Raw genomic sequence first — 57,671 nt, forward strand, 5'->3', positions numbered from 1 at the left:
ATCGCTGAATAGGTTTTGCCTGTTTTCTAGGATTTTGTTGCTTTAAGTGGAGGGTTTGTCAAAGGCGAAATCAATCTATCCAAAAATAATAGATTAAGTATGTACTGCCCATTGTGATAAATGAAGAATATATGATTTGGAAAAGGTAGTAGGAATCATGGAGTGAACTATTCAATCCGTTAAAAAGGATGGGACGATATGACAATTAAAGAACAGTACGAAGCGGCGAAACAAGCGTATGCGAATTGGGGAATTGATGTGGATGCGGCACTCGAAACTCTGAAAAAAGTGCCTATTTCGATACATTGCTGGCAGGGTGATGATATTGGTGGATTTGAAGTGAACAAAAGTGAATTATCGGGCGGAATTGATGTGACGGGGAATTATCCAGGAAAAGCCACTACGCCGGAAGAGCTACGCATGGATCTTGAAAAAGCGTTATCGCTTATTCCGGGGAAACATCGTGTCAATTTGCATGCCATTTATGCGGAAACAAATGGAGAAGCAGTCGAACGCGATCAGCTTGAGCCAAAGCACTTCGAAAACTGGTTGAATTGGGCTAAAGAAAACGGTCTTGGTTTGGATTTTAACCCGACACTATTTTCCCATGAAAAAGCAGCAGACGGCTTGACACTTTCTCATCCAGATGAAGAAATACGTGAATTCTGGATAGATCATTGCATCGCCAGCCGAAAAATCGGAGAGTACTTTGGTCGTGAACTCGGCATGCCCTGCTTAACAAATATATGGATTCCAGACGGCTACAAAGATATTCCAAGCGACCGTTTGACACCGAGAAAGAGATTAAAAGAATCCCTTGATCGAATTTTTACGGCAGAAGTGGATGAAACATGTAATTGGGATGCAGTGGAAAGTAAAGTATTCGGTATCGGTTCCGAGTCTTATGTCGTAGGATCGCATGAATTCTACCTTGGCTACGCACTGAAAAATAACAAAATTTGCTTAGTGGATACAGGTCATTATCATCCGACTGAAACAGTATCGAACAAAATTTCTTCGATGCTATTATACAGTGATAAACTGGCACTTCATGTTTCGCGCCCGGTTCGATGGGACAGTGACCACGTCGTAATTTTAGACGATGAGCTTCGTGAAATTGCGCTTGAAATTGTTCGCAATGATGCTTTAAACCAGGTGATCATTGGTCTTGATTTCTTTGATGCCAGCATTAACCGTGTTGCTGCCTGGACGATTGGTACGCGTAATATGATTAAAGCCCTCTTATATGCCTTACTTGTACCGAACGATCATTTGAAAGAACTGCAAGAAAAAGGGGATTTTACTGAGCGACTGGCATTAATGGAGGAATTTAAAACCTATCCATTTGGTGCAATTTGGGATTATTATTGTGAGAAAATGAATGTACCGGTAAAGGAAAGTTGGCTGACGCAAGTGAAAGAATATGAACGTGATGTTTTAGCAAAACGTTAAATTAAGGTTATCCTGAATCGGCAAACCGATGTGTGACTAATTCCGCTGAATTAATATGGGTCTATCGATTCGTCCCGAATGATTGGTCTGGAAATTCCGAAGTATAACGAAGAGATGGAGAAAAAGTAAAAAAGTTTTTGTTTTAAATTAGAAAATTAATATAGTTAAAAGGAAAACTTATTAGAAAGGTAATTCCTTTATAAAATATACCTATAACGATCTTTGACACAGGTCTTTCTATGGGTATATTTTATTTTTTGATTGCACGTTAATGAATAGACATGAAAGCTAGTCAATTTGTACTCGAAATGTTAAATCAGGAATGAGAGTATCGTACACCATATTGATTTAATCTGTTGAAAATTAGACTGATGACTGAAGAAGAATCGTTAATGTAATGACGTAGACTGCTTTGTAATTTTCCAATACAACTAAAAATGAAACACTATGAGCAAGTGAAACTATATAAAAATATTATTTGAATTTTAAAAATGTTTGTAAAATTTGAATTGACAAACCTTTCAAAAACAGTAAAAATCAATAATAAAAAGAAAAAAATGATGGGGTTCAATTGTACAATAGAGGTATTTTTAATACATATAAAAGAGAATGAGAAAGGCCTTCACTCTTGATGCTAAAATACGATTTTTCCAGTTTCCATTGCGCTATTCGTGTAATTTAGTAGATGAACAAAACAGAGAAGGTCATGGCTGGACAATAAATTGTAGGGAAACCTGAAAGTATATAAAGGTTTCCTATTTTAGTAAAGAAAGTAAGGTTTTACTCCCGGAAAGATCTATCATTTATGAAACCGTTTTCTTAGAAAGAAGCAGCGGTAAATGTAACCGGATGATAAAAGCATTTCTTAAGTCATTCCTTCTTACAATTTCCATGATACGTGCTAATGTTTAGAATTTAAGAAAGAAGGTAGCTAATCATGTTAAGGATGCCCATCTCTTTTATTTTGTTTTTATTTATACTAAGCGGCTGTGATCATTCTTCAGAATACGAGATTATTTACAATGATGAAGAAAGTATCGACGTCACTACAAAACCTGTCGAGGATAAAAAAGGTACATATACGATAGCTGTTATACCTAAAATTGACGGAATTCCTTATTTTAAAGCGGTAGAGGAGGGGGCGTTGGAGGCGGGAAAAGACTTAGGTGTGAAGGTCATATATACAGGCCCACCTACCCCCAGCTCTGAAAAGCAGGAAGAGATTATAACAAAATTAATTGAAAAAAAAGTGGACGTAATTGCGGTATCTGCAAATGATCCATATAAATTAGGTAGGGTGCTGCAAAAAGCAAAGCGTAAAGGAATCAAGGTGATCACCTGGGATTCTGATACTAATGCATCATACAGAAGCTTTTTTGTGAACATGATAGATCCTGAGATAATCGGCAGGCATGTAATGGATACTCTCGCTATTGAAATGGAAGAAAAAGGGGAGTTTGCGATAATGACGGGATCTCCTACCGCTGCCAATCTTAATACATGGATTGATTGGATTCAAATCCAACAAAAAGAATATTATCCAACTATGAAACTAGTTGAAGTGGAATATACAAACGAAGATATTCATAAAGCGTATAAGGTAACACAAAATTTATTTAAAAAATACCCGGACCTAAAAGGAATTATTGGTATTTCAACGGTTAACCCTCCTGCTGCGGCTCAGGCTGTGAAAGATGCAGGTAAAATCGGCAAGATTGCCGTAGTCGGTACATCGACTCCTAATTTAATGAATGAGTATTTACAGGAGGGTGCTGCCCAGACCATTACGTTATGGAGTCCACAAAAGTTGGGTTACTTGACTGTTAGCCTAGCAAAAAACTTATTGATTGATGAATTTCCTTATGATGGACAGAACATTAAGAACATAGGTAGGATTAAATTCAACGGTGATATCGTCATTATGGGAGAGCCCATCGATTTTACAAAGGGAAATGTGAACCAGTATGATTTTTAAAGGGAAAAAGCCGATCCAGATAAAAAACTTGCGTTTAACTACAAAACTAGTTACAACCTATACATTATTAACGGTTCTACCTATGGCCTTACTTGGGTTCATTGCATACTGGCAATACACAAAATCAATAGAAGAAGAAGTGGGCGAATATATTCCCCGTCTTGTCAAACAGGTTAATGGCAACATTGAAAATGACATTCAAAAACTAGAGACCTTACCTGATTTAATTTATAATTCCGGTGATGTCATGGCTATTTTAAGAGACAGTCAATCAAAAAAAAAATCGGTTTTGCTACACGATGAATATATCATGAAGAGTTATTTGACAAGGACCTATTTAAATAACAATTCATCTCATATTTTGGGGGCGTTTCTTATTTCCAAGAATCGTACATTTGCAAGTACAAGTCTCCATTATGACAGTTTTGGTTTTGAAGATGGTTCCTTGCCATATGCAGATGACCTAGGATTGCTAGGCGAGATGCAGTTGCTCCTTCCTAATCAGACTAATTTAACGTTTGAAGGGGATCCCTCCTATTTTATGCTAGTCAAACCAATTACTGATTTCGATAATAGAAAAAATTTAGGAACGCTCTATATAGCCATCGATGTAGCGTTTTTTGAACAATCACTTCAGGATTTGCAAAAGGAAGAGAATGTTACGATGTGGATCATGAATAAGCGGGGGAAGATAATTTATCATAAGGATCATTCAAAAATTGGTTCTGTGGAAAAAGGAATACATGATTACCCATTACTGAATGGTAGTTTTCGTACAGAAATCGATGGAAAACGGAATTTAATCAGTATAAGTGAATCAAATGAGCTGCCATGGGTGCTCGTTCACAGCATGCCAATCAAAAATATGACGGAAAAAACGGATGTTATCCGAAATGTGACAATTTTCGTTTTTATCCTGTTCACACTCATTACTACATTGATCTCTATCTTTTTTGCCTGGACCGTTACACGTCCACTAAACGAATTAGGAGATATCATGAAGCGAGTGGAAAAAGGTGATTTATTAGTAGAAATACCCATACATTCCAAGGATGAAGTCGGGATGCTCGCGAACAGTTTTCGATCTATGCTTGCAGAGATAAGAGAGCTGATTCAAAAAAACTACCACATTGAACTACGAAAAAAAACAGCTGAATTATACGCCCTTCAATCTCAAATAAATCCTCACTTTATGTATAATACGCTGGAAACCATAGGCATGGCTGTGGAAGAAGGAGATAGCGATGAAGTCGTGAAGATGGTGACATTGCTTGGTAGAATGATGCGCTTTTCAATCAGTAATAAAGAAAGCTTGGTTCCTATAAACAGTGAGGTTCAGCACATTGAAGATTATTTAAGCATCCAACAATTCCGTTTTGAAGATCGTTTGCATTTTATGATAGAAAAAGGAGCAGATGTGGTTAATTATTATATACCCAAGTTTGTTTTACAGCCAATCGTTGAAAATTCCATTAAATATGGATTGGAAAAAAGAAAGGAAATAGACATTCAAATACATATTTCTGATGAGGAAACTCAGACAGGTGAGGAAGATCTTTTGCTGATAGTCAGTGATGACGGACCAGGGATAACAGAAAGCGAATTAATTGAATTAAATGAAAAGTTACGTTTAGATCCAATGATGAAACGGGACTCTGGCTTTGGGATTATCAATGTAAATGCAAGAATTGGCATGATGTTCGGGGAACAATATAATCTTCAAATTAATAGCGAATACGGAAAGGGAACGAGTGTGGTTATACGACTTCCCAAAATAAATGCCCAACAAGTAAGCATGTATGTTCAAGGAGAGGAGAAGAACAGAGATGATACAAAGGGTCAGGACGGTCATTGTAGATGATGAACCAAGGATAAGAAGAGGCATAGAAAGACTAGTACAATCTTGTGGGGAAGAGTGGCAGGTTGTAGGTGTTTACTCCGATGGCCAAGAGGCCTACGATGCAATTATCAATCAAGTAGAAGAAGTTGATGTATTAATAACAGATGTACAAATGCCTGTCATGGACGGGTTAACGTTAATTCAACAGTTGAAAAAAACTAAACCAACGCTATTTCCATTCATTATAAGCGGGTATGATGATTTTCTTTATGTACAGACTGCCCTAAGGGAAGGCGCTGTCGATTATATATTGAAACCGATTGATCGAGAAAAGTTTAAATTGCAGTTGAAGACTGTGCAGGAAAAAGTAATTGAGGCGCGAAAGGAAAGGGAAAAGATAGGAGAAATAGAAGAAAGAGCCTTGATATTAACCCATGAAAAGCAGCTTCAATTGCTGATGGAAATAACGTTGAAAGATGCAATGGACTTATCATTACTTGAATGGACGCGGCAATTTCCAGAAGGAACCTATTCCCTGATCCATATTGGAATCGATCATACATTTGCCAAAACCCAAAGTTTTTCACCAGAAGATTGGGGGAGATGGAATGATGTAATAAAAAAACTTATAAAAGACTTACTAGATGATCATTCAACGCATTGGATGTGGAAAGATAGTCTACATGCCAGTTGGGTATTGATTAAGGATACTACCCCTTCAGCTTTGGAGCAATTGTGTATAACATTAAAAACAACTGTCCAACGGCAAACCCCTTTTACGGTTTCCATTGCCCTTGGGAATGAGTTTAATGACCTTACCCTTTTAGTAAATATTAAAGATGAATTACGATCTACCTTGCAATATCGAATGATACAAGGAGGCAATAAAATTTTCAGATCTGAAATGCTTAAACATGTATCATATAATAAAGTGATTGAAGTGCCGCCATCCATCTATAAATGGGCAGAAGAGACAGTGGAGGCGATGGAGCATGGGGAAGAAGCTGCCATTCGTTCTCTCATGCAATTTTTTAACGAATTGAAAGATGTCACGTCCCCTTTTGTAATACAAGAATCGGTTCGCTATTTGTCTATTAGAATTATTAATAAATGGATTAAAAGTGATGGTTTTAAAGAGCTTCCGCTTTTACTTGAGGAAGCATTTAGCATTGCCGAGGATTCTTCTCATTTTAATCATTTAAAAAAGGAGACGGAGCGCTGGGTCATGAATATGTTAAAAAAGCAAGCAGCATTTCAAAATGACCAAACAGATCCCATACGCCAGGCAAAAGAATGGATTCTAAATCATATAGGCGATAACATCACAATAAAAAAAATCGCCAATCATGTCCATTTAAATTCAACCTATTTTTGTGAGTATTTTAAAAATCAGACAGGTGAAACCGTGCTTGACTATGTAACCAATGAACGGTTAAAAGTCGCGAAGGAATTATTAAGTCATACAGATTTAAAGATTTACGATATTGCTTCAAAAGTAGGCTATCAAGATACCAAATATTTTAGTCGGCTGTTTAAGCAATGGACAGGACAACTGCCGTCTCAATATCGAGATACTCATGAGTTTTTTGTGAAAAAGTAGAAGCTTCCATTCCGGAGCTTTTTTTTATGTCTACATTGAAAATGTCCCGAAGAAAATCCCCCCTACCCGAATTTTATCACCTACCAGCTTATGCCAATTCCCTTTATAGTGAAAGTATCAACAAAGAAAGCGCTTCCTTTACAAAGAAAACGCTTTCTTAATAAAAGATGAAATGGAACGGGAGTGTTTATATGACCTTAATTGGACCCTCACTTATGTGTGCAGATATGGGGAATTTACAAGAATCAGTAATGAGATTAGACCGTGCAGGTGTTGATTTCTTTCATCTAGATATAATGGATGGATCGTTTGTTCCTAATTTTACGATGGGCCCGGATCTAATTAAAAGCATTAGGCAATTCTCGGATAAACCATTTGATGTTCACTTAATGGTTGAAAGACCGGAAGACCATTTAGATCTTTTCATTCAGTCGGGGGCAGATATGATTTCCATTCATGCAGAGGCAACTGCCCATTTACAGAGATCACTTCAAAAGCTGAAGAATGATGGGATTAAGGCAGGGGTAGCCTTAAATCCATCAACCCCCATCACAGAGCTTGAACATGTATTGGATGTAGTCGATTATGTAACGGTGATGACGGTGAATCCAGGTTTTGCCGGGCAGTCCTTTGTACCGCTTATGTATAAGAAAATAAAAAAGATAAAAGAATTAATTCAATCGGAAGGCTACCAAATTGATATTCAGGTAGATGGAAACATTGGGTTCGAAACCATTCCGGGTGTATTGAAAAATGGAGCCGACATGTTGGTTTGCGGTACGTCCTGTTTATTTAAAAACGATGTATTACTGGAAGATGCCGTTGGCCAACTCCGGGCATTCTTAGAGCAAATGAAAATGAAAAACGAGGGTTGTGCATGAAAGGGATTGTAGTGGTAGGGAGTATTAATATGGATATTGTCGCAGTCACTAATCAGTATCCAGCCCATGGTGAAACAATCTTCGGAGAAAATATGAAGCTATTAAGTGGTGGAAAAGGCGCAAATCAAGCAACGACGTGCGCAAAACTCGGAAAACCAGTAAAGCTAATCGGTGCGGTTGGCGAGGATGAATTCGGGCATGAAATAGAACGTTCTCTTCTTCAAAATAACGTGAATATATCCTCCTTGAAACATGTTGCAGAACATCCAACTGGATGCGCAGTCATTACAGTAGATGCTACAGCAGAAAACACCATGCTTGTCATTAAAGGGGCCAATGAACATTTGACAAGAAGTGATATTGACATTTGTTTTTCTACCATCAGTGATGACTATGCTGTTTTACTTGTACAGATGGAAATTCCTGATGAGGCTGTTCTACAAGCCATGAAAAGGGCTAAAGAAAAAAATATGTTTATTATCTTGGACCCTGCTCCGGCAGAAGGGGTAACGACTGAAGCACTGACCTATGCTAATTTGATTACGCCGAATTGGCAGGAAACAAAAGTGTTGACTGGGATCGAAGTCAACTCGAAGGAAAGTGCATGCAAAGCGGGTGTTTTCTTTAAGAATCATTTTGGCGTGGAGAATAGCATTATTAAGTTGGGCCATAAAGGAGCATTGGTTTATCAAAATGGTGAAACAAACTTTATCGAGCCCATTGCAGTAAAAGCTGTTGATACAGTGGGGGCAGGAGACTCGTTCGCAGGCGCCCTTGCCTGTGCCATTGCAGATGGGGAGACGATCGAATCAGCAGCCGAGTTTGCTTCAATTGTAGCGGCGATGAAGGTAACGAAAATGGGGGCCCAAGATGGTGTGCCGAGGCTAGCAGAAGTGGAACATTTTTGTGAAACCAATAACATTAATTACTATGGAAAAAAACAAAAGTTGAAGCAAATTTATGACTGATTAAGGTTGGAAAGGAGAGAAACATGTCTGATTTCTTATTGCAAATGACGAATGTCAGTAAAACGTTCCCAGGTGTAAAAGCACTGGATAGCGTTCAGCTTGAAGTGAAAAAAGGAGAAGTTCATGCGTTAATAGGTGAGAATGGTGCCGGGAAATCAACGCTCATTAAAATATTAGCTGGCATTTATCGACCGGACCCAGGAGCCAAGTTTTACTTTGAAGGAAAAGAAGCCGAAATTCAAAAACCGATTGATGCTACGCTAAAAGGTATTTCAATCATTTATCAGGATTTAAGTTTATTTTCAAACCTATCTGTAGCTGAAAATATCAATATTGGCCGGGATAGTGATAAAAAACCATGGAAAAAGATTAGATGGAAGGAGATGGAGGATACGGCAAAACGGGCACTTAAAGAACTGGAATTTGAGATTGATGTTCATACACCCGTTGAAAAATTAAGCATTGCTCAACAGCAGCTGATTGAAATCGCCAGAGCCCTCGCTTTTGATTCCAAGTTGATTGTAATGGACGAACCGACTTCATCCCTATCCGCAGGGGAAGTTGAAAAGCTTTATAAAGTTATACAAAAGTTAAAGGATCGCGGAATTTCCATAATCTTTGTCAGCCACAAGTTAAAAGAGTTATTTACTGTTTCCGATCGATTTACAATACTGCGCGATGGGAAATATGTAGGCACTTACGAAACTGAAGAACTTGATGAAGATAAATTAATCACACTAATAGTGGGACGTCAGATTTTATATAAAAAGAATATGGTAAAAGGAAAAACGGGAAAAACTCTTTTGGAACTGAATGGTTTATCAAAAGAAGGTAACTTTAAAGATATTTCCTTTGAATTGAAAGCTGGAGAAGTCCTTGGGATTACAGGACTTGTCGGATCAGGAAGAACAGAGCTTGCACAGGCGATATTCGGGGTCAACAGGCCTTACGATGGAAGTATGAAAATAAATGGGGTTTCTACTAAAATCAAGTCTTCGGAACATGCTGTAAAGCAAGGGATTGCATATATTCCAGAAAGCAGAAAAACGCAAGGACTCATCCTTCGCCAGTCCATAATCAACAATATTTCATTACCTGTTTTGAAACAATTGAGAAATAAATTCAAATTGATCAAACGAAAGGAAGAAGTTAAGCTGGCTGATCATTATATGAAAACGCTAGATGTTAGACCGGCTTTGCCTAAAAGGGCAGCTGGTGACCTGTCAGGCGGAAATCAACAGAAAGTCGTGATCGGCAAGTGGCTTTCTACTAAACCACAAATCCTAATTATTGACGAACCGACGAATGGGATTGATATTGGGGCTAAGTCAGAGATTCATAAGTTAATGAGGGAACTGGCTGCTGAAGGAATGGGCATTATTGTGATTTCTTCAGAGCTTCCAGAAGTACTTGCTGTCAGTGATCGAATTTTGGTCATGAGACACGGAAGAATAGCCGGAGAACTTGGTATAGAAGAAGCCACACAGGAAAATATCATGAATTATGCTCTGCTTGGTTCTCAATCTCCTTCCAAAAAAGGGCTTCCGCTAAAAGAGGAGGTACGTGCATGAACGCCATTTTGAAGTCGAAGGAAATCAGCATCGGAATGATTGTTTTGCTTTTATGTATTACATTGACATTCTTAAGCCCGTATTTTTTAACTGTAGACAATTTGCTGGATGTACTAAAAGGGAATGCTGTACTTGGAATTCTGGCGGTGGGTATGACACTTGTAATCATCACTGGCGGGATTGACGTATCGGTCGCCGCTGTTACAAGCGCTGTCTGTGTCATCGTTGGAAAAGTAATGATGCTCATGCCTGACCATCCCATCTCTATACTATTACTCTTTTTGATTGGGCCATTTCTTGGGGTTTGTTTAGGTGCACTGAATGGACTGCTTGTTGCAAAGGTTCAAATTCCAGCTATTGTCGTGACACTTGGAATGATGAGTATCATTAATGGGCTCGTGTTGTACATTACGAATGGTCAGTATTTGAACAGCAGCAGTTTTCCAACCGTATTCATCAAGTTTGCTAGTTTTGAGGTGTTCGGTATATCTATCATCATTCTAATTTTTATCGCCGTAGCTCTGTTTACTTGGTATATTTTGAAATACACATTAATCGGTCGCGAAGTATTGGCGATTGGCGGTAATAAAGATTCAGCCATTCGGGTTGGGATAAATTTTGACAAAGTTCAAATATTTGTTTTCTCCTATATGGGGTTTCTTGCAGGAATAGCAGCCATTGCTCAAACAGCATATACAAAGGCTGTTGATCCTAATGGAATGCTTGGTCTGGAGCTGATGGTCATAGCAGCCGTTGTTTTGGGCGGTGCGAACATCATGGGGGGTCGCGGTACCATTTTGGGAACGGTTTTGGGCGTTCTTCTGCTAGGCATTGTACAAAATGGTCTTATCTTGGCAAAAATTGATACCTTCTGGCAAAAAGTATTCACTGGATTGATTATATTACTGGCTGTGTCATACGACCACATTCAATATAAGCGCTCAAAAGATAAGTTAGCAAAAATTGAAGTGGAAGCGTAAGAAAGAGGTGAAAAAATGAAACGGCTTTCAATATCAAAAGAAAATACTTTAGGGGTAATTACAGCAGGCTTGTTTGTGTTAATGAGTTTTTCAATACCTGGATTCTTTTCTTCAAATAATTTAACCAATATGATGTTCCAGCTCCCGGAGTTTGGTTTAATCGCTTTAGCAATGATGGTGGTGATTGTAACTGGAGGAATTGACCTATCGATTACGTATACAGCTGCCTTGTCTGGCGTGACAATCGCACTTATGGCAAGCAGCGGATACCCAATGCTAGGCGCAATCTTAATCGGTGTTTTAGTCGGGCTGAGCTGCGGATTGATTAACGGCGTACTCATCTCAAAAATCGGTGTTTCGCCAATACTGGTGACACTCGGAACGATGGTGCTTTTTGAAGGTTTGATCTTAAGCATTACGAAAGGAAATTCAATTTCAGGATTCAGTGAGGGTTATAGCTTAATTGGAAACGGTTACTATATGGGGATCGTTCCTCTTTCCATCATTATTTTTGTACTATTTGCAATATTAACAGCTATATTGCTGTCAAAAACCAAATGGGGCAGAAGTGTTTATATGGTGGGTAGCAATCCGATCGCCACATTATTTTCAGGGGTAAATAATAGCAAGGTATTAATGAGGGTTTACTTATATGCGGCACTTCTTGCCACAATTGCTTCTATTATTATGACATCCCGTTATAATACTGCAAAAGTGGATCTGGGATCTTCTTATTTATTACAAAGTGTAGCGGCTGCCGTGCTTGGCGGAACGGAAATTCAAGGTGGTTATGGCAAGGTTATCGGCACTGTTTACGCAGTGGTCATTTTCCAAATGTTATCAAGTGGATTGAACTTAATGGGTGTACCACGATCGATCGTAACTGTAATGATGGGGGTTATTTTAATCACGGTATTGGTCATAAACTTCGTGAAAACGAAATTAGACGAAAAAAGTCAAAAGAATTTACCTTCAAACTCTGTAGCGTAATTTACATGACCATGTAATCTCTGAAAATACTTTAGTAAAAAATTAGAAAAATTTCAAGGGGGATCATTATGAAGAAAATGACGGGGATATTGGCAACAGCTATTTTAGCTGGGGGACTATTAGCAGGCTGTGTATCACAAGAAGGAGCATCGGGGAACAGTGAAAAAGAAACAAGTGGCGGAGGTGGTAATGAGAAGTTGAAAATTGCCGTAGTTCCAAAATTAATGGGGATACCATATTTCAATGCTTCTGAAAAAGGAGCGATTCAAGCAGGTAAAGATCTTGGTGTGGAAACCATTTACACAGGACCTACGGAACCGGATGCTGCACAGCAAGTAAAAGTAATTGAAGACTTAATTAGTCAAGATGTGGATGTAATCGCAGTAGCACCAAATGACGCTGCATCACTCTCACCAGTCCTTCAAAAGGCGAAGGATGAAGGAATAATTGTAATGGATTGGGATACACCAGCTGATCAATCCCTTGTAGAATTATCCGTCCACCAAATAGACGATGAAGCATACGGTCGACATATCGCTAAATCCCTCGTAAAACAAATGGGTGTTGAAAAAGGGCAAATCGCTATATTAACTGGAGGGCTTTCAGCTGCAAACTTAAACACCTGGATAGAGGCAGCAAAAAAAGAACTGGAAGAGAATTATCCAGGTATTGAATTAGTATCGGATAAAATCGCGACAGATGAAAAACAACAGGTGGCATACCAAAAAACACTGGATTTAATAAAATCAAATCCTGAATTAAAAGGAATCATGGCTTTTTCTACTCCGGCACCTCTTGGGGCAGCCCAAGCTGTTCAGGAAAAAGGACTGCAAGATGATATTACAGTTGTTGGAACTGCTCTACCGAAAGACTCTTCACCATATTTAAATGATGGATCTCTAGATGTAGCCATTCTTTGGGAGCCAGACAAACTAGGTTATTTAACCGTTGCCCTCGCCAAACGTCTAGCTGAAGGGGAGAAACCAGAAGATGGTTTGAAAGTTGAAAATGTAGGTGAAATTGACGTGTGGGAGGATGGAAAAACAATCATCATGGGACCACCGACAGATTTTACGAAAGACAATGCAGCTGATTTTAATTTTTAAGGTTAGATAGACCTAAAAGTCCCCTCTCAACTATCTAGAGGGGACTTTTTATTAAAAATCATTGAGTGACTTCATGTTAGGAGTTGTTAAAGGGATGAATGGGAGATATACAATCGGAATTGATTTTGGCACTGAATCAGGAAGAGTGCTGTTAGTAGATATAGCGAACGGAAATGAAGTGGCTACACATGTTACACCTTATCGTCATGGAGTAATGACTAATAGGCTTCCAGACGGACGTAAACTTGAAAAAGATTGGGCTCTCCAGCATCCAGGTGATTATTTGGACGTTTTATACACTTCTGTTCCTGAAGTGATCCGGTTAAGTGGAGTAGATGCGAATGATGTGATAGGCATTGGAATCGATTTTACCTCATGCACCATTTTGCCTATTGATAAGAAGGGAAATCCCCTTTGTTTTGATGAGAAATGGAAAAGGGACCCTCACAGTTGGGTCAAATTATGGAAGCATCATGCCGCACAAAAAGAAGCGGATGATATTACACGCATTGCACAGGCAACGAATCAACCATTCCTGAAAAGATATGGCGGGAAAATTTCTTCTGAATGGATGTTCCCTAAGATATTACAAGTGATGCGTGAATCACCTGATATCTATGAAGAAACGGATCTATTTATGGAAGCCGGAGATTGGATTACCTTCCGTCTGACGAATGAGCTGGTACGCAGCAGTAATATGAGCGGTTATAAAGCATTTTGGGATAAAAAAGATGGATATCCGGACCCTGCTTTTTTAGCGGCTATTGATGAACGTCTTCTGGATATACTGGATACAAAAATGCGTGGTGAAGTGTTACCCATCGCTGGGCGGTCGGGTGGTTTAACAGAAGGGATGGCTAAGAAGATGGGGTTGAAAACTGGTACGGCTGTTTCTGTATCCATAATCGATGCCCACGCAGGTGTTCCAGCTGTAGGAGCTGTCCATCCAGGCCAATTTGTGATGACGATGGGAACCTCTACTTGCCACATGTTAATTTCTGAGAAAAAACAAACAGTAGAAGGTATTTGTGGAGTAGTGGAGGATGGAATAATCCCCGGATCATTCAGTTATGAAACGGGACAGGTGGCTGTTGGCGATTCGTTTGCATGGTATATTGAGCAAACTGTTCCGGAGTATGTAAAGAAAGAAGCTGAGCAAGAAGGTGTCAATCTACATGGTTTACTGGAAAAAAAGGCTTCCTGCTTAATGCCTGGTCAATCTGGGTTAGTGGCGTTAGATTGGTGGAATGGCAACCGAACAGTCCTTGTAGATGCGAACTTGTCAGGTGTGATTGCAGGGATTACTCTTTCTACAAAGCCCGAAGAAATATACCGTGCGCTTTTAGAATCAACAGCTTTTGGAACAAGGAAAATCCTTGAAACCTTTGAGAATGAAGGTATAGAGATAAACGATTTGTTTGCCTGTGGCGGATTGCCTCAAAAAAATAAACTATTAATGCAGATATATGCCGATATTTTAAATCGTGAAATTAAAATCGCGGATGGGGAACAAGTGGTTGCATTAGGAGCAGCCATATACGCTGCCACGGCTGCCGGCCGTATAAATGGTGGGTATGATTCCATAGAGGAGGCATCCTCTAAAATGGCAAAAGTAAAAGAAGATACTTTTATACCGGTTAAAGAAAATGTAAGTATTTATCAACAACTCTATGCTTATTATTTAGAAATGCATGACTTCTTTGGCCGTGATCATATTTCCATAATGCATGGTTTAAAGAAATTGAGGAGTGTGGACCAATGATACATATTGCGGTGGATATTGGTGCTTCAAGTGGCCGGCTGGTCTTAGGGAAAATGGAGAACGGGAAATTAGTAATTGAAGAAATTCATCGATTTGCGAATGGTTTCACCACCCAAAATGAAACATGTTTTTGGGATATTGATCATTTATTGAATGAAATCTTAAAGGGGTTAGAATCAGCAAAAAAACTTGGATACGACCACTGTACACTTGGAATTGATACGTGGGGAACGGATTACGTATTGTTGGATGATGATGGACACAGAGTGCAAGAAGTTATCTCTTATCGTGATAAGCGCACCGAAAATACAATCGAAAAGGTCACAAGAACACTACCTAAAGAAATTATTTATCAAAAAACGGGGATTCAATTCTTATCATTTAACACGTTATACCAATTGTACGAAGAAGATATAAAGAACCTGAAAGTCACTAGGAATGTCATGACTGTGCCAGATTATTTAGGTTACTGCCTAACGGGGGAAAAGGTCACAGAAGTTACAAGTGCTTCTTCGATGCAATTATTGAATTTAAACACGAAGAAGTTTGATGAAGAGTTACTTAACCTGATTGCATTGTCAAAAGATCAATTCCCGCCTTTTGCTAATCCGGGAGAACGATTAGGGAAACTGATGAAAGAACGTTATTCTACTTTTGATCTTCCCGATACAGAAGTGATTATCGTTGCTTCACATGATACTGCTTCCGCCATAGTCGGTTCACCTGGTAATGGAGAGAAATGGGCCTATATTAGTAGCGGGACGTGGTCGTTGCTTGGGATTGAAAGCGATAAACCGATAGTGAATGAGTTAGCCCTTAAAAACAATTATACAAATGAATGGGGTGCATACGGAACCTTCCGCTTTCTGAAAAATATCATTGGCATGTGGGTTATTCAAGAAGTCAGAAGACATTTAAAGGAAGACTATAACTTCGAGCAGTTTGTACATGAGGCAGAGAAAATAAATGAGTGCAGGCAGTTCATCAACTTTAATGATAAACGATTTTTAAATCCAGAAAATATGATTCAAGAAATTCAGCAGTATTGTCGGGAGACGAATCAGGAGATTCCACATACAGTGGGCGAATTAGCGAACTGTATATTTACAAATATGTCTATTATTTATGCGATGTCCATTCGGCAAATAGAAGAGATAACCGGGAAAAAAATCGAGCAACTTCATATTGTCGGAGGAGGGGCGAAAAATGAATTCGTTAATCAACTTACGGCAGACCTTAGCGGGAAAACCATATACGCTGGACCAACAGAGGCTACGGCGATTGGGAATATACTAGTTCAAATGATTTCAGGCAATGAAATAAGCGATTTACAAACGGCACGTCAGTTAATACAACACTCGTTCCTTATAAAAAAATATGAGCCAAAAGAAAAAATTGAATCATCCCTGATTGAAAAATTCAAACAAGCAATTTCCATGAAAGAAGAATGTAAATAATAGGAGTGATAAAGTATGAATGAAAATCTGCATCCAGCCGAACAAATTGTTATGATCATGGAACGTGTCTATAAATATGGCATGACAACAATTTCAGGAGGAAACCTTTCTATTCTGGATGAAAATGGTGACCTTTGGATTACTCCATCGGGCATTGATAAAGGAGCATTAACCATGGATGATATCATGTGCGTCAAAAAGGACGGTACATTCATAGGGAAACATAAACCATCGGTAGAGCTTCCTTTTCATCAAGGAATTTATGAAGCAAGGCCCGATATAAAAGCTGTCGTACATGCACATCCCCCGGCATTGGTTTCCTTTAGTATGGCTCGTAAAGGACCAAACCCAAAGTTGCTTTTACATGCATATAAGAGTGTAGCAGATTCCCTTCAGGTTGCACCCTATGCGATTCCTGGAAGCGACAAATTAAAGGAAAATATTTCGGCTGAATTTGCAAAAGGAGGGGATGCGGTCATATTGGAGAATCATGGTATCGTGGTAGGGAAACCTACTATATTTGATGCCTTTATGTTGTTTGAAACCCTTGAAGATACTGCTTGTATGGAAATAAATGCAAGAAATATAGGAAAACCATTTGAACTGACCGATCAAAATTTACAAGAAATAGATTTATATAAAGCGGATAAATTAACACAGATAGAAATGAAGCACCATTCTGTCGAAGAGGTTACTTGCCGTCAAGAAATGATCAGGTTATTGGAACGCTTATATGATCGTCAGCTTTTTACAAGTATCTCAGGCAGCTTTTCAACACGCCTTAAAGATGGATCTATTTTAATCACGCCATCTCAACAGGACCGTAAATATATTAAGGAAGATGAATTGGTTCTGATTCATCAGGAGTTTAGTGAAGCTGGCAAGGAACCATGTGAGTTTTTTGAGCTTCATCAAAAAATATATGAGTTAAACCCGGAGCTTAAATCCGTAATCATTGCCAACCCAAGATTTTTAATGGCATATGCAGTGACAGATGTTAAATATAATACACATATAATTCCAGAGGCCTACATTGTTCTTCGGGATATAGATAAAGTGCCTTTTGGAATGGGAGAAGATCATAATAGAATGATTGCAGATAAACTAGCAGAGGATAATCCTGTCCTATTAATTGAAAATGGATATGCAGTTGTCTCAGGAAAAAGTTTACTGAGTGTATTTGATAGGCTAGAAGTAGCTGAATATAGTGCAAAAGCATTGGTGTACGCTAAAAGTATTGGCGAAGTTATCGATATTAGTGATGAAGATATTGAAGAAATTATTGAAGGTTTTAAGCTAATTGCCAAATAACGATATCAATGAAAAAAGACAGTTCCTAAGCTCTCTATTTATATAGAGGGCTTTATATATGTTACAATACAAAAACAAACAAAAGCAAACAAAGATTATATAGATAGGAGAGAGTTGGTATGCTTGTAGCTCAAAGACACCAAAAAATTGTCGAACTCGTAAATGAACGTTCGAGTATTCGTGTTACAGAATTAAGTGAAATCTTTTCAGTAACAGAGGAAACGATCCGACGTGATCTCGAAAAGCTTGAGAAAGAAACAAAACTAAAACGGAGCCACGGCGGTGCCGTTAGCCTGCAAGAAGATGATTCGGAAATCCATTTTTCCGAAAGAGTGATAACAAATGTCAACGAAAAAAAAGTGATAGCATATGAAGCGGCAAAGCGGATAGTGGAAGGTGACAGGATTATTTTAGATGCAAGTACAACTGCCTGGTATATGTCAAAAGCCTTACCAAACATACCGCTAACGGTTATTACGAATTCCACCAAAGTGGTTATGGAATTGAGTAAAAAAGAAAAAATAGAGGTTATTTCAACCGGGGGAAGATTGCTGTCAAAGTCTTTATCATTTGTTGGTCCGATAGCAGAGAAATCATTAACGATGTATCATGTCAACAAAACGTTTTTGTCTTGCAAGGGGATTCACTTAGAGGAAGGACTAAGTGATTCTAATGAAGGACAGGCTTTATTAAAAAAGAAAATGATCGAAAGGTCGGATACAGTGATCCTGATGGTGGATTCCTCAAAGTTTGGAAAAAAGGCGTTTTCATTAATCGTTCCGCCTAGTGAAGTGGATGAGGTCATTACGGATAGAGAAATAGATGAAGTATCAAGAAAATTGCTTGAAAAAAGAAATGTAAAAGTAACGATTGTAAATTAAGATAGATTCATTAGCGACAGTTGGGAAATGTGTCCTTTAAAGCGAGCAATATATAACTCATAGAGGTTGGGTATCTTTACGGTACCCAATCTATTTTTTTATTGCCTTGTTTTCAAAAAAAGGGCTTCCAGTTTAGTAACATGCTCGTGTTAGGGAAAGGCAGGAGACGTACGGGGTTGTGAAAATGTTGACCATGTTATTACCAATAGGAAGGGAAAGGGGGTTTTGTCTTAAGTTTCGCAGAAAAAATACTATTAGGGTAAAGGGCAAACGAAAGGGCAAACGTGAAACGTTAATTTTTTCTGGAAATTTGCATATAATCGAAGAAGAAAAAGAGTTAGTTGTTTCTTGATGATAGTTGAAATTGGAAAACCTTTCCGCTAACATATAATAAGAATCATATAATAGGAGGTTGTGCATTGGTTTTACACATTAAAGAAGTTACGAAAAAATTCGGGGATTTCACAGCTGTAAACCAGCTTGATTTAACTATCCCCGAAAAAGAAATGTTCGGCTTTTTAGGCGGGAATGGAGCGGGGAAAACGACCACGTTCCGAATGATACTTGGCCTGCTTGACCCCACTGAAGGGGAAGTGATCTGGGATGGCAAGAAAATCGATTATACGACCAGTTCAATGATTGGCTATCTTCCTGAGGAACGCGGACTATATCCAAAACTGAAGGTGCGCGATCAAATTGTGTATTTGGCTAGATTAAGAGGGATGAACAAACGGGATGCTTTGAAAGAGTTGGAGTATTGGCTGGACCGCTTTATGGTGCCCGAGTATATCGATAAGCGAGTTGAAGAGCTTTCAAAGGGAAATCAACAAAAAATCCAGCTGATCGCTTCCATGATCCATAAACCTGAATTACTTATCCTTGACGAACCATTCAGCGGACTGGATCCAGTGAATGTGGAAATCCTGAAGAAAGCTGTCATCGACTTAAGGGACAGCGGCACGACGATCGTTTTCTCGAGCCATCGCATGGAGCATGTCGAGGAGATGTGCGAGCATCTTTGCATCATGCATAAAGGTTCCCCTGTTGTGGCTGGAAAGTTAAAAGAAATCAAGCGTTCTTTTGGTAAAAAGAATGTCTCAATTAAAGCTGATTTTGATTTATCTTTTTTGGATAATTATTCAGGTGTAACAAAAGTCAAGAACACGATGGAAGGGAAAATTCTTCAAGTCACTGGTGAAGACGTGGCTGAGAGCATGCTACGTGATCTTGTTCCAAGAGGTTTCGTCCGGAAATTCGAATTGGAAGAACCATCGCTGACCGATATTTTCATTGAAAAAGTAGGTGCCGTCTATGAATAAATTTTGGATTGTCCTTTCCCATACATATCTATCAAAATTAAAGACGAAATCCTTTATCATTTCTACAATCATTATGATGGCCCTGATTTTCGTTCTTTCGAATCTTTCGAATCTTATTGATAAATTCGACAGTGATGAACAGGAAAAGGTTGCCGTCATCGATCAGACTGAAGGCGGTTTAATTGATTCTTATAAAAAAGCGGTAGCAGGTGTGAACGATGACCTATCGATAATATCCGCCCAGGATGAAAAGAAAGCGGAGGAAATGGTCAGTGAGGAAGAAATCGTTGGGTATTTGATAATCGAAAATGATGAAACTCTCGGCTTCAAGGGAACGTATAAAGCGAATCAAATTTCAGATTCTGCGGTAAGTAATGATTTGCTTTTAGCGCTAACCCAATTGAAGGGTCAAATAACCGCGAAGGAATTGAATTTGACAGAGCAGCAAATCGCTCAATTGAATACGCCGCCAGCATTTGATACGATTGCGCTTCAGAAAAATGCAAAAACGGAAGAGGATCTCAATCAAGCACGAGGTCTCGTGTATGTTCTCTTATTCGTGATTTACTTCGGTGTGTTGATGTATGCAACGATGATTGCAATGGAAGTGGCTACTGAAAAAACTTCACGAGTCATGGAAATCCTGATTTCAAGTGTCCCGCCAGTGACACAGATGTTTGCCAAAATAATGGGTGTTGCATTGCTTAGTCTTACTCAAATGATTTTATTTTTTGGGGTGGGCTATTTCTCGATTAAACAAAACTTGACGGGTATGGATGAAGGATTCTTTTCATTTTTCGGTTTCGGCAGCACCGATATCTCAACGATCATTTATGCAATCATCTTCGCTTTGCTTGGGTATTTTCTGTACGCGACTCTTGCGGCATGCCTTGGGTCCGTTGTCAGCAAAATTGAAGATGTCCAGCAAATGATTTCACCGATGACCATGTTAGTTGTCATCGCCTTCATGATTGCGATGTTTGGACTGGGAAATCCGTCAGCCAGTTATATTACGATCACATCATTCATTCCATTTTTCACGCCGATGATCATGTTCTTGCGTGTAGGGATGCTTGAAGTTCCATTCTGGGAAATCGCCATCAGCATTGCAGTCTTGATCTTAACGATAGTTTTACTTGGAATAATCGGAGCAAAAATCTATCGGGGTGGTGTCTTGATGTATGGAAGCTCAAAATCACTGAAAAGCATCAAGAATGCCTTGCAATTATCCAAGAAAAATTAACATGAAACCTGGATCCTTCATTCCTGTTGGAGGTATTCAGGTTTTTTTAATATAATAATATAGGAACGAAAAGTAGCATAGATATAAGGGAACATAAATATATTCCATTTATGAAACCACGATTAGGAGTGAATTATTATGAGCAATCTGGTAACGTGGACGATAGCTTCAGAAGCGTTTCTCTTGCTATCCTTCATCATTATTATTTTATCAACCAAGAATCCGAAAAGAAATGTTCTCTGGGTGATCCTGTTCATCATCGGAGCTGCACCGCTTTTATATTTAGCGATAGATCATGTGAAAAACGATTATATGGACGCAAATATCGGATTGGGCCTTGCCTTTATGTTTACCTGGATATATAGCGCAGTAGCGTTTATCGTTGCCATCATTCTTTTAGTGAAAAAGAAAAGGAATAATAATATTTCAAAAGAACTGTGATAATCACATTTAGTAATCTTAATTAAATGAAAATTAAAAGGCTGCAGGCAAACTCGTAGAAAAAAGAGGTTTCCTGCAGGATTTTTTTTGAAAAAGTCGCAATTGCTTTCAGCCGGAGCACATTATTCGACCGTTCAGGCAGTATATTCGACCTTCATCTCATTATTCCAATTCCGGTGCATTTATTTTGCGATCCACGGCTTAAATCCGCTCCCTTTCCGCCCACTGTCTCCAAGCCTCCGCGGTGCAAATTTCAGCGGGGATTCGGCTTGCCTGTTATTCGGAAGGATTATCGCAAATGACCCCAATCGAGCGAGGTTTCATCCATTCAAAACCCTATTTTGTTTACAGTCCTGCTAAGGAAACAAGAGTATCGTCAGTGTTTTTTTGTTTAATAAATTGCCGGTATACAGCAATAAGGATCTTGGCGGGCAAGGATCTGGATAGTTCAACTTACAAACTGTGCTTTTCTTAGCTTAAGAATAGAAAACGATAAAAAACGGATAGTAATAAATAATGCACATAAATCTTTCTCTTTGCATAGGATAGGAGGGTATGGTATATTAACTTTCGAGGAGGGATGGGCAATGGATGAAATGATGAAAGGGCAAGATGCGATGAATGAAGAAGAATGCTGTACGACCTCTTCCCACGGCCGAAAGAGTCATCACTCAGAAGCAGTAAAAAAGAATTTAACGACCCGGTTAAATCGAATTGAGGGTCAAATTCGCGGTATAAAGGGTCTTATTGAAAAAGATACGTACTGTGATGATGTGATCACCCAAATAGCAGCTACACAAAGCGCGATGAATAGTGTGGCCAAGATCTTACTGGAAGGGCATCTAAGGAATTGTGTGGTTGAACGCCTGAATGAAGGGGATACAGAGGTTATAGATGAAGTGCTTGTAACGATACAAAAATTAATGAAAAAATAAAGGAGTAGTGGTTGAAATGGAAAATGTAACATTGAATGTAAGTGGAATGTCTTGTGGTCATTGTGTGAATGCAGTTGAAGGGAATGTAGGGAAACTTGCAGGAGTTGAAAGCGTAAAAGTGCATTTGGATGCAGGAAAAGTGGATGTAGCGTTTGATAAGGAAAAAGTATCACTTGAGAAAATAAAAGAAACGATCGATGATCAAGGCTATGATGTCGAGTAAGTTATGAGAGTGCTGTTAAGCACTTCTTTTTTACAAAAATATATACCCCATAGCGGTATAGGAAGGCGGGGATGATGTGAGCGGCCAAATAAAAGAAACAAGTATGCAGATTACGGGAATGACTTGCGCTGCCTGTGCTAACCGAATTGAAAAAGGGTTAAACAAAATGGAAGGCGTTGAGGAAGCCACCGTTAATTTGGCTCTTGAGAAATCGGTCATTAAATATGATTCGGAAAAAGTAAGCAACAAGGACTTTGAAAAGAAAATTCAAGATCTTGGTTATGATGTAGTAAAAGAGAAAAAGGAATTTACGATTACTGGCATGACCTGTGCGGCTTGTGCTAACCGAATTGAAAAAGGGTTAAATAAGCTGGATGGAGTAAGCATGGCCAATGTGAATTTTGCGCTCGAAAATGCGACCGTCGAATATGATCCATCCGAAGCCTCACCAGCTGACATCATTCAACGGGTGGAGAAGCTGGGGTATGGGGCGGTCATCAAGGAAGATAATATGGATTCCATGGATTTCCGTCAAAAAGAAATTCAAAAACAAAAGAATACATTCATCTTTTCGGTCATATTATCGTTTCCATTGTTATGGGCGATGGTAAGCCATTTTAGTTTTACTTCGTTTATCTATATGCCTGATTTCCTCATGAATCCTTGGGTGCAAATGGCATTCGCGACCCCCGTGCAATTTCTGATTGGAAGGCAGTTTTATGTTGGGGCTTATAAAGCCTTGAAAAATAAAAGTGCCAATATGGATGTATTAGTTGCAATGGGAACATCCGCTGCCTATTTTTACAGTGTTTATCAGGCGATCATTTCAATGGGGTCCCATCACAATGCGGCACAGCTTTATTTCGAAACTAGTTCGATTCTTATCACCCTCATTCTTTTAGGAAAGCTGTTTGAAGCAAAAGCAAAAGGACGTTCTTCCGAGGCCATCAAAAAATTGATGGGGCTTCAGGCCAAAACGGCATTGGTTTTAAGGAATGGGGAAGAACGGGAAATACCACTTGAAGATGTCATCGTAGGAGATACGATTTTGGTGAAGCCCGGTGAAAAGATACCTGTCGATGGAGAAGTAGTCGAAGGGAACTCTGCCGTCGATGAATCCATGTTAACGGGTGAGAGCATTCCTGTGGATAAAACAAACGGGGATACTGTAATCGGTTCAACATTGAATAAGAATGGGTTTCTCAAAATGAAAGCGACAAAGATCGGAAGGGATACAGCTCTTTCCCAAATCATCAAGGTGGTTGAAGATGCTCAAGGTTCCAAAGCTCCGATTCAACGTCTTGCTGACCAAATTTCCGGTGTTTTCGTTCCAATTGTTGTCGGGATTGCCCTTTTAACTTTTCTGGTTTGGATGATATGGGTTAGCCCTGGAGAATTCACCCCGGCTTTTGAAGCGATGATTGCAGTGCTAGTCATAGCCTGCCCATGTGCTTTAGGTCTGGCCACTCCTACATCGATCATGGCAGGATCAGGTCGGGCCGCCGAATTCGGTATACTATTTAAAGGCGGGGAACACTTGGAAACCACTCACCATATAGATACGGTCATTTTGGATAAAACGGGAACAGTAACGAATGGTACCCCAGTGTTGACCGATGTCCTCATCGAAAACGGTATGGAGGAAGAACGGTTTTTATCTCTAATCGGTGCAGCTGAAAAACAATCTGAACACCCTCTTGCGCAATCCATCGTTCAAGGAATTCAAGCAAGACAGATATCACTTGCTATGGTTGAGGAATTTGAAGCGATTCCTGGTTATGGGGTAAGAGCTGTAGTGGATCAAAAAGTGTTATTCGTCGGAACGCGTAAATTGATGAAGCAAAATAACGTCGATATTACTAAGGCACTAACAGCGATGGAAGAACTTGAAAAGCAAGGGAAGACCGCGATGCTCGCTAGCATTGAAGGGGAATATGCAGGACTCATTGCCGTTGCGGATACGATAAAAAATACCTCGCTTACGGCGATTAAAAGGTTAAAAGCAATGGATATCCAGGTCATCATGATAACCGGGGATAATCAAAGAACAGCAAATGCCATCGGCAAACAAGTCGCCATAGACCATGTGATTGCAGAAGTCCTTCCTGAAGGAAAAGCGGAAGAAGTGAAAAAACTGCAGGCCGCCGGAAAAAGAGTGGCAATGGTCGGAGATGGGATAAATGATGCTCCCGCACTGGCACTAGCCGATATAGGAATGGCTATAGGAACCGGGACGGACGTAGCCATGGAAGCTGCCGATATCACTTTGATCCGGGGGGATTTGAACAGTATTGCAGATTCCATCCTCATGAGCAGGAAAACGATGAGAAATATCAAACAAAATCTATTTTGGGCTTTTGCCTATAATGTAATCGGAATACCAATTGCTGCAATCGGACTGCTTGCACCGTGGTTAGCGGGTGCTGCCATGGCCTTCAGTTCTGTATCAGTCGTATTGAATGCACTTCGCCTTCAACGGGTAAAGCTCTAAATATCATGTAACAAATAATGAAGGCTTTGCTACTGACTGAAGGTAACCATATAACGAACGTTTGGATTTTCATATAATAAAAGCCGATGATTCCTTGGTAAGAGGATCATCGGCTTTCATCTGGAATGAGCGGTGCTTTAGAATCTATACAGAGATCATGTTCGGTCGAGCTTGCCATGCCGAGTTTATTTTAAACAGTAAAATACATAATCTGTAGGTGCGCCACGCTCGCCTTGTTGATGGAGCATCGCTGACACATTACCGCGATGATAGGTCCCATGATTCACTACATGATGGATAAGGTCGGCAAGTACAAACTCACAAACCCCCATTTTGGGATGTTCAGTTACAATCGTCCGTTCAAGATCAGGCTGTGAAGCAAGAAAATTGTCATAATCCTTTGCAAGTTCATCATAGCAGGATTCAAGTTCATTTATTGAGACTCCGTCCACTTCTTTCCGCCGCTGTTCAACTTTCTTAAAAGTTTCTGGAACTGTGCTTCCTTTCATTATCTCCAACCAGGTAATATCTGTGGCGTAAAGGTGAACAAGGACTTCCTTGATGGATGGAAAGACACTTTTTATCGTGTCACGATAGACTCCGTCCGGTAAATGTTTTATATTTTGGAACACTTGCTGATTAGCCCAAACGTGGTAATCATACATTTTCTTGGCACGGTTACTTTCCATTTTTTCACTCCTTCAATTGTTACATATCCTTTTCGACATAAATTAAAGAATACCTTTATCAAAAGCTGCTTCCTTAGTTCCCAATACTTATCTTTGTTTAGGATTTTATTTCAGTTACTAATCCAGTAACCTTCTATTAATAAACACGTACACAATTGTTAAAAGTACTAATATGGCCAGTATAAGAATAGTGCCTTCATGAGGATAGTCGATCATGCTATTTATAACGATTAATAAGCCTACCGGAAGAAAAAAGCCACCGCCTGTCACCTTCCCCAATAATTTCTTATTGTTAATTTTCTTTTCATTAAATCCAGCTAACAACCACGTTTGTTTTTTGATTCCCACTAAAAAGGAAACCCATAACAGAGCTATACCGATAATCAATAAACCATAGTCCATTACAACAACTCCCAAAGTAAAATTTATTCTTTTTAATTTTATTACGATTGATAATTACAAAAGTTTCCTTTTGTTCAAAAAAAGAAACCTCCATCAGCACAATGTGATTTTGATAATGAGGTGGAAAAATTAGAAAAAAAATGAAATAAATGCACTGAAAAATGTTAACATTAGATTGTGGTTTGTTATGGATTGGAGGGGAAATAAAGGGAAGCGTACGTATACAAACCGTAACTGGAGTAAAAGATTGTAATGAAAAAGAAAAGTAGAATGATATGTTAGTAAAACAAAAAAATGAAAAGATTCGGTGATTTTGTGAATAAACGTAAAAGTCATTTTGATTCCAATTTAGCTATGTTAATCATCTTTCTGATGGTTTTCAGTAGCGTTAGTTTATACAGTGCTCAAAAATATGCACAGCTTAATATAGATTATTTTCAGCAGCAAATTGTCTGGTTCGTGATAAGTGGTGTTATTGTACTGGCCATTTTTTATTTTGATTTCGAGACGATCATGAAACTGACTCCCTATATTTATTCATTCGGCATTTTGCTGCTATTATTTGTATGGTTGGGTCCCGAGAGCATTGCCCCAGTCCGGAAGGGGGCAAAATCATGGATTGAAATTCCAGGATTAGGCTCCATACAACCATCCGAGTTCATGAAAATATTTTTAATCTTGATGTTGTCCTATATCCTGACTAAACACATTGACAAGTTTCCGGTAGGGGAGATAAAGGACGATTTTAAATTACTGTTTAAAATGGGAATGATAGCTGCTTTGCCAATTGGACTTACACTTCTGCAGAATGACTTTGGCACTTCCCTCGTGATGGCCGTCATCACTATGGGGATCATCCTCGTATCGGGAATCAATTGGAAAATGATTGCTTCTGTAGTTGCTTTAGTAGTCAGTATTGTATTTTCTTTGGTAGTCACTTATCTATATGATCCGGATTTATTATTGAACTTACTGGATGGATATCAATTGGATAGGATTAATTCCTGGCTGGATCCGTTTGGCCATGGCCAGGGAATCGGTTATCAATTGAAGCAATCCATATTAGCGATCGGTTCCGGTATGACAGAAGGAAAGGGCTTCAACCAAAGCAATGTATATATCCCTGAAGCACATACCGATTTTATATTTACGATAGTAGCTGAAGAATTCGGGTTTATAGGGGCAAGCTTGCTAATATCGCTTTATTTCTTTATCATTTATAAAATCGTTGCGACTGCACTGAGTTCTTCTTTTTTCGAATCCTTTATTTGTGTGGGTGTCATCTCATTCTTGACCTTTCACATATTTCAAAATATCGGAATGGTCATCGGACTGATTCCCATCACCGGAATTCCGCTGCCACTAATGAGTTATGGCGGAAGCTCGGTGATGGCAACGATGATGGGACTTGGTTTGGTTTTGAATGTTTCCTTGAAGAAAAAGGATTATATGTTTTCTGATGGGTGACAAAAGCATTTGGGGAAATTTCGTGAATTAATAGAAAGAATAGCATCAAGTGGAAGGTTAATAATTATGTGATTCTACGGGGGAAGAAATGTTAGCAATCAGATCAAGCTATGCTTGGTCTTTTTTTTATGAATGAAAGGCTTGAAGAAACGGGGGATATTGCTTTACACATATTATGATAGCGTTTATATGTAGGTCATTTAAAAATTAATAAATTAGCAGGCGGTTCAGAGTCCCTACAAAGGCTAGCGTCAAAAATGCGACTGATAAATAGGTATCGAAAATTTTAAAATTCATGGTTCTTCAAACCCGTAATTTATATATTTTTTGAAAAATATAAATTCAATATAGATATATTGTCTTATGAATGTTAAGGTTAAATAGTAAACAATACCCATTTTAGAAAACGCCGTATTTTAATTAGCTTATTAAATTGTATTATACTCTGATATTTTACTGTATCTGGAACTGTTTCGGCTTCACCTTCTACATAGATTCTTTACATAAACCTGCATGTTTCATAAGGGAATTACTTCTTTAAATGAGGGAACAAAGGTTAAAACTATAAAACTACCACCGTAAATGAAGCTAAAAATCTTATTTTCGCATATATTATGAAAAAGATTCCTAAAAAATTAACAGATAGCGTATTTGCAAATTGGCTTTTTGTAAAGTTAAACAGCTGGTCTAAAATTAGTCCAACTTATGTGGGTTCGTGGGTATCAAGTTCTTATAGCACTTCAGAAAAGAAAAGAAATTATCATGCGACAGTAGTTCATTATGGCAAAAGTAATTATACATCACCTAAATCAGTTCAATATTTCCAATGTAATTACTGGTTTGGTAAATAATAATCTAGGAAATGGGGAATTAGATGAAATTGAAAAGACTATTGAGAATAGGTATCTTTTTATTATTTTCGATTTTAATAATTTTCGATTATTTCCCTAATATCGTTTTCAATGCCATACCTAAGACGACACTGACAATTGGAATTATCTCATTAGCGCTTATCTATATTGTCATTAATCGAGGTAATGCAAAAGAAAGTGAAAATTCATTAATTTTAGAAGCAGTTTTTATTTTTTATACTTTAGTGCTACTAGTAGTATTAACATTAATGGGGGGGAAATCCAATGTAGGAATCTCCTTAAAAAATCCTATCTTATGGTTCGTTTTATTATTGACAATAGCTGATATGACATTAAGATATAGGAAATTTAATGCTTAGAAAACGCTAGACTTATGAAATTGGGGAATTTCCGGAAGAAAAAACAGCCACTTTCATTTCACTGGTTTCCAACAGTTTTTCTAGTTCCTGGTTTATACGTAAAGTTTTTGGTGAAGTGATCCAATGTTTCAATGCCGTATTTATTAATTCTTTCCTCATTGTCTCTATTTTTTTATGTAGCAGACCCATACTTTTCAATGAAAATCCCCTCAAAACCTTTCCTTTTTGTAGTATATCCATTTTTACATTAATTGGGATGTTTTTAAATGATTAAGTAAGTAGTCACTTATAAAAAAGCAAGATCGGGAGGGAGCATATTTAATGAAGTCTGTTTAACTAATATAACTGGATCAATACTTGGGCGTCCTATCTCTGAAAGAGAAATCAATGGTAGTATCCATTTTACGAACACAATGGTTCGCTGGCACCAGTGGGTCTAAAGTAATCATTTCCAGTTGATCTTGCTGAATAGAATCATGTTTCGAAAGCAACCTCATTATCTCAAGTTTTAATAGATCTATTTTAAACCAAAAAAGACTGTAGGCAAAAAGGGTTCTATCTAAATTTTTAAACATAGTTGATTGGAACGGAAGGTGCGAGACTCCTGCGGGAATAGCGAGTCCAAGGGAGACCCCACAGGCGCAAGTGCGCCGAGGAGGCTCCCGGACCGCCCGCGGAAAGCGAGTGCCTGAAGTGGAAATCAACGTCCAAATTTGTACAAGCAAAAAAAAACTGTGGACAAACTCGATTTTCATGGAGTTTGTCTACAGTCTGAGGCATCCATTCATTTTGGATGCTTTTTAATTAGGAAGAGTGATGATGTTAACAATTAACTAATGATTTAGCGGATATTACATAAAAATTAGTCACGAGTCCAAGAAAAGTATAAGAGGTAAGAGAAATATGCTGCAGAACTGCACAGTGACGATTAAAAATAATCCAAAATAATTCCGAGTGATAGTTCATGAAGTAGTAATGATCCCATTAAGTATTAGTTCATTCCTGTTTTTAAACATATTCTAAATCATTCGGTTCTTTTTGTGCCCCGAGTAAATTCAACAGTTTATCTAGTTCCTGGCTTTTATGTAATGTTTTTGGGGCGGTAAATCCATATATCAATCCAGTGGTTATTAGTTCTTTCCTCAATAATTCAATTTTTTCATATAATGCTTCCATACTCTCCAATCCAGAATCCCTCAAGTACTTTCATTTTTTGTTATGAAACTATTATTACATAAATTAGGATGTATTTAAACCAAAAGTGAGTATTTACTTATAAGATATTAACCAAGCATTCGAACAAGTTGGGAATTTTGAGTTCCCGGAGAATGTAACAGGAATCATAAATGATGATTGGATTTCCATAAGATTATTAAAAATTTTTTATTGTAAAAATAGCCCATGGAAGTTATTTGTAACGATTAAATAAATGATTCATTAAGAGAACTAGGCTGAAAGACTGTCGTTATATGTAAATGTTTGTAGGGCTATGTAAATGTATGAGTGAATCAAAACTTTTTTTGTATTCAATAGGTGCCATTAGTCATGCATAAAAATTCCTAATTGGAAATTTATTGATTTACACATCTTCATACACCTTTAAAAATGGCCTTCTATACTTGAACCAGATTCAAATAATAGGAGGGAAAGATCAATGAATAATGAAAGAGCAATGGATGATTTAATTAAGAATTGGAGCGAATTAGGTAAGAATATGGACCGCCGAAACTTTATCCAGGGAGCAAGTAAGCTTGCCGGACTTTCATTAGGTCTTGCCCTTGCCCAATCAATGGGCGGGATTGAAGTGAATGCTGCCCCGAAATTCAGTGATTATCCATTTACTCTCGGTGTAGCTTCAGGTGATCCGCTCTCAGACAGTGTAGTTTTATGGACAAGGTTGGCACCTGACCCGTTGAATGGCGGAGGAATGCCAAAAGAAGCCATTTCCGTTAAATGGGAAGTGGCAAAGGATGAGAATTTCCGAAAGATTGTCCAGCAAGGCAAGGAAATAGCCAGGCCGGAACTTGGCCACTCCGTTCATGTGGAAGTAAGCGGGTTAAAACCCGATAAGGTCTATTTTTACCGTTTTAAAAGCGGAGGGGAAGTAAGTCAGACTGGGAAAACGAAAACTCTTCCGCCAGTAGGTTCAAGTGTTTCGAGCTTGTCATTCGCGTTTGTTTCATGCCAGCAATTTGAGCATGGCTATTATACGGCCTATAAACATTTGGCAAAAGAAGATCTGGATATTGTCTTCCACCTTGGCGATTATATATATGAATATGGACCAAATGAATATGTTTCTTCGTCAGGTAATGTCCGTGTACATAGTGGTCCGGAGATCATCACGCTTGAGGATTATCGAAATAGATACGCACAATACCGCTCTGATACCCATTTAAAAGCGGCACATGCAGCTTTCCCATGGGTCGTGACTTGGGATGACCATGAAGTTGAAAACAATTATGCAAATGTCATCCCGGAAAAAGGACAGTCGGTAGAAGCATTCATCAAGAGAAGGGCCGCCGCCTATCAGGCTTATTATGAGCATATGCCCCTTCGTAAATCATCTTTGCCCAAGGGAGCGGATATGCGGTTATACCGAAATTTTACATATGGCGACCTGGCCTCTTTCTTTGTATTGGATTCCCGTCAATACCGGGATGATCAGGCAAACGGCGATGGAAGTTCACCGCAAACGCCTGAGTCACTTGATCCGAAACGGACATTGTTAGGTCCAGAGCAGGAACAGTGGCTAACTGACAATCTATCAAAATCAAAAACGAAATGGAACGTTCTGCCTCAGCAGATTTTCTTTTCACAACGGAATTATGGAACACCAACCGCTCCCAAATTCAGCATGGATTCCTGGGATGGTTACCCGGCTGCACGCGATCGTTTAATTGATGTAATCAAAAGAAACAACCTGGAAAATCTGGTCGTGTTGACTGGTGATGTACATGCAAGCTGGGCAGCCAATTTAAAGGCGGATTTCGATGATCCAAATTCAAAGATTTTCGGTGTGGAGTTTGTCGGCACTTCCATCACATCTGGTGGAAATGGAGCGGATAAGCGTGCGGATACGGATAAAATACTAAGTCAGAATCCACATATAAAGTTCTTTAATGATTACCGGGGATATGTCCGATGCAAAGTAACACCAGAACAATGGAAGGCTGACTATCGTGTAGTCCCATTCGTGACAGAACCAGGTGCGGATATATCGACAAGAGCATCCTTTGTTTTTGATAAGGATCAAACAGGGCTGCGAAAGGTTGCATCAGCAGCGGTTATGGAAGGTGTGCAAAAAACGAACCAAGTCGAGGAAGATCGGACACGTGCCCATAATCGCGCACATGAAAAACAAAGAATGAAAAGTCAGGGGAAAGTGACTAATTGATAGGGTACCATTATGATGCTTGACAAGGATATAGCGAAAAAAAATGAGAAGATCAGAGGAGTGAATAAGAATGCTTTCAAATATAGGAATACCCGGTTTGGTGATCGTACTCGTGATTGCACTGATTATTTTTGGACCGTCCAAACTGCCGGAAATAGGCCGTGCATTTGGCCGGACATTGTCCGAATTCAAAAGTGCAACCAAAGGATTGGTGAATGATTCAGAAAAAGAGGATGAGAACGAGAATAAAGCTGCGTTAAGAGCTGTTAAAAAAGAGGGATGAAGTAAATGAGATATAGCGGGCGGAAAGACTCGCCTGCTTCTTTTCATGAGAAGAGTTCGAGGGAAAGTGCCATTAGCAATAGTGCTAGAAAATGTCTAAAAAGGAGGAGTGAAAGTGGAGAGTAAGGATTTACACGTTATTGAGCATATGGAGGAACTCCGAAGCAGAATCATTAAAACACTGATAGGTTTTGTGGCTTTTTTCATAGTGAGTTTCATATTCGTACAGGATATTTATGAATTGCTCATTAAGGATTTGGAAGGAAAGCTCGCCGTGCTCGGTCCGAGTGAGATCCTGTGGGTATATATGATAATCGCTGGGGTTTGCGCAATAGCTGCAACGATTCCGCTAGCAGCCTATCAGTTATGGCGCTTTGTGGCTCCAGCTTTGAAACCGGAAGAGAGAAGAGTTACATTTCGGTTCATACCTGGGCTGTTCATTTTATTCATCACAGGTATCTCATTTGGATATTTTGTGTTGTTTCCAATAGTGCTGGGTTTCCTCACTTCCCTATCGGCCGGGCAGTTCGAGATGATGTTCACTGCGGAAAAGTATTTTCGGTTCATGATTAATTTGATCTTACCTTTCGGGATTTTATTCGAGATGCCGCTTGTGGTCATGTTCCTGACCAGATTAGGCATCATCAATCCAGCAGTGTTGAAAAAGTCTCGTAAGATTTCTTATTTCGTCCTGGTCATAATCTCGATCCTGATTACGCCTCCAGATATAATTTCGGACATTTTGGTTATTGTCCCTTTGCTTGTGCTTTATGAAGTGAGCGTACAGCTGTCCAATATGGTTTATCGAAAAAGGCTTATGAAAGATGAGTCAGCATTACCTGTAACATGAAAATGATAATCACAACCTATTGAATGAAACATTTCTTAGGAAATAGTTAATGGAACACTTAAAAGTTGAGGGGCATATCCCTCAACTTTTTTATTGCGGAAAAATATTTGATAGAAATAATCGGGAAATTTTCTTTTGCATTTGCCTCCTTACATTAATGCTTTTCTTATCTATTTTGTCATGTTTTTGGGGTGTCATTTCGAAATGTGTCCATTGAAGCTAGTATTATAAGATGCCTTCTCGATGTACTAATTTAGTTCATTCAGAAAAAAATTTGTACAGAAAATCTGCAATGTCTAAATGATTTTGTGGTAAACAAGAAAATCTTCAACTTTTAAGGGGGAGGTTTTATTTTATTAGAAGGAGAGAGGATTCTGGTTAGCGAATTATTCTAATCACTTGAACAAAAATATGCATCCTTCGTAAAATAATTCAAAAATATCGAAAGGGAAAAGGGTCGAATAAATTCGGTGTAAGAGGTGAATGTGTATCATATGGTTCAAATGTAAATATATATTTAGGGGGGAAAGCATTATCAAAAAATCATTAGGGATGGTGAGAAGTTTATGAAGGATTTGATGAAAATTATTGCAGGAAACATTTCCATGACCTTTGCCTATGCTTATTTAATCGTTCCCAATGAAATTATCAATGGCGGGGTAACTAGCTCGGCATTATTATTGAATGCATTATCAGGATATAACATTGCCATGCTAGCCAATTTCGTTACAGGATTACTGTTAATCATTTGTTTAGTTTTTCTAGGGAAAGAGTACTTTTTTAAGTCGATCGTAAGTTCCCTTAGCTATATGTTGTTTTTCAATTTTTTCTATTCATTGAACATTGATATTGATGTAAATATCGTTTTAGTGATTATCATTTCGTCGATTTTGATAGCGATAGGATATTATTTATGTATAACAGCAAATGCTTCTACAGTTGGCTTTGACGTGATTGCCTTAATTTTGCATCATAAAAATGAAAAAATTGGTATTGCAGCGACAATCAGGATTATTAATCTTATAGTACTCATATTGGGCCTTCTTGTTTACGGATTTACTTCGATTGTTAAGGGAATAGCGTTTACATTGTTTTTTTCATATCTTCTAAAGAAAATGCTGGATAGAAAGCAGAAGGCCGTAAAGTCAGCAGTGGAAAGTGTGTTGGATGAAACCACCAAGGTTAAAGAAGTAAAATGAAAAAATTGCCGACTAACTGGAGACAGTTTGTTGTATTTAAAAATTTTCATTTTGTTATCTAAATATTCTGATTTTTAAATTGACTTTAAAAAAATCAGAGTGTATTATACACATAGAAAGTGGTACTAACATCATGACGTAGTGATGTTATATCCGCTTCGAATTTCAAAATAGTCTTAAGGAAGGAGGAATAGTGATATAGAATCTTAATTTCATAGTCATCTCCTGTGTTGTTTTTAAAATGCCATGTTTCCAAGTTCCCACTATCTTTGTGAAAGTGTAAAGGACAGGCAGCTGAAAAGCCTTGTTTTTACATTCAAGTAGCGATTATGTTAGTTGATTCCCCAAAATATTGAAAGTTGGTGGAGGGTATGAAACATCAACAGGAAGAACTGAAACCAGGTCTGAAACAAAGACATTTAACGATGATATCTTTGAGTGGTGTCATAGGCGCTGGTTTATTTGTAGGAAGCGGTATCATAATTGGTCAAACGGGCCCCGGAGCGATATTATCATATGTTTTGGCAGGCTTGATCGTTGTTTTAGTCATGAGGATGCTTGGGGAAATGGCCACAGTTAATCCCAATACTGGATCTTTTGCCGTTTATGCGAGAGAGGGGATAGGTGAATGGGCCGGTTTTACAACAGGTTGGTTATATTGGTTCTTTTGGGTTATCGTAATTGCTTTGGAAGCAACAGCCGGTGCAGCAATCATACACAGCTGGCTTCCTTCCGTTCCCGTCTGGGTCATAAGTCTATCATTGATCATCCTATTGAAAATGACGAATATTTTTTCCGTAAAATCGTTTGGTGAGTTCGAATACTGGTTTTCAATCATTAAAATAATCAGTATCATACTATTTTTGTGCCTGGGTGTGGCAGTGATATTAGGGTTTATTCCAACGATAAAACCACCCGGCGCTTCCAATCTTTTGAATTTTGGCGGTTTTATTCCGAATGGGCTAAGTTCTGTGCTCGTTGGCGTCGCCATTGTTTTTCATGCATTTGTTGGAGTGGAGATTCCAGCGATTGCCGCGGGTGAGACCAGTGATCCGGTAAAATCAGTTAGAAGTGCATTGAATAGTGTCGTTTGGCGAATCCTGATTTTCTATATTGGGTCCATTGCCATACTAGTGACGCTATTACCCTGGAATTCGGCTTCTTTGCTGAAAAGTCCATTTGTTGCCGTCCTTGAATTGCTGGGGATCCCTTCTGCTGCCCTGATCATGAATATAGTGATTCTCATTGCATTGCTATCCTGTTTGAATTCGGGATTATATACGAGTTCACGCATGTTATTTTCACTTGCACAAAAGGGCGACGCTCCAAAGGTATTTTCAAAAGTGAGCAAGAACGGCGTTCCTATATTTGCTGTATTCGGCTCTACTATATTTGCCTTTATCAGCACCATTTTCAGTTATGTTTCACCTGATAAAATCTTTTTCTTTTTAGTGAATTCCTCAGGTGGGGTCGGAATTCTTGTTTATCTGGCCATTGCGGTTTCCCATCTCCGATTAAGGAAGAGAATGGAGAAAGAAAATCCTGGAATTTTCAAGATCAAGATGTGGCTATTCCCGTATTTGACTTATGCAACCATAATTTCCATGATTTCCGTGTTAATATTAATGGCCTTTATCGATTCGCAGCGTCCACAGTTTATCTTTACCATGCTATTTAGCTTGATCGTTATCTGTTCATTCTTTTTCATTCGAAGAAAAAAAGCGAAGTATATGGAGAATGAATTAAATATTGTTTCTGGTTCCCCTAATTCTGAAAAGTTATAGCTTTGGCTCTATACATTTTAAGGCAATTCTTCTTTTGCTTCTAAGGAACTCCTCAGACAGAATTCATCAATCACTAATCACCTATAATATGATTCCCATAGAAAAAGAAAGTTGTGCCATTAAGTGCTTGGTGCCATCTGTCTTTTAAATCATGAAGGAGGAATTATGTTGAATGGTTTCCGTGTAATAACTTATGGGGCTGTCCTTGGAGCCATATTGCTGTCAGGCTGCAACAATTCAGCTGAACCGGACGTGGCTCAACAAGAAAATAGTCCAGTCATGAATGAAAATCCGGATTCAAATACGGGTGAAACCCAGGTTATTAAAAAAGGTGTCGGCGATGTGATACGATCCATAAAAGGGTTGGATTCAGAAATAAGTATGGATGCGAATTCAGGGAAAATTCAAGAATTGGGAAAAGAGATCAGTTCTACTTGGGATTCGATAGAAAAGCAAGTGGAAGATGAATACCCAAATTGGTATGAACGGATTGAGAAAAACCTTTACCCATTAATTGGAGAGTCAGGGAATCCGGATAAGGACCTTGAAAAGATTAAACGACTCTCAGAAGCTACTAAAAAAGATCTTCAGTTATTTTTGGAAGAAGTTAATTGAATTCTCTCTATACCCGGGTTTATCATGTTTGGTGATTTTTGAGGAGGTAAGGATAAGGAGGGGAGCATAGGTTGGAAAATGCAAAAGAATGCAAAGAGGTTCAGGCAGTCATATTCGATTGGGCAGGAACGACGGTGGATTATGGTTGTTTTGCGCCGGTCCAAGCATTTGTCGAGATATTCAGGATAAGGGGGATAGATATTACCATTAGGGAAGCAAGGGGACCTATGGGTATATTGAAAATGGATCATATAATGGAACTCCTGAAAATGAAACGAATCTCCAATTTATGGATTGCTAAATTCGGGAAAGAACCGGACAAAAGAGATCTAAAATCATTATATAAGGACTTTGAGGCTTTGCTTTTTAAGGTTCTCAAGGAGAACGCCAAGCCAATACCAGGCGTAATTGACTTAGTCAGCCGATTAAGGGAGCAAGGAATAAAAATCGGATCGACAACAGGGTATACACGTGAAATGATTGATGTTGTTAAAGAAGAGGCGGAAAAATGGGGCTATCAACCAGATACCATCGTTGCGTCTACCGAAGTGCCGACAGGAAGGCCTGCCCCTTGGATGTGCTTTAAGACGGCGATGAATCTCCAAGTGTATCCACTAAGCAAAATCGTTAAAGTCGGCGATACGATCAATGACATCAAAGAAGGCATTTCTGCGGGAATGTGGACTGTTGCCGTATTGAAGGGCGGCAGTGAAATCGGCCTTTCAGAAGCAGAAATCAACGAAATGGACCCATATGATCTGCAAAAACGGATGAAGCATGCAGAAAATCGGTTTTGGAATGCAGGTGCCGATTTCGTAATTGATGAAATAGGTGATTTATTGGAGATCATCGATAGGATCAACTACAGATTGACAGAAAAAAAGGATATATTTATTGGTTAAATAAGATTCAAATATAGTAGTTAGTGACTATGATGGTCAGATACTTTAAATAAAATCAAAATATTCAATTTATTTATTGACTGTCACACACAATGGTAGTATTATACATCTTATAACTGGTACGGACGTCGCAACGTCATTATCAGAAATAATATAATTAAGGAGAATGTGCTATGGTCGAAACAAAAATGTTAAGAGGTACGAAAGTTAAAATGACACCAAGTGAAGCCATCGTTGAGACATTAGTGGCCGAGGGAGTTAAACATATCTCGGGAATTCTGGGATCTGCTTTCATGGATATGCTTGATTTATTGCCAACTGCAGGCATTCGTTTCATTGGTGTCCGCCATGAACAAAGTGCAGCACATATGGAAGATGCCTATTGTCGTGTCTCCGGGGTTGCAGGAGTTGTCATCGGGCAAAACGGGCCTGGAATGACGAATATGGTCACCTCTGTTGCAGCGGCCAATCAAGCTCATACTCCTATGGTGGTCATATCACCTTCAGCTGGTACACCAACGGTTGGATGGGATGGTTTTCAGGAATGTGATCAGGTTTCCATCTTCAAGGCAATCACGAAAGAAACGGTTAGAGTGACACACCCTGGCCGGGTCGCTGATTGCCTCAGGACAGCATTTCGGATTGCCTATGCCGAGAGGGGGCCGGTTTTATTCGATATCCCGCGTGATTACTTCTATGGTGAAGTGGAAGATCAAATACTTCAACCACATCAATATCGCGTAGATGAACGGGGCTGCGGATCATCTGCATCATTGGATAGAGCAGCTGAAATTTTAGCTGAAGCTGAGTATCCTGTCATCATTTCCGGCAGGGGAACGGTTGATTCGGATGGCATTGAGGAAATTAAGAATATTGCAGAATATTTAACAGCTCCGGTAGCTGTCTCCTATATGCATAATGATGCCTTTCCTGCTGATCATCCACTATCAGTCGGCCCAATCGGTTACATGGGTTCAAAGGCTGCCATGAATACACTTAAGAAAGCGGACGTCATATTGGCGGTCGGTACTAGATTATCGGTATTTGGAACGCTACCATGCTATGACATTGATTATTTCCCTAAAGATGCGCAAATCATCCAAATAGATATTAACCCGAGGCAAATAGCGAGGACGCACCCTGTGGAAGTTGGGATCATCGGAGATGCCCGTGAAGCTAGCCATGAAATCTTGAAACGGTTGAAGGCTAGTAAACCTAACCTGAAACAAGAAAAAAAGCGGATGGTCGAAGTAACGAATGAAAAACAAAAATGGGAAGAAGAATTGGTGAGACTTGCGATGATCGACGGAACGCCAATCAATCCGCGTCGGGCCCTTTTGGAATTGACTAAAGTGTTGCCTGAAAATGCCATCGTTACTACAGATATCGGTAATGTATCGTCAACTGCAAACGCTTACTTGAAGTTCAACCAGAGCCGCAGGCATATCGCTGCGCTTACATTCGGGAACACGGGATTTGCTTACCCATCCGCACTTGGTGCCAAGTTAGCTGAGCCGAATACGCCTGTTTTAGCCATTGTTGGAGATGGCGCGTGGGGCATGAGCTTACATGAAGTGAGTACGGCCGTTGAAGAAAATATACCGGTCATAGCATGTGTCTTCAATAATAATGCATGGTGTGCAGAGAAAAAGAATCAGGTCGATTTTTATAATAACCGTTTTGTAGGGGCAGATATCCAAAATCCTGATTTCGCAGAAGTTGCCCGATCAATGGGTGCTGTTGGTATTAGAGTCGAAAAAGCTGACGAGTTAGGGGCTGCCATTGAAGAAGCAATAAAATTAAATAAACCGACTGTCATTGATATACAAGTCGATGGAACACAATTGGCTCCGCCATTCAGAAAAGATGCATTAAAAATGCCTACTAGATTATTAGAAAAATATTCTCATTTAGATCATAAGAACTGGGATAAATAATGGTCAGAAAATAGAGTGATATGACAGGTGCGATGACTTGAATTTTGGGTCATTGCACCATCACCCATTCGCTCTATAAAGGTCTGTAACAACATGGGAACTTAACTTAATTGCATTCGATGAATAATAAGGGGGTTTCAAAAGTGAAGATGGAAACTGAAACGAAAGACCTTGTTCAAATGGATAAAGACCATTTATGGCATGCGATGCATCGCTATAATGAAAAGGATGCTCCCATGATGGCTACAGAAGGATCCGGCTCATGGTTCACAGATGCTAAAGGGGATAAATATTTAGATGGGGTTTCCGGTTTATGGTGCTTGAACCTAGGTCACGGAAGAAAAGAGATTGCCCAGGCAGCCTATGAACAAATGGTTAATTTATCTTACTTCCCTTTAACGTTAAGCCATAAGCCGGCAATCGAATTATCTGCAAAAATAAGTGAGCATTTAAAGAGCTCCTATACAACGTTTTTTACGAACAGCGGCTCTGAGGCGAATGAGACAGCTTTTAAAATAGCCAGGCAATATCATTCCCAAAATGGCAATCCGGGTAAATACAAATTCATATCTAGGTACAGAGCTTATCATGGCAATACTTTTGGCGCGCTAAGTGCGACCGCACAGGCAAACCGGCGAGTGAAATATGATCCGGCGGTTCCAGGTTTCCTGCATGTGCCGCCGCCGTACAGTTATCGAAGCCCGTTTGGGGAAAACGTTGAAAACTCCGATTTGCTTGCAGCTGAATATATCGATCAGGTCATTAACTTTGAAGGAGCTGAAACGGTAGCTGGTGTTATTCTTGAACCATTCATCTCTGGTGGCGGGGTCCTAATTCCTTCAAAAGAATACTTAACGAGGGTTTCGGAAATCTGTAAGAAGCATGATGTTCTTTTAATTGTGGATGAAGTGGTTTCAGGTTTTGGAAGAACCGGTAAAATGTTTGGATTCATGCACTCGGATGGAGTTCAACCGGATATTGTAACAATGGCAAAGGGTTTGACCAGCGGTTATCTTCCACTTGGAGCAACGGCAGTGAATTCGAGGATTTATGAGAAATTCAAAGAGAACGGAAATTTAAATCAATTCAGGCATGTGTCAACATATGGAGGCCACCCTGCATCTTGCGCAGTTGCCCTAAAGAACATTGAAATCTTGGAAAATGAAAAAATCGTTCAGCGAGTATCTGAACTTAGTGAGTCGACACTAAGTGAGCTATTTGAATTGACAGCTCTTGATAAAGTAGGGGAAGTTCGGGGAGTAGGGTTTTTATACGGCATTGAATTAGTGGAAGATAAAAAGGCAAAAACACCAGTTTCCGATGAGTTCATGGGGAAAATAATCGGGGCTTGCAAGGAAAAGGGTCTTATCATCGGCCGTAATGGTGATACAGTTCCTGGATATGGTAATGTACTGATCATTGCGCCGCCTTTATCTTCGACCGTTGAAGATTTACGCTTTGTCATAGAAACCGTTAAATCCGTTTTATATGAATTATGATAACCAAAAAGATGATTAGCTTTAGGGTGCTATATTTATAGACGAAAAATGAAGATGGGCATGATATGTCTAGCCGCTTTGACATCCATGTCCATTTTTTCATATTGGGTCTAACAGTGTGGGAAAACTGGAAAATCCGGAGTAGGAGGAAATATGCAATCACAACAAAGATTATTGGTGGTTCTGGCACATCCCGATGATGAGTCATTCCTGTGTGGCGGAACCATTGCTAAAATGTCTGAGCAAGGTGTTCATATAACCTTACTATGCGCGACAAAAGGCGAAATGGGCAGGCGCATGGGAAATCCCATTCTTACAACAAGGGAGGCATTGCCTGGACTAAGGGTAAAGGAGTTAAAAAACGCTTGTGAAGAATTGGGGATCAGCGACCTGCGATTTTTAAACGTAAGGGATAAAACGATAGAATTTGAGAGCTTCGATTTATTGGCGGAGAGAATCGTAAAGGTGATTCGTGAAGTTCAGCCGGAGGCCCTAATAACATTCCATGAGAAATATGGGGGGCATCCAGACCATTGTGCGATTGGCCGAGCTGCCGAATTTGCTTTTCTAAAATCCGGTGATCCCGATTTTTATCCAGATCCAGTATTTCCAGCTTTTAAGGTTCATAATCTGTACTTTGTCCTTTGGCATGCTTTTTATGATGCATGGTTAAAGGAAAACGGGCAGAGCAGTATCACGGAAGTGGATATAGCAGGAACTTTACAGAAAAAGATCCGTGCCTTAAGGTCCCATCGCTCCCAGACACTAGCAGTTCCTGAATTGTGGGGGAATCAAAATCCAAGCTTGCCTTTTTTAAAGGAATCCGAGTATTTTATCAAAGGGAATTCACCTACTAATATAGAAGAAACTGTTTTTTTTAACGATTGAAAGGATGGGATGATACGTAATTTGGGCGTTAGATTATCTGGAAAGGGGGAAGGAATGTATGGAATTAGAAAAATATGAGCCAATGGAAGAAACACCTCTGGCGCAGCAAAAACCGCTTCAAAATAAGGTGATTTTGTGGCTGAGCGGTATCGCTTTCACCTTTTTTATTGCCCTCTTAGGCTTGGGGCTGTCCAAGATTTCAGGATTCAATCGAATCGGACCTCTTGCATGCTCGATCATCATTGCCGTGATTTATCGTCAAATTGCGGGATATCCAGAAAAGTTCCGGATGGGAATTGAATTTTCCGCAAAAAAACTTTTGCGTTTTGCCATTATTTTATACGGGTTGAAATTAAATATTGATGTGATTTTCAATCAAGGACTGCCATTGTTGGTACGTGACATAGGGACAGTAACATTTGCCATAGTCGTGATGGTCCTGATTGCTAAGTGGTTTAAGGCAGATGCTTCCATTTCACTTCTTCTTGCTGTAGGAACCGGGATATGCGGAGCGGCAGCCATTGCGGCCATATCTCCAATCGTGAAAGCGAGGGAAGAGGATACAGCCATAGGCGTTGGGATAATCGCTTTAATGGGAACACTTTTCTCGATTATATATACACTTTTACGTCCGATCCTTCCGCTGTCTGCTTTGGATTATGGAATCTGGTCTGGGATCAGCCTTCATGAAATCGCCCATGTTGCATTGGCAGGAGCACCGGCTGGTGAAGATGCGCTAGCGATTGCACTTCTCGCAAAATTAGGCCGTGTCTTTTTACTTATCCCATTATGTTTCATTTTTATGTATTGGATGAAAAAACGCACATCCGGGAAAATGGGCCATGATGCCAAAATCGATTTTCCATGGTTCCTCGTTGGTTTTATAATCATGAGTCTAATAGGAAGTTATGTGTTTGGAACTTATATTACGGTGTCACCCCTTGTAATGGATGGCATTTCGAAAACGACTACATTTATATTGACAATGGCCATGATCGGTCTTGGACTTAATGTAAGCCTGCAGGCACTGCGGACAAAAGCCATGCGTCCTCTTTTAGCCATGACCATTACCTCTTTGCTGCTTTCCATCATCTCGTACTTTATCGTTTAATATAAAAGCTTCCATTGTTTTCCCTGTTAGATAGGCCTGAAAATGTGATGAATAATGCATATGGATAAGCCCTGAATATATTAATCCATTCAGGTTTTTTTTTATCCGAAGAAAACGTTTTTGGAAATGAAGGGTCGAAATTTGATAAAATCCTAATTTAAGGAAAAAAATAAGTGTTGACATGTTTGAATATTATAACTATTTGGTTTACAATATAAGAACTGATACGAACATTACGATGTCTTTTTCTGTTTGGAGGAAATTTTATGGAGTTAGACTTTAAAAATCCAATCCCTTTACATGCTCAATTGAAAAGCATATTGGAAAATCAGATTTTGGAAGGTTATTATAAAGACAAAATCCCTAGTGAAAGGGAACTCATGGATATGTATTCTGTCAGCAGGAGTACTGTACGGGAAGCCGTATCCATCCTGGTTCGTGAGGGAATATTGGAAAAGAGGCATGGAAAGGGAACGTTCGTTTCCCTTAAACCTGTACAAGAATGGCTAAAGATGATAAGTTTCACTGAAACCACTAAAAGCATGGGAATTAAATTACTAGATCATGGCCGAGTAATGACACCTGAAAATATTGCTGATGCAAATGGGTTCGAAGATGAATCTTACCATATTAAAAGGCTGCGGTTACAGGGAGATGTCCCCATAGCCATTGAATTGCATTATTATTCTTTGGACCTAGGAAAAAAATTGACGAAATTCGATTTAAGTACAACCGTATTGTATGATGCACTCGAAGGTGATCTAAACATTAACTTTTGTGAGGCGGAACAAATCATAACCTGCGGCTTTCCAACAAAAGAAGATGCAGAACATTTAGGTATAGACGAAACGATGTGCTTGCTGATTACAGAACGAATGATTTTTGATTCTGATGGTAATTTAGTAGAGTATTACAAAGGATTATTCCGATCTGATATGTACTCATTCGCAATGAAAATGTCCCGGAAGAATTGATTTTGCACATAAAAATGACCTATGCCTTTCTAAGAGAGTTGAGAGGCCTAGGTCATTTTTTTCAATCCTACCAGTATATACAATGATACGACTTTTAATGGAGAGTTTGTCTATATTTATAACATAGACATGTTTTAATATAATCTATTGTTATATACGTCACTTCAAGATCTGGAATATTCAGGCTTGTTCAACGTTTTCAGCCGTTTGGTTTTGGAAGGCTTGCCATCCTCCAATTTAGCCGAGATAAGCCCAAGTACCACTCCAAGCAACGCACCTGCCCCCACTTCCACAGGCTGATGTCCGAGCAGTTCATTCAGTTCCTTCTCACGCTCCACAAACTCAAAGCTCGGAAACTCTCCCGAAAATTTCGCCATATTATCTTCAAGGTCATTCACAAGCTTAGCGATTTCGCCTGTATGGCGCCGAATCCCCTGAGCATCATACATCACAATCACGCCAAACACTGTCGCAAGCGCTGTTTCAGTATGCATCCAGCCTTTATTCGCTGCCACATAGGATGCCAGTGCGGCCACCCCCGCAGAGTGCGAACTAGGCATGCCACCCGTTGTGAAAGCCTGCTTCAAGTCCCACTTTCCCGTCAGCTTATAATGCGTTAAAATTTTCAGCCCTTGCGCAATGCCGATTCCCGACAGCGCCGTTAAAATTCCCCGATTCATCTTTTCCATGAGCAACTCCTCCACTCCGCTCCAGACCAGTCCAACCCAATCCAGGATTTTATCTTCACTCTTTTGATACCCCAATAATAATTTTTATATGCAGCAGTTCCATGATTATCGGCATTTAATAACAGCCTGCTTAATGCAACATAATGATACTTTTTGCTGTGTCGTGTTCAGTGCAAGCTTAATTTCCGATCTAGGTGTTCTGGCATGCTTTTTTCGGTGAAGGTCACCATTTTATAATAATATTTATAGGATGGGTCACTTAAGGAAAATATATAACTGAAGATTAATTAACAGGTGTTAAGGTGGCAATGGGATGAACAAGATCAAGGATATGAATCCGGAAGAGTTAAAAAAGATCATGAAGGTAACCGAGCGAATGTCTTTTACCAAAAATTTCAGGTCTGCTACTGCTGAAGAATGGTTTGTTTTCATTCCCGGCTTTAATGATCCAGTTACTGGAGGAGCTGCTGGGAAGGCTATCGTTCACTACAATCTATATGGAAACAAAGATATGTTCATTAACACGACGGTCATTCTGGATGACCCTGTTTTATTTGAGATGGAAAACTTTCAGCTGGTTTACTCTATTTGTGATGAACTTATAAATCGTCTAGTGGGATACGCTGATACTTTACTGTCCGTACACGCAGGTTCAAATTCTTACAATGCTGAGTATAAACGATAATGTTCGTAAGAGAACAAGGAGGAAAAACAGTGCATCATAATCTGGTTCAGTCAATAATCGAACAATCAGTCATGCTTACAAGTGAAGCAGATTGGGATAAGCTCGTTCAACAAGTCAATAATTCCAAATTTGTTTTGCTGGGTGAGGCATCACATGGGACATCCGAGTTTTACACGGCCCGAGTTGAAATAACAAAAAAGCTGATTCAAGAAAAAGGGTTCACCTTTGTAGCCGTTGAAGGCGATTGGCCCGCATGCCAGGCAATCAATAGGTATGTAAAAGGCTATGACCTAGTGACTAAATCCGCAAAGGATGTGCTAAAAAGTTTTGACCGCTGGCCGACATGGATGTGGGCAAACGAGGAAATGATCGACCTGATTGAATGGATGAAAGAATACAATGAGTCCGGACAAAATCAAACGAAAGTTGGATTTTATGGGATAGATATCTATAGTCTTTGGGAATCCATGGATGAAGTCATCCATTACTTAAAACAAATTGATTCACCTGACCTCGAGGCTGCCAGACAGGCATTCACATGTTTTGAGCCATTCAATCGGAATAATGAGGAGTACGCAGTTTCCGCAGGCATTTTTTCAGAGAACTGTATAGAGGAGGTTGCCAAATTACTGACGACTATTCAACGAAAAAAAGAAAAATATCCTCATCATGAAGAATTGAATTTGAACCTTCAAGTGAATGCACTGGTAGCGTATAATGCAGAAAATTATTACAGGACGATGGTGGTTCATGATGATAAATCATGGAATATTCGTGATATGCATATGGTGGATGCACTAAATGAAATTATGGATTTTTACGGTTCTGAAGGCAAGGCGATTGTATGGGAACATAATACTCATGTTGGCGATGCCAGCGCTACAGATATGAGAGATTCCGGGATGATTAACGTCGGCCAGGTCATTCGTGAACAAAACCCAACTGAAGATGTATTTATCACTGGTTTCGGAACCTATAGCGGAACTGTTATTGCAGCAGATGAATGGGGCATGGATTTTGAAATAAAAACAGTACCCCCGGCTATGAATGGAAGTTGGGAGGAGGCTATGCACCTTTCAGGCGCGTATGATAAGTTGCTCATTTTCACCGATGAAAATCGTCAGCTATTCCAAGATAAAATTGGACATCGGGCTATCGGGGTTGTATACCGACCGGAATATGAACAATACGGAAACTATGTACCTTCTGTAATGTCAGATAGATATGATGCTTTTGTTTACATTGATGAAACTCAGGCCCTTCACCCGCTTGTTCATGAAAAAGCACCCGTAATGTAATAAAAAGACGAAGCCGTTTATGTTATAAACGGCTTCGTCTTTTTGTTCGTGTATATCTCTCATGAAATGGAAAATATACTGACCAAAGACTGTGATGGTCGCGTAGATTTTGAGGTTAAATGTAAATCCGAAACTTGTAAACCAAACTTTCCTTTTACTTAGAAGAGTCAGAAAAGTGTGGGATAAGGGGCACTTTTTATGTGTTTCCCTTATCCGGAATATAGTTCACAATACAAAGTTAGTAGACTAATCATTCTGTTCTTTGCCTTTTAAAAGAGAATTGTCTGCTTGGATGGTTAAAGAACAACCTGGTGTTAATAGTATGATCCCCATCAAAGGTTAGTTTTTGTTTAACTCACATTTAACACACTTATTCGTTAACTAATTCCTTTATCATTAAAAGATGTGGTCCGCCATCTTCCATAAAGACATCGGATGAAGTCTGATAGCCGAGTTTTTTATAAAAACCCTCTGCCTGTGTTTGCCCATGTAATTTCACCTGGGATATTTCCTTTTTCTTTGCGATTTCTTCCAACGTTTTAATTATTATTTTTCCAAGACCAAACTTACGGTAAGGCTCTAAGATGCAAATTCTCTCCAATTTTCCTAAACCATCAACAACTCTTAACCTACCAGTTCCGACTGGTTTTTCATTATAATAGACTAATATGTGTTCAGATAAAGCATTAAGTGTATCGTATTCATCAAATTCACTTTCTAAAGGGAAGCCTTGTTCCTCGACAAATACTTCTTTTCTGATTTGAAAGGCTACTTTTAAATCACTTTCTGTAGTTATTCTCTTTGATTCCAATGTTCTTCATCCCTTTTCTAGATTTATTCAGTAAGACAAGTCATAATATATGTATAACTTTTTTATAGTATATACGAAATTAATTTTGTTGTAAATACAACAAAAAAGTCAGGGGCTTTTTGAATGAAGGAAATACTTCGTGAAATTGGAATGATAGCAAGGGCATTGGACTCTATAAGTAATATCGAATTTAAAGAATTTGATCTAACAAAAGGGCAGTATTTGTATCTTGTTCGAATATGTGAAAATCCAGGAATCATTCAGGAAAAGTTAGCAGAGATGATAAAGGTTGACCGGACGACAGCAGCTCGGGCTATTAAAAAACTTGAAATTCAAGGTTTTATTGAAAAGAAAAATGATGAGGAAAACAAAAAAATAAAAAAGCTATATGCAACCGATAAAGGTGAAAAGGTCTATCCTTTTTTGAAAAAAGAAGGAGAGTATACTGACAAGGTTGCGTTATCTGGATTTTCTATGGAAGAAACGGAAACGATGCATCATCTTCTTCAAAGGGTCAGAAAAAATATTGAGGTAGATTGGGAATTTGTGAAAAAGGGAAATAAAAGGGGGTATTGATACATATATTTTATAAGTTATTACAGATTCATGAATGTAATGGTATTGGATAAGAATTTTATAAAAAGAGGCTCGATTCCGATTGGAAATTGAGCCTCTTTCTTATTATCCAGCTACATTTTCAGTGAACTGACTATTGTACAGCTCTGCATAGAAACCATTCTCCCTTAAAAGGTCTGAATGCGTTCCCTTCTCTATCACTTTTCCTTGATCCATAACAAGAATCAAATCTGCATCCTTAATTGTTGAGAGACGATGGGCAATGACAAAGCTGGTTCGTCCTTCCATCAGTCGGTTCATGGCCTTTTGGATAAAGACTTCTGTCCGAGTGTCCACACTAGACGTCGCTTCATCCAATATCATGATTGGTGGATCTGCTAGAACCGCTCGGGCGATTGTCAAAAGCTGCTTTTGGCCTTGTGAGATGTTTGAAGCTTCTTCGTTTAAGATGGTCTCATAACCATCTGGCAGTGTCCGAATGAAATGGTCGGCATGTGCCGTTCGAGCAGCTGCAAAAATTTCTTCATCAGTTGCTCCATTTTTGCCATAAGCGATATTTTCTTTAATCGTACCATTAAAGAGCCAGGTATCTTGAAGTACCATACCAAAATTCTTTCGAAGATCATTCCGTGACATATTCCGTGTATCAAGACCATCAATATTAATCTTTCCGCCATTGAGTTCATAAAATCTCATCAAGAGATTTATCATAGTTGTTTTTCCAGCACCAGTCGGTCCAACAATTGCGACCGTCTGTCCAGGCAAGACATCGATGTTCATATCTTCAATTAGCATTTCTTCCCCATATCCAAAGTCCACATGTTCAAAAGAGACAGCACCTTTTGCCCTTTTTATATTAGCTGTTGTTTGTTCTTTCATTTCCTCTTCTTCATCAAGTAGTTCAAAAACACGCTCAGCGGCTGCAACCGTTGACTGAATAATGTTAGCGATGTTAGCCGTTTGTGTGATTGGCTGGGTGAACTGCTTTGAATATGTGATGAATGCTTGAATATCACCAATTGAAATCGAACGTTGCGTTACCAATATTCCGCCGACAACGCTGATGAGGACATAGCTTAAATTTCCGATAAAGAACATTATGGGCATGATGATACCCGATATAAACTGGGCTTTGCTTCCCGCTTTATACAATTCTTCATTAACCGCAGTAAACTGGGCACTCGCCTTTTTTTCATGTCCGAATGCTTTAACGACCTGATGGCCGGTATACATCTCTTCAATGTGTCCATTTAATTGTCCGAGCTTACGCTGTTGATCTGCAAAATATTTTTGGGATCTTTTTAAAATAGGCCGGATTGCAAATATTGACAAAGGTAAGCTGACTATCGAGATTAATGTCAATAACGGGCTTATCGAAAGCATCATGATGATAATCCCCAAAATCGTTACGATTGATGTGATGAACTGCGTTAAGCTTTGCTGAAGGGTGCTCCCGATTGTATCAATATCATTTGTCATTCGGCTAAGTGTTTCTCCGTTTGGACGTCCTTCAAAATATTTGAGTGGAAGTTTCTCGAGCTTTTCGTTCACATCTTGTCGAAGATCATATACCGTATCTTGAGCAACACTTGACATAATGTATTGTTGTACATAGTTGAAAAGGCTGCTTAAAGCATAAAGTCCGGCAAGGAGTAGAAGGATCTGGCCAATTTTATCAAAGTTAATAGCTGCTCCTGGTATACCCTGGAGTTTCCCGTATGCTCCTTCGAATAATTCTGTAATTGCATTTCCCATGATTTTCGGTCCAACAATCATAAAAATCGTACTCATGATTGCAGCGAAGAACACGGAAATCAATTTGTTGCGCCGAGGTTTTAAATAGGTCAAGAGACGTTTTAGTGTTCCTTTAAAATCTTTTGCTTTTTGACCCATCATCATCATGTTACCGCCACCAGGGCCATGCCCAACCTGACCGCCGCCTTGAGGTTTTTTTTGATTACTCATGCAATTTCCTCCTCTGTGAGCTGTGATAAGGCGATTTCACAGTAAATGTCGTTTGTACTAAGCAACTCTTGGTGTGATCCCATACCTACAATTTTGCCTTCGTCTAATACAATGATTCGGTCTGCGTCCACGACTGTACTGACACGCTGTGCAACGAGTAGTACCGTCGAATTTTTCGTTTCATCCTTCAGGGCTGCACGAAGGTTGGCATCCGTCTTGAAGTCAAGTGCAGAAAAACTATCGTCGAATATATAAATATCGGGTTTCCGAATGAGTGCCCGTGCAATCGAAAGCCGTTGTTTTTGCCCTCCCGATAGGTTTGAACCGCCTTGTTCGATTTCTGCCTCATAGCCGTCTTTCATGTTGCTGATAAAATCTTCCGCTTGCGCGATCCGAGCCGCATGCTCAACTTCATCTTGTGTGGCTGTTTGTTTTCCAAAGCGAATGTTTTCAGCGATAGTACCTGTAAAGAGGACGGCCTTTTGTGGTACAAAGCCAATCTTTGAACGAACTTCATCTTGTGATGAATTACGAATATCAACACCATTGACGCGAATCGTTCCACTTGAAATATCATAGAAGCGAGGTATCAAATTGACGAGCGTCGTTTTCCCTGAACCTGTTCCACCGATTATTGCGGTGATTTCACCAGGACTTGCAGAAAAACTAATATCCGATAATGCATGTTCTTCTGCTCCTGGGTAACTGAACGTCACATGTTCAAATTCAAGTGTACCGTGCTCACGATCTGCCTTTTCTGTCCCCTTATCCAGGAATGAAGGTTTCATGTCAAGGACTTCGTTTATCCTTGTTGCCGACACGGCTGCTCGTGGAACCATAACGAACATCATGGATGCCATAACGAGAGCGAACATAATTTGCATAACATATTGGATAAATGCCATTAAATCCCCGATCTGCATACCGCCATTATCAATACGAACTCCACCAAACCAAATGATACCAACAACCGTCAAGTTCATGACAAGCATCATTACAGGCATCATGAAGGCCATGATTTTATTGACTCTGATTGACACATCCGTCAATTCTTTATTCGCTTTCTTAAGACGTTCTTTCTCTTGTGTTTCACGATTGAAGGCACGAATGACGCGAATACCAGTTAAATTTTCTCGCAATACAAGGTTCAACCGGTCTAATCGTTTTTGCACCGTTTGAAAGAGAGGCACACCTTTATATAGAATAAGCAAGATCGACCCAATCAATAAAGGCATTGTGACAACAATGACAAGGGATAATTTTGCATCCATGGATACAGCCATGATTACTCCGCCGATTAACATGATGGGTGCACTGATAACCATACGAAGCATCATGATAACCACTTGCTGGACTTGTGTTATATCATTGGTCGTCCTTGTAATCAATGATGCCGTACCGACTTCATCAAATTCTTGTAACGAAAATTTTTCAACATGATTAAAGACTCTCAGGCGGAGATCGCGTCCCATCCCCATTGCCGCTTTGGACGAATAGTAGCTTGCGATTATGGATGCACAAGCGCCAAGTGCGGAAACCAACAGCATCAAACCACCGATTTTCCAAATATAAGGAGTGTCTCCTTGAACGACGCCTTTGTCAATAATATCGGCCATTAGTGTAGGCAGAAAGAGATCGGACATGGACTGAATAAAAACCAGACCGATAACTGCTGAAATAATCCACTTATAAAAGGATAAATTTTTCAGTATTTTTATCATTTTGTACACTCTCCCTGTTCGGTTGCTTGTGCTTCTAAAAAGTTTGTAATTTGAAGATGTGTTTCTAGCAACTCTTCAAACTGTTCTTCTGAAAGCATTTCAATGGCTGTTTGAAAGACTTGGTGAATGCTTCCTTCGTGAAAATGAATCGTTTTTAATAAATCCTTCCCCTGATCTGTGATTGACAACTGAATCTCACGCCGATTGCCCTCCACATGCTCACGATGGAGCATGCCTGCGCGAACGAGACCATCGACCGCTTGGCTCAAGGTGCTTTTTGGAAGAAATGTTTTCTCCCCGACATTTTTTTGAGTGGTCTCTTTGTAAAGGGTAATGGTCATCAAAATGGAATATTGAGGAACTGTTAATCCATTTTCTGCGGCAGTCTTTTGAACGAACCGCATAATATTTTTCTGCACGTTCCAAAATGAACGCAATAGTTGTACGGAACGCATTAATTGTTTTTCATTCTCCACTCAACTTCACCATTCTTTCTGTTTTGAACTGTTCCATTACGAACATTTAATTTTATGAATCATTTTAATTTACAGCTATATATCCGCTTAGTCAACAAAAAAATAACTTCAACACCCCAGTGTTTAGTCTTTGGTGCATGTATGGAAATGAGTTTTCAAGTCAGGCAAGGCTTTCGCATGAAAACAACCCATACAAAGTGAAATTAACTTGAAAATGGGAGATGAAAAGTGGTAGGATAATATTGCATTGAGTTAGTACCAGGTAATAATACTAGATGATAACGCATGGGTTTTAAATGGCAAGCATGCATACATAAAAGAGCTTTTTCTTCCTTAGATACAAAAGAGGATTTAAGTTTGCTAGAAAAACAAACATCTAATAAGAAAGGTTAGTAATTTGTGATACAGATACCCATTTTTAAATTTGGGTGCCAGCATGAGCAAAATATTCTGGTTTTAACAGGGAAAAGGTTTAATTATTAGGAGGGATGATGACATATGGTTGAAAACCGCCATCTACAGGCAGGTCTTAGTGATGAGCAGGTGCTTGAGATGTATAGAATTATGTTGTTGGCAAGACGAATTGATGAACGGATGTGGCTGTTGAACAGATCTGGAAAAATTCCATTTGTCGTTTCTTGTCAAGGGCAAGAAGCAGCACAAGTGGGTGCAGCATTTGCATTGAACCGTGAAAAGGATTATGTACTTCCTTATTATCGGGATCTCGGAGTGGTGCTCGCGTTTGGGATGACCGCCAGGGATTTAATGTTATCCAGTTTTGCCAAAGCAGAAGATCCTAATTCAGGCGGGCGTCAAATGCCTGGGCATTTTGGGCAAAAAAAGAATCGCATCGTGACGGGATCTTCGCCAGTTACCACTCAAGTGCCACATGCAGTGGGGATTGCACTCGCTGCGAAAATGGAAGGAAATGATATTGTTTCATTCGTTACATTCGGAGAGGGTTCATCAAACCAAGGTGATTTCCATGAAGGAGCGAATTTTGCAGGTGTACATAAACTTCCGGTCATCTTGATGTGCGAAAATAATCAGTATGCCATTTCCGTCCCGATTGAAAAGCAATTGGCTTGCAAGAAAGTGTCCGACAGGGCCATTGGTTATGGCATGCCAGGGGTGACGGTTGATGGAAATGATCCAATCGAAGTATACCGGGTGGTAAAAGAAGCTGCTGAGAGAGGAAGGCGCGGTGAAGGCCCAAGCTTAATCGAAACGGTTTCTTACAGGCTTACACCACACTCAAGCGATGATGATGATAGTCAATACAGGTCGCCTGATGAAGTATCGGAGGCAAAAAAAATAGATTCGATCATTACTTTTGGCGCCTATTTAAAAGCGGCAGGAATAATGGATGATCTCATGGAGAAACAAATGAACGAGGAAATAATGGAAGTTGTGAACGAAGCGACGGATTATGCGGAAAATGCTCCATTTGCAAATGAAGACACGCTCACAAAATACGTTTACGCAGAAAGGTAAGGAGGAAAAAAGATGGCAGTGATATCTTATATAGATGCCGTGATAATGGCGATGCGGGAAGAAATGGAACGTGATTCCCGAGTATTTGTCTTAGGTGAGGACGTAGGCGTAAAAGGCGGCGTTTTTAAAGCGACTTCAGGGTTATACGAACAATTCGGGGAGCAGCGTGTTATTGATACACCGCTTGCTGAATCCGCAATCGCAGGAGTTGGCATCGGCGCGGCCATGTATGGAATGAGGCCGATTGCGGAAATGCAATTCGCTGATTTTATCATGCCTGCAATCAACCAAATCATTTCGGAAGCTGCAAAAATCCGTTATCGCTCCAATAATGACTGGCACTGCCCTATCGTCATCAGAGCTCCATACGGTGGGGGCGTACATGGGGCGTTATACCATTCACAATCCGTTGAAGCCATTTTTGCCAATCAACCGGGACTTAAAATTGTCATGCCCTCTACACCCTATGACGTGAAAGGGTTATTGAAAGCAGCCATTCGCGATGATGACCCGGTCCTCTTCTTTGAACATAAACGAGCCTATCGCCTAATTAAAGAAGAAGTGCCGAATGATGATTATGTTTTACCCATTGGTAAAGCGGATGTAAAACGTGAAGGCGAGGACGTTACAGTGATTACTTACGGACTTTGTGTTCATTTTGCGCTTCAGGCAGCTGAAAAGCTGGCCAGTGATGGCATATCTGTTCATATACTTGATTTACGAACCGTTTATCCATTAGATCAAGAAGCCATTATGGAAGCTGCATCTAAAACCGGAAAAGTCCTATTGATTACTGAAGATAATAAGGAAGGGAGCATCATAAGTGAAGTATCGGCGATCATTGCAGAAAACTGCCTCTTCGATCTCGATGCCCCAATCATGAGACTCGCGGGTCCGGATGTTCCAGCAATGCCATATTCACCATCATTAGAGAAATCATTCATGGTGAATCCAGAAAAAGTGGAAAAGGCACTGCGTGACCTGGCTGCCTATTAGATGATCTGCATGGAGGAACAAACCTTGCGCATCCGTTTAAATTGTTGTTTATATTGGGAATGATCTTAAAAATGATAAGTCTAGCAACTATAAAAAAGGTTGCCAGGCTTTTTTTTTTGCGCTGAATAAATCATCTATAGTGAAAAAATAATCCGTTGGATTACGTTAGGGGGGGCATTTAAAACTCAGTGATTTTTGGGGAATTTTCACTTCGTAAATATATATTGAATAAAATGCGTGGTATTATATGGTAAAGCATTCTAGGTAAAGGAGAACTAATGATGAATACTGGACAATTATTCAATAATAAACTATTAGATATGGTGTTTGAAAGTACATATTATGGAATTGTAATTGTCGATAGTCACGCAAAAATTCAATATATTAGCAATAAATATTGTGAATTTTTAAATGTTGAACGCAGTACAGTGATTGGTGAACATGTGACGAATATAATTGAAAATACAAGGCTACACCTAGTAGTGCAAATAGGTAAATCGGAAATCGCTGATATACATTTTCTTCGTGGTGATTTTGTTATCGCTAATCGCATTCCTATAATCGAGAATAAGGAAATAATTGGTGCGATTGGGACAATAATGTTTCGTGATCTTGATGACTGGAACAAAATGAATAGCCACATTAAGGAGATACTGACAAAACATAATTTTTACAAAAATGAAAGAGATGTTACAAATGGAGTAAAGTATTCCTTACACAATTTAATTGGAAATTCACAAGAAATACAACAGTTAAAAGAACGGGTGAAAAGGGTTGCTAGAGGTGATATCTCTGTACTAATTAGAGGAGAAAGTGGTACAGGCAAGGAAATAATAGCACATAGCATTCATCAGTTAAGTGGGAGAAGTGACAAACCACTTGTGAAAATAAATTGTACTTCAATTCCGGAACACTTGTTAGAATCTGAACTTTTCGGTTATGAAGAAGGTGCCTTTACAGGGGCAAACAAGGGAGGGAAAATAGGAAAGTTTCAATTTGCTGATGGTGGAACGGTTTTCCTTGACGAAATTGGTGATATGCCTCAGCATATGCAAGTCAAGTTATTAAGGGTTCTTCAGGAAAAGGAATTTGAGCCTGTAGGTTCGCTTTATCCAAAAAAACTAAATGTTCGAGTGATTGCTGCAACAAATCGCCCTTTAGAAAAATTGGTGGAAGAAAAGCTATTTCGTGAAGACCTATTTTATAGAATTAATGCTGTCCAATTATTTGTTCCTCCTTTAAGAGATAGAATTGAAGATATCCCTGTACTTGTTGATTATTTTTTAAAAAAAGTCACAGCTCGAATAGGAAAACGAGTAACTTCTGTACATCCTGAGGTGCTTTCAGTAATAGAGCAATATAACTGGCCAGGGAATATCAGAGAACTAGAGAATGTGATTGATGCAGGTGTTCACCTATCAAATGACGAAGTAATCGGAAAAGATGCTTTACCTGATTATCTAAAACGTCATAACGTTAAAATGAAAGAAGAAAGTTTAAAGGATATTGTGGAGGAAACAGAAAAGAAGGCAATCGAAAGAGCGTTAGGAAGGTTTAAGTTTGATAAAAAACGGGTTGCGGAAACTCTTGGAATAGGGAATTCTACCCTTTACGATAAAATAAAAAAATATCGGATTTCTGACCAATAAAAATTAATCCGGGATTTCAGAATTCATTCCGAAATCCCGGATTAATATTTTAATTTCCATATTAGTGTAGGTAAAGTTCACATTAAAGGAGAAAAAGACTATAGAACAGCTCTAATTTTTATTTAAATTATGAAAATTAATGAATAAAAAATCAACTGATCTAAATTCAGTTGATTTTTTTTAATTCTTTTCTGAAAAATCAGAAAATAATTAATTGAATATTCCTCGATAATTAGAAAAAGTAAGTCAGTATAGGGGGTTTACGTGTTGGAATGAATCTTGCATTCAAATTTGATGAAAGGAGGTAAAGGAATCGATAAAGTCGAGTGGTCAATTTAATGGCATTTAAGAGGCCCTTGTTTAGTAAGAATTACTTTGAACAAATTTATCGCTTCGAGATCTGTAATTTGAATCTGCTTACATTGAAAAGGAGGAATTTCATTGGATGTCGGTTTTATAACAAGAAAAATGGCAAATGATTTAAATAATATAAATCCTAGAAAAATAGCAATAAAAGAAGAAGTAGGAAAGTCAATGACTTACATGGATCTCCACCATATATCAAATGCGTATGCAAACAAGCTTTACGAATTAGGAGTTCGAAAAGGGGATCGTGTCGGTATATTACTTTACAACTGTCTCGAATATTTTAGTCTAT

Annotated in this window: 51 protein-coding genes (2 of these 51 running past the window's edge); 42 read left to right on the top strand and 9 right to left on the bottom strand. The window is 39.2% G+C overall.

The window, feature by feature from the left end:
• The 21 genes from ABC374_RS08730 to ABC374_RS08830 form a co-directional block, all read left to right on the top strand.
• Positions 1-8, top strand: partial view of a bifunctional aldolase/short-chain dehydrogenase gene (locus ABC374_RS08730; RefSeq protein ID WP_413017069.1) — the final stretch only. It extends 2,062 nt beyond the left edge of the window; only the last 8 of its 2,070 coding nucleotides appear in the window; the start codon falls outside the window, past its left edge; its stop codon occupies positions 6-8.
• A gap of 190 nt (positions 9-198) precedes the next feature.
• Positions 199-1,452 carry an L-rhamnose isomerase gene (rhaA, locus tag ABC374_RS08735; RefSeq protein WP_350302294.1) on the top strand — a complete coding sequence of 418 codons (1,254 nt, stop codon included), beginning with the start codon at positions 199-201 and terminating at the stop codon, positions 1,450-1,452.
• 937 nt (positions 1,453-2,389) lie between these two features.
• The gene (locus ABC374_RS08740; RefSeq protein ID WP_413017071.1) at positions 2,390-3,427 is read left to right on the top strand and encodes an autoinducer 2 ABC transporter substrate-binding protein; all 1,038 of its coding nucleotides are present in this window, start codon (positions 2,390-2,392) and stop codon (positions 3,425-3,427) included.
• The gene (locus ABC374_RS08745) at positions 3,417-5,288 is read left to right on the top strand and encodes a cache domain-containing sensor histidine kinase (protein ID WP_413017073.1); all 1,872 of its coding nucleotides are present in this window, start codon (positions 3,417-3,419) and stop codon (positions 5,286-5,288) included. The genes ABC374_RS08740 and ABC374_RS08745 overlap by 11 nt, the downstream gene beginning before the upstream one ends.
• On the top strand, positions 5,254-6,867 hold the full coding sequence (locus ABC374_RS08750; RefSeq protein WP_413017075.1) for a response regulator: 1,614 nt from the start codon (positions 5,254-5,256) through the stop codon (positions 6,865-6,867). Before ABC374_RS08745 ends, ABC374_RS08750 begins: the two co-directional genes overlap by 35 nt.
• A 191-nt stretch (positions 6,868-7,058) precedes the next feature.
• Complete coding sequence (rpe, locus tag ABC374_RS08755; protein ID WP_137017953.1) at positions 7,059-7,748, top strand: ribulose-phosphate 3-epimerase; 690 nt, start codon at positions 7,059-7,061, stop codon at positions 7,746-7,748.
• Entirely contained in the window at positions 7,745-8,716 is a 972-nt protein-coding gene (rbsK, locus tag ABC374_RS08760) for a ribokinase (RefSeq protein WP_413017078.1), read from the top strand. The genes rpe and rbsK overlap by 4 nt, the downstream gene beginning before the upstream one ends.
• Before the next feature lie 23 nt (positions 8,717-8,739).
• Entirely contained in the window at positions 8,740-10,287 is a 1,548-nt protein-coding gene (locus ABC374_RS08765) for a sugar ABC transporter ATP-binding protein (protein ID WP_413017080.1), read from the top strand.
• Positions 10,284-11,267, top strand: coding sequence for an ABC transporter permease (locus ABC374_RS08770; RefSeq protein ID WP_063593123.1), 984 nt, complete (start codon positions 10,284-10,286; stop codon positions 11,265-11,267). Before ABC374_RS08765 ends, ABC374_RS08770 begins: the two co-directional genes overlap by 4 nt.
• A 15-nt stretch (positions 11,268-11,282) precedes the next feature.
• Positions 11,283-12,257, top strand: a complete 975-nt coding sequence (locus tag ABC374_RS08775) for an ABC transporter permease (protein ID WP_137017949.1) — start codon at positions 11,283-11,285, stop codon at positions 12,255-12,257.
• Between the two features lie 68 nt (positions 12,258-12,325).
• Entirely contained in the window at positions 12,326-13,363 is a 1,038-nt protein-coding gene (locus ABC374_RS08780; protein WP_413017082.1) for an autoinducer 2 ABC transporter substrate-binding protein, read from the top strand.
• A 94-nt stretch (positions 13,364-13,457) separates the two neighbouring features.
• Positions 13,458-15,125, top strand: a complete 1,668-nt coding sequence (locus ABC374_RS08785; protein ID WP_413017084.1) for a ribulokinase — start codon at positions 13,458-13,460, stop codon at positions 15,123-15,125.
• Complete coding sequence (rhaB, locus tag ABC374_RS08790; protein ID WP_413017086.1) at positions 15,122-16,582, top strand: rhamnulokinase; 1,461 nt, start codon at positions 15,122-15,124, stop codon at positions 16,580-16,582. The genes ABC374_RS08785 and rhaB overlap by 4 nt, the downstream gene beginning before the upstream one ends.
• Before the next feature lie 15 nt (positions 16,583-16,597).
• Positions 16,598-17,893: a class II aldolase/adducin family protein gene (locus ABC374_RS08795; protein ID WP_413017088.1), complete on the top strand. Its 1,296-nt coding sequence runs from the start codon at positions 16,598-16,600 to the stop codon at positions 17,891-17,893.
• A 119-nt stretch (positions 17,894-18,012) separates the two neighbouring features.
• Positions 18,013-18,774 carry a DeoR/GlpR family DNA-binding transcription regulator gene (locus ABC374_RS08800; protein ID WP_413017090.1) on the top strand — a complete coding sequence of 254 codons (762 nt, stop codon included), beginning with the start codon at positions 18,013-18,015 and terminating at the stop codon, positions 18,772-18,774.
• A gap of 419 nt (positions 18,775-19,193) precedes the next feature.
• Positions 19,194-20,093, top strand: coding sequence for an ABC transporter ATP-binding protein (locus ABC374_RS08805; protein WP_413017092.1), 900 nt, complete (start codon positions 19,194-19,196; stop codon positions 20,091-20,093).
• Complete coding sequence (locus ABC374_RS08810; RefSeq protein ID WP_413017094.1) at positions 20,086-21,336, top strand: ABC transporter permease; 1,251 nt, start codon at positions 20,086-20,088, stop codon at positions 21,334-21,336. Before ABC374_RS08805 ends, ABC374_RS08810 begins: the two co-directional genes overlap by 8 nt.
• Before the next feature lie 138 nt (positions 21,337-21,474).
• Positions 21,475-21,777 carry a hypothetical protein gene (locus ABC374_RS08815; RefSeq protein WP_350302307.1) on the top strand — a complete coding sequence of 101 codons (303 nt, stop codon included), beginning with the start codon at positions 21,475-21,477 and terminating at the stop codon, positions 21,775-21,777.
• Between the two features lie 596 nt (positions 21,778-22,373).
• On the top strand, positions 22,374-22,712 hold the full coding sequence (locus ABC374_RS08820) for a metal-sensitive transcriptional regulator (RefSeq protein ID WP_413020303.1): 339 nt from the start codon (positions 22,374-22,376) through the stop codon (positions 22,710-22,712).
• Between the two features lie 16 nt (positions 22,713-22,728).
• Entirely contained in the window at positions 22,729-22,935 is a 207-nt protein-coding gene (gene copZ / locus ABC374_RS08825) for a copper chaperone CopZ (protein ID WP_053534714.1), read from the top strand.
• A gap of 103 nt (positions 22,936-23,038) precedes the next feature.
• Positions 23,039-25,426 (top strand): heavy metal translocating P-type ATPase, encoded by a 2,388-nt coding sequence (locus ABC374_RS08830; RefSeq protein ID WP_413020304.1) that lies wholly within the window; start codon positions 23,039-23,041, stop codon positions 25,424-25,426.
• A 185-nt stretch (positions 25,427-25,611) separates the two neighbouring features.
• Here the strand turns inward: ABC374_RS08830 and ABC374_RS08835 are convergent, their stop codons facing one another.
• Positions 25,612-26,115 (bottom strand): DinB family protein, encoded by a 504-nt coding sequence (locus tag ABC374_RS08835; RefSeq protein ID WP_413017097.1) that lies wholly within the window; start codon positions 26,113-26,115, stop codon positions 25,612-25,614.
• A gap of 117 nt (positions 26,116-26,232) precedes the next feature.
• Positions 26,233-26,517, bottom strand: coding sequence for a DUF3784 domain-containing protein (locus ABC374_RS08840; protein ID WP_413017099.1), 285 nt, complete (start codon positions 26,515-26,517; stop codon positions 26,233-26,235).
• A 315-nt stretch (positions 26,518-26,832) separates the two neighbouring features.
• Between ABC374_RS08840 and ABC374_RS08845 the strand changes: the two genes are divergently transcribed.
• Complete coding sequence (locus ABC374_RS08845; RefSeq protein ID WP_413017101.1) at positions 26,833-27,984, top strand: FtsW/RodA/SpoVE family cell cycle protein; 1,152 nt, start codon at positions 26,833-26,835, stop codon at positions 27,982-27,984.
• Positions 27,985-28,858: 874 nt separating this feature from the next.
• Complete coding sequence (locus tag ABC374_RS08850; protein WP_413017103.1) at positions 28,859-29,215, top strand: hypothetical protein; 357 nt, start codon at positions 28,859-28,861, stop codon at positions 29,213-29,215.
• A 12-nt stretch (positions 29,216-29,227) separates the two neighbouring features.
• On the opposite strand, the gene ABC374_RS08855 is transcribed toward ABC374_RS08850, so the two are convergent.
• Together ABC374_RS08855 and ABC374_RS08860 are read right to left on the bottom strand one after the other, a co-directional pair.
• Positions 29,228-29,455 carry an aspartyl-phosphate phosphatase Spo0E family protein gene (locus ABC374_RS08855; protein WP_413017105.1) on the bottom strand — a complete coding sequence of 76 codons (228 nt, stop codon included), beginning with the start codon at positions 29,453-29,455 and terminating at the stop codon, positions 29,228-29,230.
• Positions 29,456-30,223: 768 nt separating this feature from the next.
• Positions 30,224-30,391, bottom strand: coding sequence for a Spo0E family sporulation regulatory protein-aspartic acid phosphatase (locus ABC374_RS08860; protein WP_413017107.1), 168 nt, complete (start codon positions 30,389-30,391; stop codon positions 30,224-30,226).
• A gap of 478 nt (positions 30,392-30,869) precedes the next feature.
• Between ABC374_RS08860 and ABC374_RS08865 the strand changes: the two genes are divergently transcribed.
• The 12 genes from ABC374_RS08865 to ABC374_RS08920 all read left to right on the top strand — a co-directional run bounded on the left by ABC374_RS08865 (position 30,870) and on the right by ABC374_RS08920 (position 44,653).
• Positions 30,870-32,612, top strand: coding sequence for an alkaline phosphatase D family protein (locus ABC374_RS08865; protein ID WP_413017109.1), 1,743 nt, complete (start codon positions 30,870-30,872; stop codon positions 32,610-32,612).
• 70 nt (positions 32,613-32,682) lie between these two features.
• Entirely contained in the window at positions 32,683-32,895 is a 213-nt protein-coding gene (locus ABC374_RS08870; RefSeq protein ID WP_063233420.1) for a twin-arginine translocase TatA/TatE family subunit, read from the top strand.
• A 147-nt stretch (positions 32,896-33,042) separates the two neighbouring features.
• Positions 33,043-33,744 (top strand): twin-arginine translocase subunit TatC, encoded by a 702-nt coding sequence (gene tatC / locus ABC374_RS08875; protein WP_402903739.1) that lies wholly within the window; start codon positions 33,043-33,045, stop codon positions 33,742-33,744.
• Positions 33,745-34,310: 566 nt separating this feature from the next.
• A complete protein-coding gene (locus ABC374_RS08880) occupies positions 34,311-34,943 on the top strand; it encodes a YitT family protein (protein ID WP_413017111.1) in 633 nt (210 codons plus the stop codon).
• A 371-nt stretch (positions 34,944-35,314) separates the two neighbouring features.
• Positions 35,315-36,727, top strand: coding sequence for an amino acid permease (locus ABC374_RS08885; protein ID WP_350302337.1), 1,413 nt, complete (start codon positions 35,315-35,317; stop codon positions 36,725-36,727).
• A gap of 165 nt (positions 36,728-36,892) precedes the next feature.
• Entirely contained in the window at positions 36,893-37,342 is a 450-nt protein-coding gene (locus tag ABC374_RS08890; protein ID WP_413017113.1) for a hypothetical protein, read from the top strand.
• A gap of 71 nt (positions 37,343-37,413) precedes the next feature.
• Complete coding sequence (gene phnX, locus ABC374_RS08895) at positions 37,414-38,244, top strand: phosphonoacetaldehyde hydrolase (protein ID WP_413017115.1); 831 nt, start codon at positions 37,414-37,416, stop codon at positions 38,242-38,244.
• A 173-nt stretch (positions 38,245-38,417) separates the two neighbouring features.
• On the top strand, positions 38,418-40,181 hold the full coding sequence (xsc, locus tag ABC374_RS08900) for a sulfoacetaldehyde acetyltransferase (RefSeq protein WP_413017117.1): 1,764 nt from the start codon (positions 38,418-38,420) through the stop codon (positions 40,179-40,181).
• Positions 40,182-40,330: 149 nt separating this feature from the next.
• Complete coding sequence (locus ABC374_RS08905) at positions 40,331-41,680, top strand: aminotransferase (protein ID WP_413020306.1); 1,350 nt, start codon at positions 40,331-40,333, stop codon at positions 41,678-41,680.
• Between the two features lie 153 nt (positions 41,681-41,833).
• Positions 41,834-42,568, top strand: coding sequence for a PIG-L family deacetylase (locus ABC374_RS08910; RefSeq protein ID WP_413017119.1), 735 nt, complete (start codon positions 41,834-41,836; stop codon positions 42,566-42,568).
• 82 nt (positions 42,569-42,650) lie between these two features.
• On the top strand, positions 42,651-43,679 hold the full coding sequence (locus tag ABC374_RS08915; protein WP_413020307.1) for a YeiH family protein: 1,029 nt from the start codon (positions 42,651-42,653) through the stop codon (positions 43,677-43,679).
• A gap of 266 nt (positions 43,680-43,945) precedes the next feature.
• The gene (locus ABC374_RS08920) at positions 43,946-44,653 is read left to right on the top strand and encodes a GntR family transcriptional regulator (protein WP_413017121.1); all 708 of its coding nucleotides are present in this window, start codon (positions 43,946-43,948) and stop codon (positions 44,651-44,653) included.
• Between the two features lie 164 nt (positions 44,654-44,817).
• On the opposite strand, the gene ABC374_RS08925 is transcribed toward ABC374_RS08920, so the two are convergent.
• The gene (locus tag ABC374_RS08925) at positions 44,818-45,342 is read right to left on the bottom strand and encodes a divergent PAP2 family protein (RefSeq protein WP_350302849.1); all 525 of its coding nucleotides are present in this window, start codon (positions 45,340-45,342) and stop codon (positions 44,818-44,820) included.
• A 313-nt stretch (positions 45,343-45,655) separates the two neighbouring features.
• On the opposite strand from ABC374_RS08925, the gene ABC374_RS08930 reads away from it, so the two are divergent.
• Together ABC374_RS08930 and ABC374_RS08935 are read left to right on the top strand one after the other, a co-directional pair.
• On the top strand, positions 45,656-46,027 hold the full coding sequence (locus tag ABC374_RS08930; protein ID WP_413017123.1) for a hypothetical protein: 372 nt from the start codon (positions 45,656-45,658) through the stop codon (positions 46,025-46,027).
• Positions 46,028-46,056: 29 nt separating this feature from the next.
• Positions 46,057-47,325: an erythromycin esterase family protein gene (locus ABC374_RS08935; RefSeq protein WP_413017125.1), complete on the top strand. Its 1,269-nt coding sequence runs from the start codon at positions 46,057-46,059 to the stop codon at positions 47,323-47,325.
• Positions 47,326-47,695: 370 nt separating this feature from the next.
• On the opposite strand, the gene ABC374_RS08940 is transcribed toward ABC374_RS08935, so the two are convergent.
• The gene (locus ABC374_RS08940) at positions 47,696-48,136 is read right to left on the bottom strand and encodes a GNAT family N-acetyltransferase (protein WP_413017127.1); all 441 of its coding nucleotides are present in this window, start codon (positions 48,134-48,136) and stop codon (positions 47,696-47,698) included.
• Between the two features lie 123 nt (positions 48,137-48,259).
• On the opposite strand from ABC374_RS08940, the gene ABC374_RS08945 reads away from it, so the two are divergent.
• Positions 48,260-48,712: a MarR family winged helix-turn-helix transcriptional regulator gene (locus tag ABC374_RS08945; RefSeq protein WP_413017129.1), complete on the top strand. Its 453-nt coding sequence runs from the start codon at positions 48,260-48,262 to the stop codon at positions 48,710-48,712.
• Positions 48,713-48,817: 105 nt separating this feature from the next.
• On the opposite strand, the gene ABC374_RS08950 is transcribed toward ABC374_RS08945, so the two are convergent.
• From ABC374_RS08950 to ABC374_RS08960, 3 genes are read right to left on the bottom strand one after another with little or no spacing between them, the layout of a single operon-like run.
• Positions 48,818-50,677 carry an ABC transporter ATP-binding protein gene (locus ABC374_RS08950; protein ID WP_413017131.1) on the bottom strand — a complete coding sequence of 620 codons (1,860 nt, stop codon included), beginning with the start codon at positions 50,675-50,677 and terminating at the stop codon, positions 48,818-48,820.
• On the bottom strand, positions 50,674-52,398 hold the full coding sequence (locus ABC374_RS08955) for an ABC transporter ATP-binding protein (RefSeq protein ID WP_413017133.1): 1,725 nt from the start codon (positions 52,396-52,398) through the stop codon (positions 50,674-50,676). The genes ABC374_RS08950 and ABC374_RS08955 overlap by 4 nt, the downstream gene beginning before the upstream one ends.
• The gene (locus ABC374_RS08960) at positions 52,395-52,874 is read right to left on the bottom strand and encodes a MarR family winged helix-turn-helix transcriptional regulator (RefSeq protein ID WP_413017135.1); all 480 of its coding nucleotides are present in this window, start codon (positions 52,872-52,874) and stop codon (positions 52,395-52,397) included. Before ABC374_RS08960 ends, ABC374_RS08955 begins: the two co-directional genes overlap by 4 nt.
• A gap of 498 nt (positions 52,875-53,372) precedes the next feature.
• Between ABC374_RS08960 and ABC374_RS08965 the strand changes: the two genes are divergently transcribed.
• The 4 genes from ABC374_RS08965 to ABC374_RS08980 form a co-directional block, all read left to right on the top strand.
• A complete protein-coding gene (locus tag ABC374_RS08965) occupies positions 53,373-54,368 on the top strand; it encodes a thiamine pyrophosphate-dependent dehydrogenase E1 component subunit alpha (RefSeq protein WP_413017137.1) in 996 nt (331 codons plus the stop codon).
• Between the two features lie 12 nt (positions 54,369-54,380).
• Positions 54,381-55,364, top strand: coding sequence for an alpha-ketoacid dehydrogenase subunit beta (locus tag ABC374_RS08970; RefSeq protein ID WP_350302350.1), 984 nt, complete (start codon positions 54,381-54,383; stop codon positions 55,362-55,364).
• A gap of 278 nt (positions 55,365-55,642) precedes the next feature.
• Positions 55,643-57,013, top strand: a complete 1,371-nt coding sequence (locus ABC374_RS08975) for a sigma-54 interaction domain-containing protein (protein WP_413017139.1) — start codon at positions 55,643-55,645, stop codon at positions 57,011-57,013.
• A 441-nt stretch (positions 57,014-57,454) separates the two neighbouring features.
• Positions 57,455-57,671, top strand: partial view of an acyl-CoA synthetase gene (locus tag ABC374_RS08980; protein ID WP_413017141.1) — the start only. It continues 1,337 nt past the right edge of the window; 217 of the gene's 1,554 nt are visible here — the first part of the coding sequence; it begins with the start codon at positions 57,455-57,457; its stop codon lies beyond the right edge, outside the window.

The organism is Peribacillus phoenicis (assembly GCF_047238085.1).
Taxonomy (GTDB): Bacteria; Bacillota; Bacilli; order Bacillales; family DSM-1321; genus Peribacillus.

Coding starts and splice junctions, on each gene's coding strand:
- rhaA (WP_350302294.1), top strand. CDS start 199: ATGACAATTAAAGAACAGTACGAAGCGGCGAAACAAGCGTATGCGAAT.
- ABC374_RS08740 (WP_413017071.1), top strand. CDS start 2,390: ATGTTAAGGATGCCCATCTCTTTTATTTTGTTTTTATTTATACTAAGC.
- ABC374_RS08745 (WP_413017073.1), top strand. CDS start 3,417: ATGATTTTTAAAGGGAAAAAGCCGATCCAGATAAAAAACTTGCGTTTA.
- ABC374_RS08750 (WP_413017075.1), top strand. CDS start 5,254: ATGATACAAAGGGTCAGGACGGTCATTGTAGATGATGAACCAAGGATA.
- rpe (WP_137017953.1), top strand. CDS start 7,059: ATGACCTTAATTGGACCCTCACTTATGTGTGCAGATATGGGGAATTTA.
- rbsK (WP_413017078.1), top strand. CDS start 7,745: ATGAAAGGGATTGTAGTGGTAGGGAGTATTAATATGGATATTGTCGCA.
- ABC374_RS08765 (WP_413017080.1), top strand. CDS start 8,740: ATGTCTGATTTCTTATTGCAAATGACGAATGTCAGTAAAACGTTCCCA.
- ABC374_RS08770 (WP_063593123.1), top strand. CDS start 10,284: ATGAACGCCATTTTGAAGTCGAAGGAAATCAGCATCGGAATGATTGTT.
- ABC374_RS08775 (WP_137017949.1), top strand. CDS start 11,283: ATGAAACGGCTTTCAATATCAAAAGAAAATACTTTAGGGGTAATTACA.
- ABC374_RS08780 (WP_413017082.1), top strand. CDS start 12,326: ATGAAGAAAATGACGGGGATATTGGCAACAGCTATTTTAGCTGGGGGA.
- ABC374_RS08785 (WP_413017084.1), top strand. CDS start 13,458: ATGAATGGGAGATATACAATCGGAATTGATTTTGGCACTGAATCAGGA.
- rhaB (WP_413017086.1), top strand. CDS start 15,122: ATGATACATATTGCGGTGGATATTGGTGCTTCAAGTGGCCGGCTGGTC.
- ABC374_RS08795 (WP_413017088.1), top strand. CDS start 16,598: ATGAATGAAAATCTGCATCCAGCCGAACAAATTGTTATGATCATGGAA.
- ABC374_RS08800 (WP_413017090.1), top strand. CDS start 18,013: ATGCTTGTAGCTCAAAGACACCAAAAAATTGTCGAACTCGTAAATGAA.
- ABC374_RS08810 (WP_413017094.1), top strand. CDS start 20,086: ATGAATAAATTTTGGATTGTCCTTTCCCATACATATCTATCAAAATTA.
- ABC374_RS08815 (WP_350302307.1), top strand. CDS start 21,475: ATGAGCAATCTGGTAACGTGGACGATAGCTTCAGAAGCGTTTCTCTTG.
- ABC374_RS08820 (WP_413020303.1), top strand. CDS start 22,374: ATGATGAAAGGGCAAGATGCGATGAATGAAGAAGAATGCTGTACGACC.
- copZ (WP_053534714.1), top strand. CDS start 22,729: ATGGAAAATGTAACATTGAATGTAAGTGGAATGTCTTGTGGTCATTGT.
- ABC374_RS08830 (WP_413020304.1), top strand. CDS start 23,039: ATGCAGATTACGGGAATGACTTGCGCTGCCTGTGCTAACCGAATTGAA.
- ABC374_RS08835 (WP_413017097.1), bottom strand. CDS start 26,115: ATGGAAAGTAACCGTGCCAAGAAAATGTATGATTACCACGTTTGGGCT.
- ABC374_RS08840 (WP_413017099.1), bottom strand. CDS start 26,517: ATGGACTATGGTTTATTGATTATCGGTATAGCTCTGTTATGGGTTTCC.
- ABC374_RS08850 (WP_413017103.1), top strand. CDS start 28,859: ATGAAATTGAAAAGACTATTGAGAATAGGTATCTTTTTATTATTTTCG.
- ABC374_RS08855 (WP_413017105.1), bottom strand. CDS start 29,455: ATGGATATACTACAAAAAGGAAAGGTTTTGAGGGGATTTTCATTGAAA.
- ABC374_RS08860 (WP_413017107.1), bottom strand. CDS start 30,391: ATGGAAGCATTATATGAAAAAATTGAATTATTGAGGAAAGAACTAATA.
- ABC374_RS08865 (WP_413017109.1), top strand. CDS start 30,870: ATGAATAATGAAAGAGCAATGGATGATTTAATTAAGAATTGGAGCGAA.
- ABC374_RS08870 (WP_063233420.1), top strand. CDS start 32,683: ATGCTTTCAAATATAGGAATACCCGGTTTGGTGATCGTACTCGTGATT.
- tatC (WP_402903739.1), top strand. CDS start 33,043: ATGGAGGAACTCCGAAGCAGAATCATTAAAACACTGATAGGTTTTGTG.
- ABC374_RS08880 (WP_413017111.1), top strand. CDS start 34,311: ATGAAGGATTTGATGAAAATTATTGCAGGAAACATTTCCATGACCTTT.
- ABC374_RS08885 (WP_350302337.1), top strand. CDS start 35,315: ATGAAACATCAACAGGAAGAACTGAAACCAGGTCTGAAACAAAGACAT.
- ABC374_RS08890 (WP_413017113.1), top strand. CDS start 36,893: ATGTTGAATGGTTTCCGTGTAATAACTTATGGGGCTGTCCTTGGAGCC.
- xsc (WP_413017117.1), top strand. CDS start 38,418: ATGGTCGAAACAAAAATGTTAAGAGGTACGAAAGTTAAAATGACACCA.
- ABC374_RS08905 (WP_413020306.1), top strand. CDS start 40,331: ATGGAAACTGAAACGAAAGACCTTGTTCAAATGGATAAAGACCATTTA.
- ABC374_RS08910 (WP_413017119.1), top strand. CDS start 41,834: ATGCAATCACAACAAAGATTATTGGTGGTTCTGGCACATCCCGATGAT.
- ABC374_RS08915 (WP_413020307.1), top strand. CDS start 42,651: ATGGAAGAAACACCTCTGGCGCAGCAAAAACCGCTTCAAAATAAGGTG.
- ABC374_RS08920 (WP_413017121.1), top strand. CDS start 43,946: ATGGAGTTAGACTTTAAAAATCCAATCCCTTTACATGCTCAATTGAAA.
- ABC374_RS08925 (WP_350302849.1), bottom strand. CDS start 45,342: ATGGAAAAGATGAATCGGGGAATTTTAACGGCGCTGTCGGGAATCGGC.
- ABC374_RS08930 (WP_413017123.1), top strand. CDS start 45,656: ATGAACAAGATCAAGGATATGAATCCGGAAGAGTTAAAAAAGATCATG.
- ABC374_RS08945 (WP_413017129.1), top strand. CDS start 48,260: ATGAAGGAAATACTTCGTGAAATTGGAATGATAGCAAGGGCATTGGAC.
- ABC374_RS08950 (WP_413017131.1), bottom strand. CDS start 50,677: ATGAGTAATCAAAAAAAACCTCAAGGCGGCGGTCAGGTTGGGCATGGC.
- ABC374_RS08955 (WP_413017133.1), bottom strand. CDS start 52,398: ATGATAAAAATACTGAAAAATTTATCCTTTTATAAGTGGATTATTTCA.
- ABC374_RS08965 (WP_413017137.1), top strand. CDS start 53,373: ATGGTTGAAAACCGCCATCTACAGGCAGGTCTTAGTGATGAGCAGGTG.
- ABC374_RS08970 (WP_350302350.1), top strand. CDS start 54,381: ATGGCAGTGATATCTTATATAGATGCCGTGATAATGGCGATGCGGGAA.
- ABC374_RS08975 (WP_413017139.1), top strand. CDS start 55,643: ATGATGAATACTGGACAATTATTCAATAATAAACTATTAGATATGGTG.